General features: G+C 65.0%; 55 protein-coding genes. 13 read left to right on the top strand and 42 right to left on the bottom strand.

Features of this window, described 5'->3' with window-relative positions; genetic code table 11:
• The 5 genes from B146_RS29430 to B146_RS0122250 form a co-directional block, all read left to right on the top strand.
• Nucleotides 1-1,479, top strand: a 1,479-nt coding sequence (locus B146_RS29430) for a beta strand repeat-containing protein (protein ID WP_019998691.1), incomplete at its 5' end; no start/stop codon positions are given.
• Nucleotides 1,480-1,713: 234 nt separating this feature from the next.
• Nucleotides 1,714-2,034 (top strand): helix-turn-helix domain-containing protein, encoded by a 321-nt coding sequence (locus B146_RS0122235; RefSeq protein ID WP_019998692.1) that lies wholly within the window; start codon nt 1,714-1,716, stop codon nt 2,032-2,034.
• A 105-nt stretch (nt 2,035-2,139) separates the two neighbouring features.
• Nucleotides 2,140-2,460: a helix-turn-helix domain-containing protein gene (locus tag B146_RS0122240; RefSeq protein WP_019998693.1), complete on the top strand. Its 321-nt coding sequence runs from the start codon at nt 2,140-2,142 to the stop codon at nt 2,458-2,460.
• 337 nt (nt 2,461-2,797) lie between these two features.
• Nucleotides 2,798-5,029 carry a beta strand repeat-containing protein gene (locus tag B146_RS0122245; protein WP_019998694.1) on the top strand — a complete coding sequence of 744 codons (2,232 nt, stop codon included), beginning with the start codon at nt 2,798-2,800 and terminating at the stop codon, nt 5,027-5,029.
• Between the two features lie 155 nt (nt 5,030-5,184).
• Complete coding sequence (locus tag B146_RS0122250) at nt 5,185-6,741, top strand: class I SAM-dependent methyltransferase (RefSeq protein ID WP_162141968.1); 1,557 nt, start codon at nt 5,185-5,187, stop codon at nt 6,739-6,741.
• Between the two features lie 67 nt (nt 6,742-6,808).
• On the opposite strand, the gene B146_RS0122255 is transcribed toward B146_RS0122250, so the two are convergent.
• Genes B146_RS0122255 through B146_RS27110 form a run of 4 tightly spaced genes read right to left on the bottom strand, consistent with a single transcriptional unit; the run spans nt 6,809 to nt 8,835 of the window.
• Complete coding sequence (locus B146_RS0122255; protein ID WP_019998696.1) at nt 6,809-7,174, bottom strand: hypothetical protein; 366 nt, start codon at nt 7,172-7,174, stop codon at nt 6,809-6,811.
• Complete coding sequence (locus tag B146_RS0122260) at nt 7,152-7,646, bottom strand: hypothetical protein (protein ID WP_019998697.1); 495 nt, start codon at nt 7,644-7,646, stop codon at nt 7,152-7,154. Before B146_RS0122260 ends, B146_RS0122255 begins: the two co-directional genes overlap by 23 nt.
• Nucleotides 7,643-8,050: a hypothetical protein gene (locus B146_RS0122265; protein WP_019998698.1), complete on the bottom strand. Its 408-nt coding sequence runs from the start codon at nt 8,048-8,050 to the stop codon at nt 7,643-7,645. The genes B146_RS0122260 and B146_RS0122265 overlap by 4 nt, the downstream gene beginning before the upstream one ends.
• An 11-nt stretch (nt 8,051-8,061) precedes the next feature.
• The gene (locus tag B146_RS27110; RefSeq protein WP_155897664.1) at nt 8,062-8,835 is read right to left on the bottom strand and encodes an N-acetylmuramoyl-L-alanine amidase; all 774 of its coding nucleotides are present in this window, start codon (nt 8,833-8,835) and stop codon (nt 8,062-8,064) included.
• A 769-nt stretch (nt 8,836-9,604) separates the two neighbouring features.
• Here B146_RS27110 and B146_RS0122280 point away from each other — a divergent pair.
• Nucleotides 9,605-9,856, top strand: coding sequence for a DUF6894 family protein (locus tag B146_RS0122280; RefSeq protein WP_019998700.1), 252 nt, complete (start codon nt 9,605-9,607; stop codon nt 9,854-9,856).
• A 114-nt stretch (nt 9,857-9,970) separates the two neighbouring features.
• Here B146_RS0122280 and B146_RS29215 read toward each other — a convergent pair whose 3' ends face one another.
• From B146_RS29215 to B146_RS0122425, 30 genes are all read right to left on the bottom strand, one after another.
• Nucleotides 9,971-10,165 (bottom strand): hypothetical protein, encoded by a 195-nt coding sequence (locus B146_RS29215; protein ID WP_155897665.1) that lies wholly within the window; start codon nt 10,163-10,165, stop codon nt 9,971-9,973.
• 16 nt (nt 10,166-10,181) lie between these two features.
• Nucleotides 10,182-11,069 (bottom strand): phage late control D family protein, encoded by an 888-nt coding sequence (locus tag B146_RS27115; protein WP_244498208.1) that lies wholly within the window; start codon nt 11,067-11,069, stop codon nt 10,182-10,184.
• A gap of 192 nt (nt 11,070-11,261) precedes the next feature.
• Nucleotides 11,262-11,450, bottom strand: a complete 189-nt coding sequence (locus B146_RS0122295; protein ID WP_019998702.1) for a tail protein X — start codon at nt 11,448-11,450, stop codon at nt 11,262-11,264.
• A 32-nt stretch (nt 11,451-11,482) separates the two neighbouring features.
• Complete coding sequence (locus B146_RS0122300; RefSeq protein WP_019998703.1) at nt 11,483-11,917, bottom strand: phage tail protein; 435 nt, start codon at nt 11,915-11,917, stop codon at nt 11,483-11,485.
• A gap of 3 nt (nt 11,918-11,920) precedes the next feature.
• A complete protein-coding gene (locus B146_RS0122305) occupies nt 11,921-14,068 on the bottom strand; it encodes a phage tail tape measure protein (RefSeq protein WP_019998704.1) in 2,148 nt (715 codons plus the stop codon).
• 3 nt (nt 14,069-14,071) lie between these two features.
• Nucleotides 14,072-14,527 carry a phage tail assembly protein gene (locus B146_RS0122310; RefSeq protein WP_019998705.1) on the bottom strand — a complete coding sequence of 152 codons (456 nt, stop codon included), beginning with the start codon at nt 14,525-14,527 and terminating at the stop codon, nt 14,072-14,074.
• Between the two features lie 3 nt (nt 14,528-14,530).
• Nucleotides 14,531-15,049, bottom strand: a complete 519-nt coding sequence (locus B146_RS0122315; protein WP_019998706.1) for a phage major tail tube protein — start codon at nt 15,047-15,049, stop codon at nt 14,531-14,533.
• Nucleotides 15,050-15,075: 26 nt separating this feature from the next.
• A complete protein-coding gene (locus B146_RS0122320; RefSeq protein ID WP_019998707.1) occupies nt 15,076-16,302 on the bottom strand; it encodes a phage tail sheath protein in 1,227 nt (408 codons plus the stop codon).
• An 81-nt stretch (nt 16,303-16,383) separates the two neighbouring features.
• Complete coding sequence (locus B146_RS0122325) at nt 16,384-16,614, bottom strand: hypothetical protein (protein WP_019998708.1); 231 nt, start codon at nt 16,612-16,614, stop codon at nt 16,384-16,386.
• A gap of 3 nt (nt 16,615-16,617) precedes the next feature.
• Nucleotides 16,618-17,139 carry a hypothetical protein gene (locus tag B146_RS0122330; RefSeq protein WP_019998709.1) on the bottom strand — a complete coding sequence of 174 codons (522 nt, stop codon included), beginning with the start codon at nt 17,137-17,139 and terminating at the stop codon, nt 16,618-16,620.
• Nucleotides 17,140-17,149: 10 nt separating this feature from the next.
• Nucleotides 17,150-18,388: a glycine-rich domain-containing protein gene (locus tag B146_RS29220; protein WP_155897666.1), complete on the bottom strand. Its 1,239-nt coding sequence runs from the start codon at nt 18,386-18,388 to the stop codon at nt 17,150-17,152.
• 12 nt (nt 18,389-18,400) lie between these two features.
• On the bottom strand, nt 18,401-18,706 hold the full coding sequence (locus B146_RS0122335) for a hypothetical protein (protein WP_019998710.1): 306 nt from the start codon (nt 18,704-18,706) through the stop codon (nt 18,401-18,403).
• Nucleotides 18,706-19,155: a hypothetical protein gene (locus tag B146_RS0122340; RefSeq protein ID WP_019998711.1), complete on the bottom strand. Its 450-nt coding sequence runs from the start codon at nt 19,153-19,155 to the stop codon at nt 18,706-18,708. The genes B146_RS0122335 and B146_RS0122340 overlap by 1 nt, the downstream gene beginning before the upstream one ends.
• Nucleotides 19,136-19,315 (bottom strand): hypothetical protein, encoded by a 180-nt coding sequence (locus B146_RS0122345; RefSeq protein ID WP_019998712.1) that lies wholly within the window; start codon nt 19,313-19,315, stop codon nt 19,136-19,138. Before B146_RS0122345 ends, B146_RS0122340 begins: the two co-directional genes overlap by 20 nt.
• A gap of 9 nt (nt 19,316-19,324) precedes the next feature.
• Complete coding sequence (locus B146_RS0122350; RefSeq protein WP_019998713.1) at nt 19,325-21,682, bottom strand: hypothetical protein; 2,358 nt, start codon at nt 21,680-21,682, stop codon at nt 19,325-19,327.
• Nucleotides 21,683-21,691: 9 nt separating this feature from the next.
• Nucleotides 21,692-22,327 (bottom strand): phage tail protein I, encoded by a 636-nt coding sequence (locus B146_RS0122355; RefSeq protein WP_019998714.1) that lies wholly within the window; start codon nt 22,325-22,327, stop codon nt 21,692-21,694.
• A complete protein-coding gene (locus B146_RS0122360) occupies nt 22,324-23,244 on the bottom strand; it encodes a baseplate J/gp47 family protein (RefSeq protein ID WP_019998715.1) in 921 nt (306 codons plus the stop codon). The genes B146_RS0122355 and B146_RS0122360 overlap by 4 nt, the downstream gene beginning before the upstream one ends.
• Nucleotides 23,241-23,630, bottom strand: coding sequence for a GPW/gp25 family protein (locus B146_RS0122365; RefSeq protein ID WP_019998716.1), 390 nt, complete (start codon nt 23,628-23,630; stop codon nt 23,241-23,243). Before B146_RS0122365 ends, B146_RS0122360 begins: the two co-directional genes overlap by 4 nt.
• 11 nt (nt 23,631-23,641) lie before the next feature.
• On the bottom strand, nt 23,642-24,166 hold the full coding sequence (locus tag B146_RS29435) for a phage baseplate assembly protein V (RefSeq protein WP_019998717.1): 525 nt from the start codon (nt 24,164-24,166) through the stop codon (nt 23,642-23,644).
• Nucleotides 24,166-24,975 (bottom strand): hypothetical protein, encoded by an 810-nt coding sequence (locus B146_RS29440; protein ID WP_019998718.1) that lies wholly within the window; start codon nt 24,973-24,975, stop codon nt 24,166-24,168. The genes B146_RS29435 and B146_RS29440 overlap by 1 nt, the downstream gene beginning before the upstream one ends.
• On the bottom strand, nt 24,972-25,355 hold the full coding sequence (locus B146_RS0122380; protein WP_019998719.1) for a hypothetical protein: 384 nt from the start codon (nt 25,353-25,355) through the stop codon (nt 24,972-24,974). The genes B146_RS29440 and B146_RS0122380 overlap by 4 nt, the downstream gene beginning before the upstream one ends.
• Before the next feature lie 3 nt (nt 25,356-25,358).
• A complete protein-coding gene (locus B146_RS0122385; RefSeq protein WP_019998720.1) occupies nt 25,359-25,574 on the bottom strand; it encodes a hypothetical protein in 216 nt (71 codons plus the stop codon).
• A gap of 1 nt (nt 25,575) precedes the next feature.
• On the bottom strand, nt 25,576-26,601 hold the full coding sequence (locus B146_RS0122390; protein ID WP_019998721.1) for a major capsid protein: 1,026 nt from the start codon (nt 26,599-26,601) through the stop codon (nt 25,576-25,578).
• 15 nt (nt 26,602-26,616) lie between these two features.
• Entirely contained in the window at nt 26,617-26,991 is a 375-nt protein-coding gene (locus B146_RS0122395; protein ID WP_019998722.1) for a head decoration protein, read from the bottom strand.
• 12 nt (nt 26,992-27,003) lie between these two features.
• Nucleotides 27,004-28,089: a head maturation protease, ClpP-related gene (locus B146_RS0122400; protein WP_019998723.1), complete on the bottom strand. Its 1,086-nt coding sequence runs from the start codon at nt 28,087-28,089 to the stop codon at nt 27,004-27,006.
• Between the two features lie 11 nt (nt 28,090-28,100).
• On the bottom strand, nt 28,101-28,343 hold the full coding sequence (locus B146_RS0122405) for a hypothetical protein (protein WP_019998724.1): 243 nt from the start codon (nt 28,341-28,343) through the stop codon (nt 28,101-28,103).
• Complete coding sequence (locus B146_RS27120; RefSeq protein ID WP_040408891.1) at nt 28,336-29,973, bottom strand: phage portal protein; 1,638 nt, start codon at nt 29,971-29,973, stop codon at nt 28,336-28,338. Before B146_RS27120 ends, B146_RS0122405 begins: the two co-directional genes overlap by 8 nt.
• 12 nt (nt 29,974-29,985) lie before the next feature.
• Nucleotides 29,986-32,124, bottom strand: a complete 2,139-nt coding sequence (locus B146_RS0122415; protein WP_019998726.1) for a terminase gpA endonuclease subunit — start codon at nt 32,122-32,124, stop codon at nt 29,986-29,988.
• The gene (locus B146_RS0122420; RefSeq protein ID WP_019998727.1) at nt 32,121-32,735 is read right to left on the bottom strand and encodes a hypothetical protein; all 615 of its coding nucleotides are present in this window, start codon (nt 32,733-32,735) and stop codon (nt 32,121-32,123) included. Before B146_RS0122420 ends, B146_RS0122415 begins: the two co-directional genes overlap by 4 nt.
• A gap of 180 nt (nt 32,736-32,915) precedes the next feature.
• Complete coding sequence (locus tag B146_RS0122425; RefSeq protein ID WP_026358862.1) at nt 32,916-33,503, bottom strand: phage tail protein; 588 nt, start codon at nt 33,501-33,503, stop codon at nt 32,916-32,918.
• A gap of 171 nt (nt 33,504-33,674) precedes the next feature.
• On the opposite strand from B146_RS0122425, the gene B146_RS0122430 reads away from it, so the two are divergent.
• Entirely contained in the window at nt 33,675-34,628 is a 954-nt protein-coding gene (locus B146_RS0122430) for an AraC family transcriptional regulator (RefSeq protein WP_026358863.1), read from the top strand.
• A gap of 361 nt (nt 34,629-34,989) precedes the next feature.
• Here the strand turns inward: B146_RS0122430 and B146_RS0122440 are convergent, their stop codons facing one another.
• From B146_RS0122440 to B146_RS0122455, 4 genes are all read right to left on the bottom strand, one after another.
• A complete protein-coding gene (locus B146_RS0122440; protein ID WP_244498209.1) occupies nt 34,990-35,949 on the bottom strand; it encodes a hypothetical protein in 960 nt (319 codons plus the stop codon).
• A 323-nt stretch (nt 35,950-36,272) separates the two neighbouring features.
• On the bottom strand, nt 36,273-38,117 hold the full coding sequence (locus tag B146_RS0122445; RefSeq protein ID WP_019998732.1) for a DNA primase family protein: 1,845 nt from the start codon (nt 38,115-38,117) through the stop codon (nt 36,273-36,275).
• Between the two features lies 1 nt (nt 38,118).
• Complete coding sequence (locus tag B146_RS0122450) at nt 38,119-39,312, bottom strand: primase-helicase zinc-binding domain-containing protein (RefSeq protein WP_244498207.1); 1,194 nt, start codon at nt 39,310-39,312, stop codon at nt 38,119-38,121.
• A 101-nt stretch (nt 39,313-39,413) separates the two neighbouring features.
• On the bottom strand, nt 39,414-39,692 hold the full coding sequence (locus B146_RS0122455) for a hypothetical protein (RefSeq protein ID WP_192843333.1): 279 nt from the start codon (nt 39,690-39,692) through the stop codon (nt 39,414-39,416).
• A gap of 179 nt (nt 39,693-39,871) precedes the next feature.
• Here B146_RS0122455 and B146_RS29225 point away from each other — a divergent pair, with 179 nt between their 5' ends.
• Nucleotides 39,872-40,159 carry a hypothetical protein gene (locus B146_RS29225; protein WP_155897667.1) on the top strand — a complete coding sequence of 96 codons (288 nt, stop codon included), beginning with the start codon at nt 39,872-39,874 and terminating at the stop codon, nt 40,157-40,159.
• An 8-nt stretch (nt 40,160-40,167) separates the two neighbouring features.
• Here B146_RS29225 and B146_RS0122465 read toward each other — a convergent pair whose 3' ends face one another.
• From B146_RS0122465 to B146_RS30325, 4 genes are read right to left on the bottom strand one after another with little or no spacing between them, the layout of a single operon-like run.
• Nucleotides 40,168-40,422, bottom strand: coding sequence for a hypothetical protein (locus tag B146_RS0122465; protein ID WP_244498206.1), 255 nt, complete (start codon nt 40,420-40,422; stop codon nt 40,168-40,170).
• A 53-nt stretch (nt 40,423-40,475) separates the two neighbouring features.
• Nucleotides 40,476-40,922, bottom strand: a complete 447-nt coding sequence (locus B146_RS29230; protein ID WP_155897669.1) for a hypothetical protein — start codon at nt 40,920-40,922, stop codon at nt 40,476-40,478.
• The gene (locus B146_RS0122475; protein ID WP_019998738.1) at nt 40,900-41,346 is read right to left on the bottom strand and encodes a hypothetical protein; all 447 of its coding nucleotides are present in this window, start codon (nt 41,344-41,346) and stop codon (nt 40,900-40,902) included. Before B146_RS0122475 ends, B146_RS29230 begins: the two co-directional genes overlap by 23 nt.
• Nucleotides 41,343-41,603 carry a helix-turn-helix domain-containing protein gene (locus tag B146_RS30325; RefSeq protein WP_040408893.1) on the bottom strand — a complete coding sequence of 87 codons (261 nt, stop codon included), beginning with the start codon at nt 41,601-41,603 and terminating at the stop codon, nt 41,343-41,345. The genes B146_RS0122475 and B146_RS30325 overlap by 4 nt, the downstream gene beginning before the upstream one ends.
• Between B146_RS30325 and B146_RS28695 the strand changes: the two genes are divergently transcribed.
• The 5 genes from B146_RS28695 to B146_RS28070 all read left to right on the top strand — a co-directional run bounded on the left by B146_RS28695 (nt 41,602) and on the right by B146_RS28070 (nt 43,629).
• Complete coding sequence (locus B146_RS28695; protein WP_244498205.1) at nt 41,602-42,018, top strand: helix-turn-helix domain-containing protein; 417 nt, start codon at nt 41,602-41,604, stop codon at nt 42,016-42,018. The genes B146_RS30325 and B146_RS28695 overlap by 2 nt on opposite strands.
• Nucleotides 42,019-42,336: 318 nt before the next feature.
• Complete coding sequence (locus B146_RS0122485) at nt 42,337-42,642, top strand: hypothetical protein (RefSeq protein WP_019998739.1); 306 nt, start codon at nt 42,337-42,339, stop codon at nt 42,640-42,642.
• Nucleotides 42,639-42,854 carry a hypothetical protein gene (locus B146_RS0122490; RefSeq protein ID WP_019998740.1) on the top strand — a complete coding sequence of 72 codons (216 nt, stop codon included), beginning with the start codon at nt 42,639-42,641 and terminating at the stop codon, nt 42,852-42,854. The genes B146_RS0122485 and B146_RS0122490 overlap by 4 nt, the downstream gene beginning before the upstream one ends.
• On the top strand, nt 42,854-43,051 hold the full coding sequence (locus B146_RS0122495; RefSeq protein WP_019998741.1) for a hypothetical protein: 198 nt from the start codon (nt 42,854-42,856) through the stop codon (nt 43,049-43,051). Before B146_RS0122490 ends, B146_RS0122495 begins: the two co-directional genes overlap by 1 nt.
• On the top strand, nt 43,048-43,629 hold the full coding sequence (locus B146_RS28070; RefSeq protein WP_019998742.1) for a hypothetical protein: 582 nt from the start codon (nt 43,048-43,050) through the stop codon (nt 43,627-43,629). The genes B146_RS0122495 and B146_RS28070 overlap by 4 nt, the downstream gene beginning before the upstream one ends.
• Nucleotides 43,630-43,706: the final 77 nt, after the last annotated feature.

A 43,706-nucleotide genomic window follows, 5' to 3' on the forward strand; every position in this document is an offset into this window, starting at 1 on the left:
GTCGACGCGGCCATCAAAGCCGGCACGTTCACCAGCGCCTACCAGCACTTCGTCCAGTTCGGTCAGTTCGAAGGCCGCGTCGCGACCCTCTCGAACGGCACGACCATCACGGGTCCGTTCGCGAACTCCGGTACGGTTCCGGGCGCCGGCAACACCTTCACGCTCACGACGGGCGTCGACAATCTGGTTGGCACGTCCGGCAACGACACGTTCCAGGGCATCCTGACCAGCGGTGCGAGCAACACGATCAACACGTTCGACTCGATCGACGGCGGCGCAGGCACCGATACGCTGAACCTCGTCGTCGGCGGCAACAACGGCATTCCTGGAAACGTCTCCATCTCGAACATCGAGATCATCAACCTTCTCGGAAACGGCAACGCTGTTTCGGGTGGCGTTGACGCGCGTGTATTCGGTACGGCCGCTCAGCAGATCTGGCAGGTCAACAACGAAGCAGCCATCACGAACCTTGCAGAAGGCCAGACCGCTGGCTTCCGTGACATCGCAAACGAGCAGGCTTTCTCGGTCGGCTATCAGGCCGCTGCGGATAACGCTTCGATCGCTCTCGAAAACACCACGGTCGCAGAAGCTGGCGAGACCGCCGAAACTGTCATCACCGTGACTGGCCGAGGCCTCGACTCGGTGACGGTCTCGGGTAGCCTGGCGACTGCGGAGATCGCTGACGACGCCCGCGGCGAACTCTACGGTCTCGACTACGACTCCATCGGCACCCTCAACCTCAACATTGATGGCGCCGGGGGCCCGACAGGCATCGAGACGCTGAACCTGTCGCTTTCGACGAACACGATCATCGAGGTCGGAACCGGTTTCGGCAATATCGAGACGATCGATGCGTCCGGTTCGACCGGCGGCCTAGTGGCGTCGCTCATTGGTGGGACTAGCGAGATTGCGCTCTCCTCGATCATCGGCGGTTCGGGCGATGACCTGGTAATCACCGGCACGTCTCGCTACACCAACGACGTCACGATCGCGCTCGGCGCCGGCGACGACATCATCGTAGTCACGGCCGAAGAGCTTGGAACCGATGCCGACGCCGTGCAGATCACGCTGACCGGCGGTGCGGGTTCCGACCTGTTTGCGATCGGTGGTGGCAACGTCGTTACCTCGACGGAAAACAATGTGACCTCCCTTGTGGGTAACAGCATTGTCATTACCGACTTCGATGCCAGCGACGTCCTCAACCTCGCGGGCTTCACCGGCTTCACAGCTCAGAACCTTGTGAATAACGCTGTGTCGGGTGCAGACTCGTTGGCGGAAGCCGTAGCGGCAGTTGCCAACGTAACAGCTGGAGCGGGAGACGTTACGAACGTCACCAACTACGCTCAGTTCACCTTCGACGGTGCGCGCTACGTCTATGGCGACGTTGCCGAGGGCGGCCTCAACGGCGATCTACTCATTCAGGTGACAGGCGTTGCGTTCACGGCAGACAACGTTATCGGGACGCCTCTCTCCGTCTGATAACTTTCCACTCGACAAGCTTTGAATGAAGCCCGCCGTCTTCGGACGGCGGGTTTTTTTGCGTCAGACGCGGCGCCAGCAAACGTCCCGTTGTTTTTCACCAGCGAAGAGAATAATCGGCGAACAGGAAACGCTGGATAAGATGTTTGCTTGGGGTAGGCACTTAGCTAAAAAGGCTCCATCCTCGACCGAATACCGGCCCCTGCCGCATCGCGACGCACAACGAGTCTACGAATGGCCGTTCAAACAATCCTTCAGGACCCCGAGCGGCAGCGCCTCCGCGAGGAAGGCGGCGCATGGCTTCAGAAGATGCGCTTGGAAGCCGGCCTCTCTCAGCGCGAACTGGCGAAGGCTCTGGACGTGAAGTACCTCTCCTTCATCTCGCAGATCGAAGCCGGTCGCGGACGCGTTCCCTATGAGCGCTATCTGGATTGGGCCAACGCCCTGCGCATGGACCCGCGTGAGTTCGTGGCGACGCTGATGTCCTACTATGATCCGATCACCTACGAGATCATTTTCCAGGACCCGCGCCAGAGCGGCGCGACCGCCGTTTGAAAGCGTAGCCCCTCGCCTTTCGGACCAGCGCCCCTTCGCGCGAAGGCGCGACCGAAGCCTGACACCGGCAGCGCCGTCAACTCGCACCGACAAGGGACACGCCGAATGGCGACCAAGGGAAAAGACCAGGAAGCCGAGAAGGAGCGACTCCGCAGGGAATGCGGTGCTTGGCTGCAGAAGCAGCGCGAGACCGTCGGACTGTCACAGGCGGAGTTTGCGAAACTGGTGAAGTTCGAGTTGAAAACCTTCGTGTCTCAGGTCGAGACCGGCAAACGTCGCATCCCCCAGGAGCACTACCATGACTGGGCGCGCGCCCTGCGCATGGACACCCGCGAATTCGTCGCGACGCTGCTCTCCTATTACGAACCCATCACCTACGGAATCATCTTCAAGGATCGCCGGCCCCACGGGATCATCGGCGGCTAAAATTTTTCCAGAAGAGGCCGAGCCTGTCCCGGGCCTGAGGAACCTTAGGATTTTACCGGTTTCACCCTCCCCTATTGCGGCTTAAGCGCCACACCCCACCCACTGACCCTCTGCGGCAGGGCTTGCCGGACTACAGTAATCCCTATACATCGGACACCGAGCAGGGAGAGCCCCAACCGGGGTGCTTGGAGTGGGGGGACACCCAATCCAGATCTGCGCGTTCGGACGCTATTTCATCGCTCGTTTCCAGCGGCGCGGAGCGATGAGATGGCGGCCGAGACACTGAGCAGCCATGGGGACCGGCGCCGGTCCCGACCTACGACAACGGAGACTCCAAATGTCGAACACTATCGGCTTTGACGAAAGCTTCTACCTCTCGCAGAACCCGGACGTCGCTGCGGCGGTTTCCCGTGGCGTTTTCGCGAGCGGCGCGCAGCACTACCAGCTGAACGGCCGTTTCGAAGGCCGCAACCCGAACGCCTTCTTCAACACCTCGTTCTACCTGGGCACCTACCCGGACGTGGCGAAGGCTGGTATCAATCCGCTCACGCACTTCCTGAACAACGGCGCTGCTGAAGGCCGTTTCGCGAACGCTGCTGAGAAGAACGCGATCGACCTGAACAACAACGGCGGCGCTGACGACTTCAACGAAGCCGCCTACCGCACGACTTACTCGGACGTCGATGCGGCGATCAAGGCCGGCACGTTCAAGAACGCCTACCAGCATTTCGTGCAGTTCGGCCAGTTCGAAGGTCGCGTCGCGACCCTCGCGAACGGCACGACTGTTACCGGCCCGTTCGGCAACGCTGGCGCCACCGGCTCGTCGCTCGTTCTCACCACGGGCGTCGACAACATCGTTGGCACGACCGGCAACGACACGATCACCGCAGACAACACCGGCACGACCGCGCAGTTTACCATCGCTGACAGCATCAATGGTGGCGCTGGTAACGATACCGTTCGCGTTTTCGTTACGTCCACAACGGACGTCAGCACGGTCCCGACCTCGAACATCACGAACGTCGAGACGCTTTACGTCAATGGTGGCACGCTCAAGAACGGCTCGACGTTCGATGTGTCGGCAAACGCTGGCATCACGACTGTCGCTGTTGATAGCCCCGCAGCTCTTGCTGACGGCGATGCCTTCACGTTCAAGGCGACCGCCTCGCAGGCGGTTTCGCTGACGAATGTCAAGGGAACTGCGGCTGGCACCACGTCGACGATCAACCTGAACGGCGCGACCGCTGCGACACTAAACAACGTGTCCACGGACGTTACGCTGGACCTGACCTCGGCTGGCACGGCTCTCAAGCTGACCGCGACGGGCGCTGCGAGCACCATCACGCTCGCCAACACCGGTGCGAACCTCGCGACGCTAACACTCGCGGGCGACAAGGCGCTCTCGATCACTGAGAGCCTCGCTGCGCTCAAGACGATCGACGCTTCGGGCTCGACGGGCGGCGTGACGATCGATCAGAGCGGTATTGCTGCCAATAACGACCTGAAGTTCACGGGCGGCACCGGCAACGACACGGTGATCTTCAAGGCCGGCGCGCTCACCAACACCGATACGCTCGATGGCGGTGCGGGCACCGACGTTCTGCGCATCAACGACACCACCACGATCAACTATGCCGGCATCAACAAGGCCGTGAACTTCGAAACGCTGTCCCTCGGCACCGACGGTGCCACGGTTGACGTATCGCAGGTTACGGCGCTCAAGAACTTCTCGGTCGATAACGCCGGGACGACGAAGTTCACCAACGCGACCAACGCAAACAACTTCAACATCAACACCAGCGTTGATGTGACGGAAGTTTCCATTGGCAACGCTGTTGGCCAGTCCACTGCCAACGTTACGCTGAACAACTCGGCTTCGACCGCTGCAAATCACACGGTCGCCACGCTCACGCTCAGCGGCGCGACGACGGTCAACCTCGCTTCGACGAACAATGGTTCGGTTGCTAACACCAACACGATCACCACTTTCGCGAACGCCGACAACTCGAATATCGTCGTGACCGGCAACGCTGGCCTGACGTTCACCGTTGCAGGTACCACCACTGGCTCGAAGGTCGATGCATCGGCGTTCACGGGCGCCCTGAACGTGACGGGTTCGGCGAAGGCCGACATCCTTATCGGTGGTTCGGGTGCGGACGTTATCAAGACGGGCGGCGGTGCTGACACACTGACGGGTGGCGCTGGCGTCGACAAGTTCGACGTTTCGCTCTCGGTGAACAGCGGCCAGACGATCGACTCGACGATCACCGACTTCTCGAAGGGTGAGTCCATCACCTTCGCGAACAAGGGCGCGGAAACCTTCACCAGCGCGAAAGTGGACGTCTCGACGGCTACGACACTCGATGGCGCAGTGACCCTCGCAGCAGCTGGCGATGGCGGGACGAACGGTCTCGTCAAGTGGTTCCAGTACGGTGGCGACACCTACGTTGTGAACGATCAGACGAACGGTGCTTACGCGGCCGCGACGGATTTCGTCGTCAAGCTCACCGGCACGCTCGACCTTTCCACGGCGACGTTCGACGCAACGGGTAACGCGCTTACCTTCTAACCTGATGTGGCGGGCCAACCGCCGCTTTCGAGTGTAGACAATGGAGGGCTCACCGTTAGGTGGGTCCTTCTCCTTTTTGGTAGAATTTCAGTTAGAGCATTGCTGATACGTAAGATTTGTCGGATGGTAAAAAACCACAAATCATCGGATCAATGATGTCACTTTCGGTCGCTTGGTCATCCGGCTATGTTTCGGAGCTGGCTTACACCTTCGGTTTCTATCGCGAACTGTCGCCCCAACTGCTGAACTTCTCGGCGACCGTTTACGGTAACTCGGCGACGCAAAGCGAAAGCACCTCACGCTTGCAGATTTGCGAACTTGGTTGCGGCCAAGGATTCACGGCCAATATCCTCGCGGCGGCAAATCCTCAGCACGATTTCGTAGCGATCGACTTCAACCCGACCCAGATATGCGGCGCTCGTACATTGGCTGCGGACGCATCGCTGGCAAATATTCGCTTTTCCGATCTCAGCTTTTCCGAGCTATCTTCCAACCCGGATCTCCCGGACCGGTTCAATATCATTGTCTTGCACGGCATATGGTCGTGGATAAACGACACGAATCGCTCGGCCATCTCAGCGTTCATACGAAGCAAGCTCGACGTTGGTGGACTTGTTTACATCTCCTATAATGCCTTGCCGGGTTGGGCAGGGGGGATGTCGCTGCGTCGTCTCTTCGTCGATCACGCATCTCAGACGAATGGTCCGATTACCCCGCGCATTGAAGATGCACTCACTTTCGTTGATCGATTGAAGGGGTCCGGCGCTAACTTCTTCCGAGCTAATCCTGGACAGGTCGATCGGTTCGAGCGGATCAAGGCACAGGATCGCTCCTATCTCGCACATGAATATTTCAATCGAGATTGGGCGCCCTTCTATCATGCGGACGTTGCGGCAGAATTGGCAGAAGCGAAACTGACCTTTCTCGGCTCGGCCGGTCTCTTGGAAGGCGTAGACGCGGTCAATCTCACACCGGAGCAGAGCGCGATCCTCGCCGAGATCGGCGATCCTGCCAAGCGCGAGACGGTGAAGGACTTCATCGTCAATCAGCAGTTTCGACGCGATATTTTCGTTAAAGGGCCCTTGCCACTCTCGCCGCGTTTGGCGCGCGAACAATGGCTAAATCAGCGTTTCGCCCTCTCCACGCCTCGCGATGACGTTACGCTCACCGTGCGCGGCACGCTTGGCGAGGCTAATCTGGCTCCAGATGTCTACAATCCCATTCTGGACTCGCTGGCAGCCGGACCGAAGACGCTGCGGCAGATGGCCTCCGAGCCGGCGATCGACAAGCTCGGCTGGAATCGCGTGACGCAGGCGTTGACCATCCTTGTTGGGGCGAACCATTTGCAGCCCTGTTTGCCGCTTAAGGATGAAGGTAAGCGTCGAACCTCCACTCGCGCTTTCAACCGCGCGGTAATGGAGCGGGCGCGCGATAGCGCCGACCTTGGGTTCTTAGCCTCGCCCGTGACGGGCAGCGGTATTCCGGTGGACCGCTTCTCTCAGCTTTTCCTTCTCTCTGCCGAGATTGGAGCCAAACGCGCAGACGACTGGGTGGAATTCGCGCTCGGCGTTCTCCTTGCGCAAGGTCAGCGGATCGTGAAGGACGGCGCGCCGCTCAGCACCCCTGAAGAGAACCGAGCTGAACTTCTTTTGCGCGCTAGGACGTTCGAAACGAAGGCCCTGCCGGTACTAAGAAGCCTTCAGGTCGCGTGATGCTTTGCATTGCGACACGAGAGCAAGCTCCAACCCGCGATGACGACAAAGGCAGAAGCCGAGGCTTTTAGGGCGCATGCCTAATCTCATTTGCGAGCCGGCGAAGGTAAGCCAGCTCGGCTTGCTCGGCCGCCTCGCGGTGACGTTCGTCTTCCTCCATCCGATCGTTGATGCGATCGAGCGTGTCGCGGATCGCGGCGAGGGTCTGGATGAGCGTGTCTTGCGTCAGCCGGTCGGCCGTAGGCGTGACGGCCACGAGCGCCGTCGCGGTGGATCTCGCCGTCTCCTCGCTTTGCGCCGTGCTCTTCAGCGCCTCCCGCCGCCCCCGAAACTGGCTCCACGCCATGAATGCGCCCATGACGATGGCAAAGGCAATGGCACCGGCAAGCTGCGCCCAGGGGTGCAGGGTCTCAGTGCCGGGAATGGGCTGCATCGACGCTTCGACCCCTTACAACGCTTGGCATCTTGCCGACCTCATACGAGCACCGGACGGTGCTGATGACCTCGCCCACAAGGAAGGCGAGGTAAGAACCGGCACCGGTCGCGGCGAATCCGACCGCCGCCCAAAAGCCCATGAAGATGAACCACCAGAGAAGCGCCGAGGCGAAGGCCATCCAGCGCCGCGCGATCGGCGAGGAATGCCACAACCCGTTGTAGCCGAGCACGGCGAAGCGGATGAGCGCGAAGCCCATCACCAGCCAGCCCACGGCGTTCTCCGTCAGCCCGGCCGCCGTCACCATGCGATCCATCATGGCGTAGGACGGCGAGAGGGCGAACGTGTCGGCCGATTGCGCCAGCGAATAGCCGAACAGGAAGGCGGCCAGGGTGCAGACCCATTCCAGCGCCTTGGCCCTCAGACTGTCCGCCAGATGCCCGCCCGCCTCGCGGACGAAGACGGCGATCATTGCGCCGTCCTGTCTCGCTCGGCAGAGGCCGGCGAGCTGCCGATCGGCTTGCGCGCGCGCAGCCGCCCCCAGAGCGTCAGCGCCGGGCCTGACACAAGCCCGATCAGCGTCACCCACAGCATGATCACGTCGAGGATGCGGCTTTGCAGCTCGGCCGCGATCGGCACCCCGATCAGCGCCGCCGTCGCGCCGATCGCCGACAGGAGCGCGCCCCAGATCACGCGCGAGCGCCACAGCGGCTCGGCGTTCGTGATGTTCTGGAGCGTGGGGTCCAGCTCGCGCAAGACCGCATCTCGCGCAGCCGAGACGGCTTGGGGCTCCAGGGCGATGGAGGGAGACGCGGCGGCGGCCTGGAGGCCGGCCACGACGGCGGCCGAGACGGCCTTGTTTGCACGATCACGCATGTCCGGTCCTTTCAGGCGTCGAGGGTAAGATATTTCGAGGCGACGAAGCCGAGGACGCCGGCAGGCGTTCGGACCTCGCTCCAGCCGCGATCGTGGTCGAGCACGGCAAGGCGGGTGCCGCGCGGCAGCTTGCCGACGATCGCGCCATCCTCCGTCTTGCGCAGGTTGAGGACAGGAGCCGTGACGATCGCCGCCAGCTCCATGGCGTTGGCGTCAGGCGCCTTCGCCTTGCCCTTCGGCTCCACCGTCGCCCGATTGCGCGCGCCATCGAGGGCGGCTTGCACGTCGCGCCGGAACCGATCGCCGACAACACGCGCTCCGAACACGGACGGATCGAAGGCGAGCCGGGCGATGTCCCATTTGCCGCGCTGACGGATGCCGAGCGTTTCTTGAACCTCGGCGTGGGAGAGCACGGTTTCCGGCGTGACCGGGATCGCGTAGCGCTGGCACAGCTCGGCGACGATCTCCGCACCAGCCGCCCATTGCTCGGCGGTGGTCGGATGCGATCCGGGGTTCCACGGGTTTACCTTGGCGCCGGCCATGGAAGCGAGGGAAACGCCGATGGAGCCCGAGTTGCAGCCGAGCGTGTGGGCGGCATAGTTGCCCCGGATCGGCGCCTGGTTGGCCAAGATCGCTAGATCCCCGCGCACCACGTTGCCGTCGCCCTCCACGATCAGGTGATAGTGCTGACGGTCGAGGATGGAGGCGACATGCGCCCCGCCCGTCCAGTGCAGGATGACGCGTGTCATCGTCGCGGCGGGAAGCCACGATTTGGGAAGAGACATGGAAGGTCCAGACATGAAAAAGGCGCCACACGGGCGCCGGATGAAGAGATGTGGTGGGTTGTCGCAGTAAGGGGAAACCAGCTGGCGAGAGGTTTCGTAATCCTGCCTTACGGTTCATATCCTCTTAGACCGCAGTCCCAGCAGACAGTGGTTGAAACTGCGCCGCCCGACTCGTCCGTCAGGCGGCGCAGTCATTTCCAGCCGACACTCGACAAATCTTTTGTGCAGGCCAGACCATGCTGCGCTGGTCCTCCACCCGGCGAGCTGGCCGCGCTATTGCGCCAAAGCCAGCACGAGAGTGCGGCAAGCCCCAAAACTGCCTTTCGCGGCGCTTGGCCTCGTGAACAGCTTGCACCCATGCCTCGCCGGCGTTCACGAGCGTGATCCGGTGATAGGGCTGACGGTCGAGGAGGGAGGCAACATGCGCCCGCCCGTCCAAAGCATGATGACGCGCTTCATCGTCGCGGCGGGAAGCCATGCTTTGCGAAGAGATGTGAAAGGTCCAGACGCGGAAAAGGCGCCACACGGGCGCCGGGATGGACGGTCAGGGAAAGGAGGCGAGCGTTAGTTCACCAGGCGGCGTGGGACACGGTCTCGCGGATCCGCTCAATCCTCGGACTAACTCCCTCTGAGCGGATCAAGGCGCTCTCCATTCATCCAGACGTTTCGTGCCGAAATCAATTGCCCGCGTAACTGTACGGTTTCGCACCTACCGCACGTCAGCTGCGACGCACATTTAGCGAAAGACCGACGCTGAACGGATTGGAACATGCGGTTTTATCTCAACATGCGCTTACGTGGCACTTTGATCGATGACCCCGACGGTGAAGAATTCGCCTCTCTCGCTGAGGCGCGAGAGGAGGCTGTTCAGTCCGCTCGCGAGATCATGGCGGAGGCGCTGAAATCCGGGCGCCCTTTGGGCGGGTGGACGTTTGAAATTTCGGACGATGCAGGGAATGTGATGTTGACGCTGCCGTTCGAAGAAGCTCTGCCTCAGGCGCGAGAACATACCTTGGTCTAACTGGCTCAAAGATGATGACAACCGAGCCCGTCAAATTGGGACCTTGAGAGGCCTTATGCCGATCCTATAAGGTTCCCGCACTCGTTCCAGGGTCACGCCGATCGATTGGCCCGCTCAGTCCTTGGTCGGTTCAGCATCGATCGCCCGCCTTCGCAATGCCGGTTTCGATCCTGTGTTGAGCTTGATACGCCCAAGCCCAAGGTCAAACGCAGCTTCCGCATCCGTCAGATGCACCACGCGGGCCTTGGGTACCGGAGCACCATTCACGAACGGCACATCATCGGACACGTCATAGGCTCTCGTCGTCATCTCCATCTCCATAGTTTCAAATGGGGCGCGGGGTTGGGATCGGAACGGAACTTGGCGCTGAGAAAGTGGGGGCGGATCGTCTGTCCTTCCCCGCCTCACCCTGCGGCTGCTTTACCTCCAGCGAAGTGGTGGCCCCGCCGCTCCGGCTCGCCCTATGGGTGACGGACACAATCCGATAGGTGCCATCGATGCCAGGCCGCGCACCGGACAGGATCAACGTGCCCTCGGCCTGCGCCGAGGGTTCCAGATCCATCTCGATCGAGCCGTTGCCGCCCTCGCGCTCGGCCTCCGCTTTGCGTCCCTGCCCGATCGCCTTCGCCTCATCCGCATCGGCGGCGTCGAAGCGTCGTTCCTCGCTGGCGGTCTCGCCCTCCCCCGCCTCGAACGCGACGTCCGACACGACGAAGGCTGCCGCCTTGCGGTCGAAGGCCCGGATACGCGCTTGTTTGAATCGGGGTCGGCCTTTCACAGGGTCGAGTCTGACCGAGATGACCTTGCCGGGGATGGTCGCATGAACCACCGGCATGGCCGCGCCACTCGCACTCAACCCTTGCCCGCGCGCAGCGAACACCGCGACGCCGCCGCGCATCTTGAAGGTCGCCCCCAGTTCCCTGCCAAGTTTCGTCGCCCAGCCGAGAAACGAAGCGCCGTCCGGAGACCAGTAGCCGCGCCGGATGGCGCCGAGCCCAGGATCGACCACGATGCGCGATAGCCCGGCCGCCTTGGCCCCTTTTTCGAGCGCCTCGCCAAGCGTCGCATCATCCAGATGCCAGCGCTGCCCTTCCTTCGCTTTCCCTCTGGCATCGCGCCCCTTGGCCGAAATCTCCAGGAGCCGCCCGCCGCCGCGTGTCAGCGTCCACGGCGTCGAGTCCACGACGCCCTCGAACACGAGGACGCCGTTCATCGCGACGCGGACCGTCGCGCCGTCCTTCGGCAGAAGCGCTTGTCCGCTGCTGTCGTCGAAGGTCAGGCGGCAGGTGTCCGACGCCGTGCCGTCCCGGTCCGCGACCTCGATTTCCATGAGATACGGGCGCATGGCGCCGCTAGCGTCGCGCCCATCGATCCACACGGTCCATTCCACCGACCAGCTCATGGATCACCCGTATAACGAGACAACGGCGCGCGTCGCCGGTTGAGTCGGTCGGTCCGGTAGCAACAGCACCGTTCCGGGTGGAAGATGGGGGCCGAGCTCGGCCAGGCCGGGGTTGAGATCAAGCGTCGCGGTCAGAAGCAAGCGCGCCAGCTCGGCGCCGAACTCCGCGGAGAGGATCTCGTCCAGCACCATCGGCCGTCCGCGTGTGGTCAAACGTGTCGGCATCACAGGAGCCCGAACAGAGAGATGAGACTGCCGAGCAGCGCCGGGCTCGCTCCCGCCGGATCGACCTTCACGAGCGTCAGCGTGTGCTCCAGCATACCGCCGATGCCGCTTCGGCCGAGCTGCGCGTGGCGTTCGCGGATCTCGGTGATCACGAACCAGCCGAGCATTCGGCCATCACCGCGCATCACCGGCAGCCGCTGGCCGGCCCGACGCAGGCCATGCAGCGTTTCCAGCTCGGTCAGGCCGCCGATGCGCTCGGGCAGAAGCTGGCCCGAGAGCGTGATCGTGTCGTCGCCCTCGCCCATGAACTCGCGCACCGGCGGGCTGTTGCGCAGAAGCGGTTTCACGGCGAAATCGGCCGAGGCCGTGCGCTCCATCTCGTCGATCGAGAAGGGCGCGGTGTCGAGCGCCACGGCGCCTACAAGATAGAGCATGGGTCAGTTCCCGAGATCGGCGTTGAGGTCCTCGAAGTCCTCGGCCCGGCGCTGGGCGTTCAAGGCCGCACCCTGCACCGCGCCCGGTAGCGCTTGAAGCGACTGGTGAAGCCGGTCCACTTTGGCCTGCGCGGCATCGAGGCCGGACGTGTCGACCTGCGGCGTCGCCGTGACGGACAGGGCCGATCGAATGTTTTCGCCGATCTGCCGTGCTTGGGTCGTCACCTGCCCGCCGCCGGCCGCCACTGCTGCGGCATAGGCCTCCAAATCGCGGCGGGCGGTCTCCGGCAAGCCGGCAGAGAGATCGGCCAGTTCCGCCTGCGCATCCTTGAGACGCTTGCCATAGTAGGATCGCGGCAGGCCCCTCGCTTGGTTGAGATTGGCCTGTTCTTCACCGACGCGCTCAGCCGCTCCGATGGCGCGACGCACCGGATCGGGGCCGCGTCGCGGCGGCTGCGGTGGCATGGTGCCGCCAAGCGCCCCGATCGCAGCCCGTGCCTGCACAGCCTCGATCGGGTTGGACGACGTGGCGCGTCCTTCCCGGTCCGATTGGTCTCGAGCCAGCTCGACCTTCTTTTCGGGCGACGGTTCCGGTGCGGGGGCACCACCCAGGAACTCGGGAACCTTGATGGTGAAGCCCGAGTCCTGTTGCTGGCGCTGGTACTCGGACAGGCCCCAGCGCTCACCCGTTGCCTTCATGCGCTCTTCGTCCCGCATGTACCCGAGCGGATCCTTCACGAAGGCTACGATGTCCTTGGCTTCCGTCGCCGCCGCCTTGACCGCCTCTGTGGTTTCGTTGATGAGGCCGGCCAAATCCTTGAAGAAGGTGCCGAGCGTCGAGCCCTTGGTGTCCATCTGCAGGAGATTGGAGAGATCACGGCCCAGATCGCCGACAGCGGCCTTCGCTCCCTCGACATCCGACCAATCGATTTTGGCCTCCAACGACTGCAAACCTTGGCCAATCTCGCCGATCAGCGTGCGCAAACCGTCCAGCCCGTGCTTCAAGGCCGGTAGCCCCATCGTGCCGGCGTCGATCGTCAGTTCGCGAAAGGCGTTCTTCACGAGCTGCCATTGCGACCAGAAATCATCGAGCTTCAGCTGGTAGGCCGTGTCGAGGGAGTTGGTCCACTTCGCCTCGTCGGCGGCGAGCGCCAGGTTGCGCCGATATTCATCGGTGGCCTCGGCAAGGCGCAGGATCTTACCGGCATGGTCTTGCCCGACGAACGAGGACAGGAATTCCATGCGCTGCTCCGCATTCAATCCCTTGATGCGGTCGAGCATCTGCAAGAGGGCGCCGTTTGCGTCCTTCCGGACCGCCCGCGAAAACTTCTTGATCGGCCCCATGTACTTTTCGAAGGTCTTCCGGCTCTGCCCGGTCAGGGTCGAGGCCGTCAGCATCTTCGTGGATAGGGCGTCCATGGCCGTCGACGCCACTTCGGACCCCATGCCGAGGTTCAGAAGCGTCGAGCCCAGCGAGAGCGTCTGATCCATGTTGAGGCCAAGCGTCTTCAGCGACGCGCCGGTACGGTCGACAAAATCGACGATGTCCTTTTCGTCGGAGATGCCGCTATCGGCGAGCGAATTGGTCAAGTCGAAGACGCGCTTGATGGCCGTTTCCGATAGGCCCATGCTGGTCTTGAGCTTCGATGCGAAGTTGCCGACTTGCTCGGCAGGCATCTCGAAGGCGTCGGCCGCTTTCACCGACAAGGCCGCGAACTGCTTCAGTTCGTTGATCGGAATGCCCGCCGCCGCGCCGCGTTCGTAAGCGCCGAGAATCTCCTCGATCGGCACGGCGAGTTCGCCGGAGGTGGAGAGCGCCTTGATCTCTTCGCCGAGGCGTCGCGTCTCTTCAGCCGAGGTCCCGGCCTTTTTCTGAATGCCGGTCATCGCCGATTCGAAGTCGGCCGCCGAAGAGATGACCTGACCCGCCGAGAGCGCGCCCGCGACCGGCGCTAGGACACGCGCGGCGCCGGCCACCATCATGCTCTGCGCGCGCCCCGCCCCGACCGCCTCGTCCGCCGTCATGCGCGATTGACGCCCAAGGGTGCGCTCGCGGCGCTCCAGCCGATCGAGCGCCCGGTCCACCCCACGGGCTGGCCCGGACACGCGGTCGGTCAGGCTGAGTACCAGTTCGCTCGAAAGACGGGCCATGAACTATCTCCGGTCGAACTCGGGCGCGAGGCTGCGGGCGATGAAAAAGGCGATCTCGCTGTCCACCCACCGCAGCGCCCGAAGGACGCCGATCGGCACGTCCGCCATGCGGGCGTGCATTTCGAGTTCCGTGATCTCGCCGCGCATCACCGCCTCGACATCCTCGAAAGCAGGCGGACGGAATAGGAGTCGATCGATGCGAACGCCGTCGATCGAGAACGGGTGGCGCAGGGGAAACGCCGGGTCAGTCGGCACGGCATCATAGACCGCACCGCTTCGAACTGTTTCCGGCGTTGTCGCCGGTTGCGCCAGAGGCGCTTGAGACGGCGAGAGGGCCGTTGTTGGGTCTGGCGGGGTCCCCTCGCCCGCGTCCGCCGTCCGCGCGTCGCTCACCGCGCGCAACGCATCGAATGGTGTGGCTCGAAGGCGGGCGAAGGTTTCGTCCCGATCGTCCACCATTGCTTAGGCGCCCAGCGCGCGGCGCTGGTCCTCGAACAGGGACTTGCCCATGAACCGGGCCTCGCGTTCCCAGAAGTCGAAATAGCACCATTCGACATTGTCGAGCAGGAACTCGAAATGCACGACCTCTGCGAAGGCGTGATTGCAGCCCTTGAACTCCTTGGGGTCGCTCTCGTCAGGCTCCCAGCTGGTGATGCAGCCTTCGATGATCCCGCGCGCGGCCCGCGTGACGCCGGCCTGCTTGTCGACATAGGAGGCGGCGAAGGTCCACTTGTCCCGCTCGCCCATGCCGCGGAACACGTCCGCGTCGAGGCCGGCCGCCTTGAAGGCGGGTTCCAGCTTCTCGATGCGGGGCAACGTGAAGTCCACCTCCATGATGCCGCCGCCCGGATTGTGGGGGGCGACGACGCGCTTGATCGGCGGGATCGTGAGCGTCGTGATCGTGTTCGCCCGGCTGAGACCGGTCTGCGTCGCGCGGCGCACGTCGACGGCGGTCAGGATGAGAAGCGGCGCTTGAGCCATGATGAAGTTCCTTTGGCGTGCGCCGGTCAGGCGATGGTGTTGAGACGGGCGACGATGTCGGCAACGAGGCCTTCCACGGCCGGGCGATGACGACGCAGATCGATCGCGGCGCGCTTGAACGCCGGCGCCGGCTCGATGCCGAGATCGAGCTTGATGCGGCCGAGCCGGATGCTCTCCGGCGAGTTCTGGTCAGGAATGAAGACCCGGCGATCGTAGCCGAGGATGTCGCCCGCCGCCTTGTGGTCGCGCAGCATGAAGAGGATCGAATTGACGTAGGCTTCGACCACGTCGACCGTGATCTTCTGGCCGAGGAAGCGCCGGGTGATCTCGATCAGCTTGACCGTGATGTAGTCGGCCCCGCGCACTTGGTGGATCTGCTTCCAGAGTTCGCCCGTGTCGGTGTTGTCGGTGCCGATATAGGTGAAGCCGCCTTCGGCGATGGCGCCGTCCACATTCACCTCGCCCGGCACGACGATCGACACCTCGGCATCGAGCAGTTGCTGCCCTTCGGTCGAGCCGTCGAACAGCGAGAAGGCGACCGGGCGCGATAGACCGGCGAGGCCGTAGAGCGCGCGGTTGGCGATCGGGTCAAAGGGCTTTCCCTCGTTCTCGTTGTCGACGCGGGCGAAGAGACCCAGCACGCGCGGACCCATCGGCCGCGTCACGAGGTTCGTGCCCTCGTAGACGCGCGCCGCCATGCCGATCGGCAGGAGGCGCTGCGAGTTCATCGTCTCGCGCGCCGAGATGGCTTTCGCGGCCGTGGTGTCGTCGACGTCCACCGGCGCGACGGCGAGCAGCTTCTCCAGCGCCGCCGGCAGCGCGGCGACGATCGGGTTCGTGGTCACGCCATCGGCGCGCCAAGCAGTGCGACCGGCCCAGACGAGGCGCGGCGTGGCGTTCACCTGCGAGGGGATGTCGCCGACCTTATCGAGCGCCGCCACGATGTTGGCGACGGTGTCGGGCACGCTCGCGCCCTCGGTCACGCGAACGACGGTCGCGTCGGCGCCGACGTTCAGGCCGGTCAGCTGGGCGTTGATGCCCGACACGGCATCGCGCAGAGGGCCGGTGCCGAGCTTGGCGACGATCGCGGCGTTGCTGGTCGAAAAGCGAACGGCCTTGCCGAGCGGGAAGGTGGCAGCGTCGGCGTCGGGGCTCGTCTCGATGAGCAGCATCTTCGAGAAGTCGGCGCCGGCGGTCGGCACGGGCTCGTCGTTCGGGCGCGCAACGGACATGCCGAAGATCGGGTTCGACATTGGAGGGTCTCCAGGGGATGAGGAAAAAAAGCCCGGCGAGAGGACCGGGCTCGGAAGGGGTCAGGATTGGGGGACGAAGCGTCAGCGCCAGCGGCGCGCCCGGATCCAGAAGGGCAGACCGAGCAGGAGGACGCCCGCGCCCATGGTCAGCGCCATGGGCCAGCCAGCCGCGTCCGCGACGCAGCGGACGAGTTCCCAATCCGCGCCGAGCTTGGCGGCAGTGAGGTCGGCATAGGCGAGATCATGGAGCGCGCAGCAATGCGCCCAGGAGCCCTCCGGCCAGCGGGTGCAGTAATCGGTCGGCGACGTCATGGATCAGGCCGGGAGGCCTCGCGCGATGGCGGCGCGCCGGTCAGTGGTGAGAATGCCGACCGAGACCAGGAGATCGAGGCCGCCGAGGTTCCGCTCGTCGCCGAGGTCGACCTCAGTCAAATGCCGGTCGCGGACACGATCGAAGAAGACGCCGACGACCTTGCGGAGCGTCGTCGCCGCCGGATCCTCGCCGTCGGGACGGGCTTCCGAATATTCGACGATCGCGACCTCCTCGAAGGCCGAGAAGGCGTTGCGGAACTCGCTCGGCGTGAGCTTGAGGCGAAAGGCCGGCTCGGGTGCTGGAGGATCGACGGACGGCGGGGTTGCGCCGCCGACCTCGACCACGCTCTCGCGCGTCTCATCCGGCGTGAAGGTTTTAGCCTTGCGGTCATAGCGGGCGCCCTGCGGCGTGTCGGCGGGGCATTCCACCCATTCAAACTCGGACGGGAAGAGGCCGGTCGGGTCGAAGGGGATGGTCTCGAAGACGACGTCGCCGACGAGGCGCGCGAAATGCTTCTCGATCATGGCGTGTTCCTCAGTACCAGATGATTGCGCAGCCGGGGCCACCGTTGCCGGCGAAGACGGTTTTGCCAGCGAAATATGCACTGCTGGTCATGTCGAAGACGCGACCCGCACCGCCGCCGCCTACGCCACCATCTCCCTTCATCGTGTTGGTGACGAGGAAATCAACCGCGCTTGTCAGACCCGCAGCGCCTCCACCGAAGCCGGCAAGAACTTGTCCGAGGTCGGTAGCGTTCGATCCGCCGCCCGCACCCGGACCGCTAGGCCACCCCCTGATTGTGTCGGCGACATCGTTGAACCAACCGCCGCTCCAACCCCGAATTTCATCAATGTCCCACCAATCTTCGATCAGTGGGACTTGAACATCATATTCGAGACCGTTCTGGGTGCTGCCGGTCTTTCCAATCGGAACAAACGGTGAAGCTCCTCGTCCAAGGAACATACGAATAACACGTTCGTATTGGTAAATCGTGAACGAGTATTTCGTACCGGGACCCATAGATCCCGCGCCGAAGTTCATATTCCTGGTGTTGCTCGTATTGTTGACGAACCCGTCCGATCCGTCTCCACCCCAACCACCGCCCGAGCCAGGAAAATTGCCGCTGCCGGCGTTATCCCACACGGCGTCACCACCCCTTCCGCCGTTGCCTCGCGGCCCACCGGAAGCGCCGCCCCCACCGGGGGCGAGATAGGGTGCCGAGACTGAGCTTATCTGAGCGTTCGCGAGCCTGTTCCAGTTACTTCCCCCGGTGCCCCCGTTGGCGTTGAATTCGCCACCGGAGCCAACGCCGCCAACCGCTCGAATGGGTGTGGTGCCAGAGGCCGGATTAACGGCGCCAGCCCCACCCGTTGCCGTTATCGATGTTCCGTTAAGGGTTGCGGTCGTTGTTCCGCCATTGGCGCCAGCGGCCATCCCCGGCGTGTTGTTGGCCGGAACGGCGTAGGATGCACCGATCCCGGCTGCGCCGACCGAACCCGTGATAAGACCGCCGTTGGCGTTCTGGAACCGGCGACGAGCGAAGCCACCGCCCGCACCACCGCCCGGAGTGGCGTCAATTTGCGTTCCGGAGGCCACGCCACGGATAGCACCGCCGCCGCCCGCGCCGAAGACCGCAACGTCACATTCGCTCACGTCATTCGGCAGCTGAAAATTGAATGCGCCAGACGTCAGGATGATGCGGCGGCGAGCATATCCGTTGCTCTTCGTCACAGCCCGACCGACGATGGCGGGCGCGGAAAGGGAACGTCCCATCGTGTGGCTTCCTTATTCCTCGATCCCGAGCACTTGCACGGCGATGCTGTTGGCGGTGTTGGTCTGGACGTAGACACGGCATCCGGCCGTGAGGACGAGGCCGGTCCGCTCGAGCACCTGGCCTGGGCCAAGCAGCTGGCCGGTCTCGAGCCAGTGCGCGACGCCCGGAACCGTGCCCGGCGGCGTGATCGCGATCTTGGCCGTGTTGTTGGCGGTCGCCGCGACGTTGACGGTCACGGCCGCCTTCTGGCCGTCCGGGACGGTGTAGACGAGCACGGCATCGGTGTTGCCCGGCGCGGCGAATGCGGGAAGTGCCATCAGGACGCTCCGAGGAAGACGGTGGCGGGGGTGATCTTCTTGAGCGTCGCGAGCCGCGTCGCGATCTCGGTGATCGCCGCCTGCACCGTGTGCCCGGTGACGCCCGGAACGGTGTCGCGAAGCTGGATCGCGTCGGCGTAGACGCCGCCGGCGACGAGCTCAATGTAAGCGTCGGACACCGCCTTGAACTCGGCTTCGAGCCGCGTCAGGTCCGCCCGGCGCGCTTCGATCTCGGCGGTGATCGTGGCCGTGACGGTTTGCAGCGCGGACGTCTGCAGCGCGTCGATGATCGCCTCGAGCGTCGCCTTCTGCGCTTCGAGGGTGCGCAGGCGCTCGCCGATGCTCTTGAACACGGCGTCCCAGACCTGCGGACTGAATCGCAGGTTCGGCGGCGACTTGTAGTCCGCGAGCGGCGACGGGATCAGGACGTCAGTCGAGCTGCTCGACATGGGCGATCCCCTCCCAACCGTGCTCGTCCGTGATCGCGCGCAGCGTCGTGCCCGCCATGCGGTGACGGTCGCGCGGCAGGAGCTTGCGGTCGCCATGCGGTATCGGCGCCGCCAGCGTCACCTGGTAGCGCGCCTCGTCGATGATCTCGATCGGGTCCATGGGAGCCCCTTATTTGGCGTAGAGGGAGGCGTTCTCGACAAAGCAGACCGACTGCACCGTGGTGGTGGTCTGGTCGATCTGCAGCTGCGCCGAGGTCGTCGCCGGCACCGTGAAGCTCGCCGTCACCAGCCGGCGCGTGGCCTTCGAGAGGTCTCGCGACATGGACTGGATGGTCGGCGTGTAGGTGGTGGACCCGACGATGATCTTCGGGTCGACGTCGTGCAGGAGGTCATCGAACTGATCCATGGAGAGCTCGACGTCGATCTTCGTGGTCGCAAAGCCGAAGTTCAGCACCTTCGTCACCGCCCGCGCCGTGCCGCGCGGTCGCCGCGCCATGGCTCTCGCCTTGGCATCGAGGACGATCGCCGGCGCTAGGCCAGACGTGCCGATCATCGTGAGGCGCAGAGCACAGAGCGCCGGGAGGCCGCGCAGCGGGTTCGGCTTGTCGGCCGTTTCGGGTCCGAGCGTTTCCCACTTGTCGCTGCCGCTCGGCTTTACCTCCCACATCATCGACGTGCCGTCCGGGCACCAGCCGGCATAAAGCAGCTTGATCTCGGTCATCCCGTTATCGAGCGTGAGCGGCTGGAACTCCACCACGACCCGGTTCACCGAGAACTCGGCGCCGTTCACCCGGAAGCAGAAGTCCTCTTCGGGCGAGCCCTGGAACCACGCCTGATCCGTCGACCAGAACAAAGTGCCCTCGGCGTATTTGGCGCCGGTGACGGTGGCGAGCGAATAGTTGCCCGTCGTAACGGTGACCCAGGCATAGCGCTTGCCCGGCTCCAGATAGCGCGGCGTGAACGAGAACTTCGTCCAGCCCTTGGCGATCTGCGCCGGCGCGAGCGTCGACTTGGCGATCACGCGCTCGAAGAGCGGCGAGCCGGTGTTCGACACCTCGCAGAGAACCAGCGTGACCGCGCCGTCCGTGTCGACGCGATCGAACTTCAGTTCCACCGACGTCAGCACCATGGGCTGGGTCAGGAGGAACGTCTGGCCGTAGACGGAGCCGTTGATGCCGAAGGTCTCGGTGACGTAGTCCCAGAAGACCTCGGTCCACGAGGACACCTGGATGGACTGCGCGGCGTAGATGTTGCGCCAGCCGGTCTCGCCGACCTGGCTGTTGTGAACGATGACGTCGTTCGCGGTGTAGGACGATCCGTGGACCTGATTGAAGATCGAGGTGTCGATCGCCTGCCCGGCGAAGGTGGCGTCGATCAATCCGATCTTCTGGAAGGTCTCGCCGTTCGCCTGGAACGTTTGCCCTTCCCGAGCCGTGCCGATCTGCGCCCATTCCTTGACGTTGTCGCACATGGCGACCGTCGGGCCGTAGGAGACGGACGAGCGGGCCACCTCGCGTTTGATGGCGTTCGTGACCGTGTGAACCTGCTGCGAGATGTTCTTGGTCGAGCCGGAGCCGTCGACCTCGATCTTGGCCTTCTCCGTCCAGGCCGGCATGAGAACGTCGTTCTGGATGCGGATGCCGGTCTGAGCTGGGTTGATGACTTCCAAGCGGTTGTCGCGCTCGGCCGCCCACTGGAAGCGCACGCCCTCCTCGATCCGCGCCTCGAACAGGGCGTTCGTGATCGCCCACTGATCCTTCACCAGCGCGGCATCGTAGAAGTAGGCGCGCGCCTCGTCGGGCAGGTTCAGAAGGCGGCGCACCCGCGCGTTGTCGCGCTGCAGCTGCTGGATGATCTCGCGCCGGGGGAAGTCCTTCAGCGTCGCCTGCAGGTTGGCGAGGTCTGTCTCCAGCGTCGTGGTACGTGCGATGGCAACCAGCATCTGGCCTTCCAGAACGCGCACCCGGCCCTCGACCTCGTAGAGCGTCTTCACCCGCGCGTCGGGGTTGCTCTCGATCGCGACGATGCCGGTGGACGCCAGGCGCACGAAGCCGATGCAGCAGTTCGGGGCGACGATCGCCGGGCGCAGCGGCGTCGGCGAGGCGATGCCCTGTTGCACGGTGAACTCCACCGTGCGCCGATCGATCTTCGGCACCGGCACCAACACGGTCGCGCCGGTCTCGACATCGGTCTCGACATAGCGCTGCTCCTGCAGGAGCTCGGTCACGCCGCGCGCGAGGATCGCGACATAGCGCTCGTCGCCCACCACGAGCGGCAGGTGCGGCATGAGGTCGATATCGGCGGGCGCGTCGAGATCGTAGACCACGGCATTGGCGAACAGGAGACCCTGCGACACGCGCACGCGCCCGCTGGAGGGCGTCGACACCGTGAAGTTGGCATAATGGTGCGGATAGGCGATGGCGCCTCCCACGATGTTCTCGTCGCCCTCGCGCGCGGCAATCGAGATGGCCTCGAAGTCCGCCGGCTCGGCAGACTCCGCTTCCGAGAAGCGAATGAGCTTGGTCATGGCGATCCTTTAGAAGCGGACGCGAGGGACGTAGGCGCCGAGACACAGCGAGCCGTCGAGCGGTGGCGCATCGTCGAGCCGCAGCATCCGGTGGTGGGCGAAGTCCGAGCGATATTCGGTGGCGTCGCCCTTCGAAGCGGCGAGCGCCTGGAGACAGCGACGGATGGGCTCGCGCGTCGGGGTGCGAAGATGGCCCTGGCCCAGCCAGCCACGACCCATGACAAAGGACCGAGGCGGCCGCACGGTCGCGACCTTGACGAGGTAGCGCGCCGCAAAGGCCGGGTGGCCGATCGGCGTGCGGCCGATGCGGGCGCGGCCGAACACGAAGCGCTTCGGATAGGTGATCCGATCGAGGATCACGCCGTCCACGAAGCGGATAAAGGCGTCCGGCCCGGCCCGCGTACCCTTCAGAGCGGCAAGGCCGTTCCGGGCGGCGCGCACCATCTCGCGCTTGCGGGCCAGCGGCCAGTCCGCGAACCAAAGGTCCACGGATTCGCTCGCGGCGAGGAAGGCGAGGAACGCTTCGGGCGTGCGGTCCGGATCGAGGAGATCGCGGATCGGGATCGGCAGCGTGTCGGTGAAGGCCTCGGCCAGGGCGCGCTCGAACGGCGCGGCCTCGTTGTAGAGGATCTCGTCCGCGCTCATGCCCGCACCGTGGCCTCGACCGTGGCGCCGAGAAGCGCCGGGATCTTGTAGGGGTCGGCTGCGATAACGACCGGCGCGAGGTCCTCGACCTCCAGCACATTGACGTTGCCGAAGGCGATGCCCCGGAAGAAGCCGGTGGGCACCTCGCCACCGATGACGCATCGCGCCTCGGCGGCAGCCTTGGCGCGCGACAGGATATCAGCTTCCACGAGCGCCTTGTCCGGACCGGGCCGAATGTCGAGCCGCAGCCGGACACGGTACGGGACCGGCGTCGCGGGCAGCACCGACACGGCAATCGCCTCCGGCGCCACATGGGACGCGAGGCACGCGGCCTCGACGAGCGCGAGCTCGGCAGCGGTCGGAGCGCGCCCGCCCGGCCCGGCCACCACGATATGCGTGTCGCCGCGTCGCTTGTGGACGGCATAGCCATTCACCCGCGCGTCGCCCATCTGCGGCCAGGCGGTCCATGCCTCGTAGAGGAACCGATCCGCCGACCCGGCCGAGCCGCGATCGAAGCTCAGCAGATAACGGCGCGCGAGCGCGGCGTCGCTCTCCATCACCACGGCGCTGGTCGGCGTCGCCGCCTGGAGCACGAGGCGCTGGACGTTCTGGCGCGCAACCAGCGCGTCGAGGTCGGCGCCGGCCGCCGTGGTCACGAAGACCGAGCGGACGACATCGTTGACGCGCTGGCGATCGAGAAGGCGCAGGAACGAGAAGACCCGGCCGAGAATGGCGACCGGGTTCGCCTCGAGCTCGCCGATCGTGAAGGCGGGCAGCGTCGCGTCGCGGGCGCGCTCCTCGGCCCAGGCCAACAGGAAGCGCTCCTTGAAGGCGGCGCGCAGCGTGGCGGGAGTGAAGGTCTCGATCGCCGCCGGCAGCGGCACAGCGGACAGGTCGATCGCGGTCGGCGCTCTCATTCCGTCACCCCCGCCGTTCGCCCAAAGCGCAGCCCGAATGTCCTGACGCCCTCCACCGAGGGGTCACCCAAATGCGCACGTGGCCGGAACTCGACCTCGATCGCGAACTTCGCCACGCCCTGCCGGAGCTCGTCCACGGTGCCGCCTGGCGTGATCCGGCGCACCCGGAAGCGCGGCTCCCAAAGGTCGATCGCCGCCGCCATGAGCAGCATCAAGGCCGAGAACAGCCGCGCATTGAGATGGCGGCCGAGCAGCTCCACGAGGCCGGCCCCCAACTCGCGCAGGAGCACATGCGAGCCGATGCGCGAGAAGAACAGGATCTCCACCGACTGCAGCGCGCTCTGGTAGTTCGAGAGCGGGGCGCCCGTGCTTCGGTCGAAGTCCATGGGAGCCGCTCCTACTCTGGCGGGTTGGTCTGCGATCCGCCGCGCTGGACGCCCGTGTGAATATGGCTGGAGCCGATATTGCGGCCGTCATGAGTGACGCGGCCGCCGGTGACGGTGAGGCCGTCGCCGGAGATCCGCACTCTCGTGCCGCCCGCCGTGACCACCAGCGCGCCATCGGCGACGGACAGGCGCACGCCGGCATCCTCGAAGACGTTGGCGTTCATGTCGGCATTCGGGCTGGCGTGCTCGCCGCCGTAACCGCCGCGCAGAAGGAAGCCCTGGCGCATGTCGCCGTTCGGGCTGATCTGGCCGACGATCTGACCGACCTTCAGCGGCACGCTGGTCTTGCCGGTCTCGGGATGCGGCAGCCAGGGCGAGAGCCAGTCGCCGCCCTCGCCGTCCTGGCCGAGCTTCAGACGATAGCCCTTCTCGGGATCGACCTTCGCGACCGTGCCGACCCGCAGGAGGTTGGCGACGGTGGAGCGCGTTTCCTCGACCAGCTGCCGAAGCTCGGCGATCTTCCGATAGACCGACATCAGGGCACCTCGCGCGAGCCGTTGCCGTCGATGGAAACGCCGCTGCCGACAAAGGCCGGCGTCAGGCGCTCGGCATCCGCCGCCAACGGGCCGAGCCCAAGCGCCGCCAGTTCGCGCCGTGTGAGACCGTGGCGGGCCTGGCCCTGTTTCCAGTCCGGCATGGCGTCGCCGACGAGGCCGCGCATGGCCAAACTCTGCGTGCGATAGGTTTCGTCGCCGCTCGCCTCCATCGCCTCGAGGACGCGGGCGATCGGCGCGGCCGGATCGAGCGGCGTTCCGCGAACCGGATCGGGCAACAGGGATACCGTGATGCGGGTTTGATGTCCGGCCAGCTTCTGACCGTTCTCCGCCGTGCGCCGGCTGCCGACCTCGACCCGGTCCACCCCAACGAAGAGCGAGCGGAAAATGTCCGCCCATTCACTGTCGGGATCGGAAAGCGCGTCGAGGACCTGCCGCTGAACCAGATCGAGAAAGAACTCGAAGCTGCGATCGCTGGCCGGGATCGACACGCCGACGATCGTGGTCTGGCCGGTCGCGCGATCGAGCTCGGTCATCGCCATGGAGATGCCGATCTCGATCACGAGAACGCAGGCCCCGTTCGTCGCAAGATCGCGGCCCATGACGTCCACGGCGACGCCCTCGTCCGTATAGACGGACACAAAGGGCGCATCCTCGCCGGTCCGCAACCGCCCGTCCGCCAGGATATCGAGCGCGCCGTTCGGACTGTCGAGCACGTTGTCGCCGACCAGCGTGCGGCCCCGAAGGGCCTCGACGGCGGCAATGCGAAGGGCGATCCGGGCAAGGCTCATAGTTCCCCCAAAGCCAAAACGAGGCGCGTGTCGCCCCGATCGTCGATCCGCAGCACCTGGAACCAGGGCTGCCCCGGCCGATCGAGCGCGCAAACCCGGTCGTCCTCACGAACCACCAGATCGGGATAAGCGGCGCGATCGACATGAAGCTCGGCTTTGCCGGCCGCGATGCGCGTGCTCCAGTCCTGCGCGAGACCGCCGGACAGGTTCCGCTCGTCGCCCCCGCCGACTCGAAGAACGGCGCGGATGTCGCGTGCGTGGCGCTCGGCATCGAGCACCCCGCGCCGAAGAAAGGAAAACCGAACCGGCTCGGCAAAGGTCCGGTCGACGGCGGCGACGATGCGGGACCGCAGGTCGCCGCCCGATCCCATGACCGGCATGGGTCAGCTTGACGCGGTGAGAGCCGCCGCGATCTCGGCCTTGGTGGCGTTCGCGGGATGCTGGATGTCGCGCGCCTTCGCGAGAGCAACCAGCTCGTCGCGCGTCAGCCCGTCGAGGTCGAGGATTTCAGTCGATGCGGGCTCGGCCTCGGTCTCGGCGAACTGCCCGCCCTGTCGGAAGCGGCCCCCGTGGAAGCCAGGTTCGGTGACGATGCCCATCTTACTTCGCCTTTCCGGAGATCAAGGTTTCGGGGCGCGTCGCGACCGGCAGCGGATAGCTATAGATCTCGACGCGGTCGAAGGCGTCGCGCCCCGAATTGTCCGGCAGGATCAGGCCGTAATATTCGCGGCCCCGCTGGTTCAGGAACGGCTTGAACTCGTTCGCAGGCGAGTAGCCGACCTTGAAGGCGCCGCGCAGGCCGATCGGGAAGAAGCGCGCTTCCGCCGTGTCGATCGCGATGGTCGAGCCGTCGTCCGTGCCGCGATAGTTGATGAAGACGATGTCTTCGATCTCGATCGACGAGAAGCCCTGGATGTTCTCCAGCGAGGAGGCCCGCTCCGTGCCGAGCTTGGATTCCTTGATCTGCTTGTGGTTCACGAGCAGGTCGAAGAACTCGTCGCCGACGAGCGCGCCGATCCGGGCGCCCGGCGTCCAGGCGCCCTTGGCCGCCTTGATCATCTGCCGTTTCAGGTCGCGGCACTTCTTGCGCACGTCCGTTTCCGGCTTGTCGAGTTCGAAGTTGACGACCGCCGGGCGGGCGATGCCCCAGAAGTTGAACCAGTCGACAATCACCTTGCCGTTGGAGTCAAGAACCTTCCCCTGCACCGCCCCGAAGCGCATGTGCTCCATGGTGAGTTCGAGATCCTCGAGGATCTGGCGCGTGCGATCGGCGATCTCCGCCGCGACGTCGCGAGTCTGCACCTCGAAGGGCAGTGCCGTGACGCCGGCGAGCTGCGAGGCCCAGACCGTCGAGCCCTTGGCGAGACGCACCGTGTCGAACTTGCGAACCGTGTCGGTCTCGACGTCGAGCTCGACGGGCGGTGCTCCCATCTCCGAAGTCGGGATCAGCGACATGGTGCCGCCGCGCAGTTGAACGGCGATGGTGCGCGAGCGCGAATAGATCGGCTCAAAAATGCCGAGGCCGCCCAGCAGCGAGGGCCGGAACACGGTGCGCTCCACGATCTCCTCGTGGAATTCGATCGCGCCCCAGCCGTTCTGATTGAAGATGTCGGTGACAAGTGCCATCGGGTGCGGCCCTCCTTATCGGCCGACAATGCCGAGCGCGGCGAGGCTCGCCATCGCAGCGGTCTTCTGTGCATCGGTTGTGCCCGCGCCCCAGTTGAGCGCGTCGGCATGGACCTCGGCGTCGCGCGCGGTGATCGTCCGGCGCACATCCTGGGCGGTCGCATCGCAGCCTTCCCAGAGGATCGCGACGGCCTTTTCCGAGCCGTCCGCCGCCCCGGGCGCGAAGGTCGAGAGCTTGCCGCTCGCCGTGATCCGGCCGAGCACGGTGCCGGCCCGGAGCTTGCCGGCACCGCTCGCGACGATCGCCTGTTCGCGCGAGCGATAGCCCTGCGCTTCCGACACGAGATAGTGCCCGGCCCCGGCGGTCCGGTCCTGCGTGAGAATGTCCATGGGTCAGCTCCCTTAGCGGCGCTTGTTGCGGGCGTCGGCTGCCGCCGACAGGATCGCGCGGTCGCCGTTCGGCCTCGGCCCCTCACCGCCGCCGTTCAGCCCCTCGGCGTTCATCACGCGCTGCTGGAAGGCGGTGACGCCCGTCGTCGTCAAGCTGGTCGCTGCCGGGCCATCGCCCTGCACGGAGGGCGCAGCGCCTTTCGGCGCGCGGGCGAGCGCAGCCTTCACCTTCTCGACCGCGTCATCGGTCTCGTCGGCGAAGTAGGAGGCAAGGCTCTCGCGGCCCTTCGCCTCGTCGAGCGCCATGATCTCCGACCGGCGCTGGCGGGCGGAGGCGAGCGCCGCCGCCACGGCGGATGCGATCGCAGCACTGTGGTCGGGAGCGTTGCCCCCGTTCGGGTTGTCGGCCACGGGGGGCTCCTTGTTCGGTTGGGTGGTCTGGGGCTGCGCGGATGCGACCGGGGCGCCCGGGCGCCGCGAAACGGCGAGTGTCCAGTTCCGGCGCTTGGCGAGCGCCGTGAGCTTTTGCGGCGCATGGGTATAGGCGCGGTAGTCGAAGGCGGCGACGGGCTCGGCCTTGCCGGTGCCCGCCTCGTCTGCGAAGCCATCGGCCACCGCGTCTTCAGGCGCGTACCAACGCTCGGCCTTCATGATCGCCCGGCACTCGGCGGCGGTCTTGCCGCTCTTGTCGGCATAGACACGGGCATAGGCCGTCGCGAGCGCCTCAAGGCCCGCCATGGTCTTGTTGTGCTCGTCCACTGTTCCGAAGGTCCAGGACGCCGGATCGTGGATCATCAGGACCGACCCAGCTGACATGGTGACCGTGTCGCCCGCCATGACGATCAGCGACGCGGCAGAGGCCGCGATCCCCTCCACGACGAAGTTCGTCGGACCGGCGCGTCCGGCAAACAGCGCATGGATCGCTGCCCCTTCGGTCGCGATACCGCCGCCCGAGTTCACATGCACCGTCAGCGTCGCGTCCGTATCGATCTGCGCGAGGGCGAGAAGCACGTCGCCATAGGTGAAATAGTCGCCGTCCCAGAGGTCGCCGACATTGCCGGACAGCGTCAGCTTTCCGTCATTCAAGATTGCGGCCATGTGGCCCTCCCTCAGTAAGGCCGGGCGCGCGCCGGCAGGGCATAGCGGGTGCGCCGCACGGTTTCCCCTCGCGCCTGTGCACAGCGCCGCAAGGCCTCGTTCAGGGCGCGCGTCACCTCGGCGAGCGAGGCGTTGGCAAAGCGCGTCATGTCAGAGCCGAAGCGCGCCTCGGTAATCATCTCGCCTGTCAGCAGGGCTTCCTCGACACGCCGAAGCTTGGCGGCCCGCGCGCACCAGTCGATTTCGTCAGCCATCGTCAGTCCCTCCCGACGGTTCGCGGTTGCCGTCCGCCGCCATCCCGTTCGGCCCGGCGCCTCCGGTCGATCGACCAAAGGGCGTGGGGATTCCGAGCTCGGTGAGCAGCTTGACCTCGCGCCCGATCTGCATGGCCGTTTCTTCCCAGTCCCGCCCGAGCAGCGCGGCTTCGTCGGCGAGCGAGGACAGACCGAGTTCCAGGCGCAGACGAGAAGCCTGCGCGCTCTTGGCATCGTCGGCGCTCGGTTGCGCCGGCCCCTGCCATTCGGCCCAAACGACGCGATCCCGGTTGGCGACGAAGGCGGCGTAGCCACCGCGGAAGGGGATGCGCCCTTCGCGGATGCTTTCCTCGAGCCAGGCCTCGTAAATCGCCTGCGCGAAAGGCACGGCGATGCGCTCGCGTCGGCGCAGGACAATCGGCCAGATCGAAGCGTTGCCCATGCGGACCGACGAGTAGGTCGCGCCGCTGTGGTCGCCCGTGAAGCTCTCGACCGTGACGCCTATGCGGCGCGCCATCTCGCGCTTTAGGTCCTTCGAATAAGGCAGATATTGCGAGCCCGGCGTCGCCGCCGTGTGCATCTCGAACTCTTCGCCGGGGCCGAGATGGTTGACTTGCGAGGGGCCGGTGATCGACAGGCTTTTCTCGCGCAGGGCGCCGAGCCGCGCGTCCCACAGATCGACGAAGTCCTGCGCCAGCTCCTGCAACCCATCGAGCGAGGTCGCGTCCTCATCGTCGGCGAGCTTCCGGATCGCCTCGAAGGCCTCGTCGCTTGGCTCCGGGCTTTTAATGGTCGCCGCGAAAATGGTCTGCAGGAGCGCCGTCGCGAGCGTCGCGTCAGCCAGCTGGTCGGACTGGGCGAGAACCTTCAGGATCGGCGCCAGCACCGAGATGCCGCGCGCCGAGCCGGGATTGTCACTGCGGTCCATGACATGGATCACGTCCGACGCGCGGATGTCGCTGTCGATCTCCATGCCGCCCTGGCGACGCCTAAATCGGTAGGCCCGGACGCGGCCGCGCGCATCGTGCAGAATGCCCTGATCGAGCCCTTCGAATTCGTTCGAGCTGCGTGGCAGGCGGTGCGGCGACACGAGCGAGACCTTGGTCCCGGACCGCACGCCATAGGTCTGCCGCTCGGCACGCGTCAGGAAGTCGAGAACGCCAAAGGCCTCGCCATAGACGAGATAATGGCGGACAACGGCGTCCAACATCTCTGCGATCGTCGCCTTGCCGGCGAGATCACATTCCGCCGGCGTCCAGGCCCAGCGCCGCCATTCCGCCTCGACGAGGCGACACCAGGCGGCACGTTGCTTGTCGGTGTAGCCGAGGCCCGTCAGGTCCGGCCGGGCATTGAGTTTCAGTTCGGTGCCGATCGTGTCGGCGACGACCTGGTCGGCCGCACCGGCCAGCCAGCCCGAATTGTGCAGGAAGTCGAGGGCGAGCGCTGCGGCCCGCCCGGCGGCTTCCCGCACATCGAGATGCTGATCCCGTGCGACGGCACGCCGACCCGCCAGGAGGCCGGCCGCGTCAGAGCGCAGGTAGCGGGAGACGGCGCTGCGAGAGCGTGGCGCAGGCGGAATGGCGTCGACAGAGCGCCCCGCCTGGACGCTAACGCGGGGCTTTTCTCGCATCGTCTTCCTGTTCTAGCTGTACCCCTTCCAGCGCGTGCGCTGCCGGGGCTTGGGCGGAATGGCGTCCTCATCGTCCGTTTGACGGGCTTTCCGCTCCTTTCGAGCGGGCCGGGCAAACGGGCTTTCATCGGCGGCCTCGAAGAGATCGGCGACGTCCTCGCGGCCGTGCACGTCGATCAGAAGGTCTTCCCAGCGCTCGGCCGTCAGGCGGCGCTTGCGCTCGATGTGCCAGGCCAGCGCCAGGGCGTAGACCGTGGCGTCGAACCAGTCGTTCTTGCGCCCCACGATCTTTCGCCAGACGCGATGCGCCGACGAATTGACGAGGCGGCGACTGCGCTTCGTCTGCGCGGCTCGAATTTCCTCGTCCGGATCGACCAGCCGCTCGGCGGTCATCTCCTGGGCGAACTCCTCGTCGCAAAGGTCGGGCGGCATGTGCAGCGTGTTGCGCGGCCAGCGCCCGGCCTCGTCGGTGCCCAGCACGAAGTTGGCAAGGCCGGCCGTGACCTCGGTCTTGGCGTCGTAAAGGCCGACCGGATAGAGCATCACCTTGGAGACGATGCGTCCGTTGCGATCCTTGATGTCCCGCTTCACCGGCGTCCCAAGCCAGGGCAGGTTCGGCTGGTGCCGCCCGTCGAGCGCGTAGACATTCGGCCGCCCCGAGCAGAACCGATACACGCGGTCCGTCGAGAAGCCGGAGTCCACGCCGGACAAGTCCAACCCCTTTTCCGCACCGCCGCCCGCCACGGGATAGGTGCGCGCGAGGGCGTCGGCGAGGGCTATCCACGGCTCGTCCGTCTGGTCGGGTGCGCCCTCGAAGATCTCGCGGTCGATCAGCCAGCGCTGCCCTCGCGGACCGATCGCGTAGACCAGCCACTTGATCCCGTAGCCCTGGACGTCGGCGGCCGACACGAGGAGCGCCGCCTCGCGGGGCACGAGCCGCGTGTCGAAAGGCCTGGCGCGTGCCGCCTCGACGATCTTCTCCCAATCGACCGTGACACCGCCCGGATCGTAAGGGATCGCAAGGTCCTGCTGGCAGAACACGCGCAGCTTCGTCGTGTCGCCCTCGGCCTCGGTCCACCGCATCCAGATGTCGGCGAAGCGCTCGCGCGGCGCGTAGGCCGCCCAGAGGTGATAGCTCGGCTGCCAATCGCGGCAGCGCCCCTCGCAGGGCAGGCAGCGCCAAGCTTCCAGCGTCTCCGCGTCCATGTAACCCGGCACTGCCGGATCGCCCTCCGGCACCCGCATCGCCATCCAGACGCCACGCCGGAGCATCTCGCCCTTATGGCCGTCGAGGATCGCTCGATCGCAGGAGACGCAACGAAAATGCGCCCCGAACCCCTCGCCTTCCTCCGGCCCGCGCATCTGTTCGAGCTCCAGCGGCTGGAACATCTCGCAATGCGGGCACGGCACGTAGAGCAGCCTCCGGTCGCCAGCCTCGAAGTCTGCCGTTATCGGGCATTCCCCGGCGATGCCGGGCGTCGATCCCTGCCACTCCTTGGCAAGGTCGCCATACATCTTCTGTCGGGCGCGTGCCTGATCGCGCGGCGAGCCGCGTCCATCGACGTCTCGCGGGTAGCCCGTGACCTCGTCCATCGCAAGATTCTTGATCGAGACCATCTGCAAGCCCTTGGAGGAGCCTGCGTTGACGATCTGCGCGAAGCCGCCGGCAAAGCGCTTGAAGCTCGTAGTGGAGCCCTGCTCGTCCCGCGAGTTCACGGGCAGCACCTTGTGACGGATGCGTGGGCTCGCCTCGATCGTCGGCTGCAGCTTCACCCGGTTGAACTTGGCAGCCTCCTCCAAGGTCGGCAGCACGATCATCATGGAGCCCGGCGCCTGGTCGACCGTGAAGCCGAACCAGTTCTCGATGGCGGTGGACTTGCCGAGCTGCGCCGCCCAGCGCGCCGCGACCCGGCGTGCCGGATGGTCGGGATGCAGACAGTCTTGCGGCTCGCGCAGATAGGGCACGCGGTCCGTCACGAAGTCACCAGGCCAGGGCGAGCCGGATTCGGGCGACACCTTGCGGTAGCGGTCGGCCCATTCGCTGATGGTCAGGTCCTCGACCGGCCGCGACGCTGCTTCGAGACCTCGAAACAGAACCTCTGCCCCATGCGGAAGCTCTCGAAACAGCTCGCGCGTGCCATGTTGGGTCATTGCAGGCTCGTCCCGTTCGCGGCCTCGTCCAGGGCATCGGCGTCGCCATCGTTTTCCCGCACCCGCCGCATCGCATCGAGGCGCTGCAGGATCTCCTGATGAAAGACCTCGACGCCCTTCTTGGCGAAGGTCTTCAGCGCCAGGCGCACCGTGCGCTCCTCCCATCCGAAGCGGACCGAGAGGCTGGCGGCCTCGCTCTCGACGGCCCGCTCGAAGGCGCTTTGCATCAAGGCCAGCGCCTCGCGACCGGCCCGATCGACCTCGCTCGTGACCGTCAGCTGCTTGCGACGATGCGCGAGATCCATCTCGCGCATCTCGGCCTCGGCATTCGCCTTCCGCGCCGCGCCGTCCGACTGCGATCCAGGAAAGCGCCGGCTGGGCTCGGCCCCCCGCGCCGGCGCAGCCGGCAACCGCAGCCGGATGTTCTCACCGCGATGGGTGATCAGCGCATCCAGATCGACGAGGTTCGACTGGCCCGCTCGCCGGAGCGGAAGCGCTTCGGCATGCTGCTTCAGGTAGCGCGAAAGGGTCGAGCGATCGACCGTATCGCCACGCTCGGCCAGCGCCGTCGCGGCGTCGGTGATCGACACCCACGTTCCGTCGTCGCTCATAACCATCTCCGTGCATCCGTGCGCCCTGCACGTGCGTGCCGTGTACCGCTTTTCGCCCGTTCCACTGCCGAACCCTCGGGCGTCGCCGCCTCGTGAGGGGCAGTTGGCGGCGGAAACGGTCCCTGAACCGGGGGGTGTGGCGCGAATGGCACACCCCGCCGACGCCGGCCAACTGTGCCCCTAGCTGACGACGCCCTTCGTGGCGCGCTTGACCTCGTGTTCGATGCGACGCGGGAGCACCTCAGCCGCCGTTTCCTCGAAGGCCGCCGCGCTCGCTCCCTGCACCATCTCGTTCGGGATCACGACACCCGACTTCGCCCTGGCGATCGGCATGCGCGCTGGGCCAGTGCGGTACATCGCATGACCGTTGGCGACGAAGGCACCCGATGCCAGACGGTTTGGCCACGCGCCGCCCTTCAAGAACGTCGCAGCGAACACGGCCTTTCGGCCGAAGGGCGAGGCCACGACGCCTGCGTCGGTCTCGCTTGGCTTGAAATACTTCAAGCTGATGTTCCCGCCTTCGCCCTCGATGGAATAGGTCAGCTTTTCCCAGCTAGAGCGCCGAACCTTCAGCGCCTTCGTCACGACCTTGGCCTGCAGCCCGGTCTGTTTGGTGAGCGCACGACGAACCTTCGTCTTCGCCATCTCACCCGTCCGGTTTAGAGCACGATTGAGAGCCTTGCGGCTTTCATCGTTCCCCAACGCCCGAATCGCTTCGGAAAAGCGCTTGAGTCCGCGGACGTCTTCCCAACGCAGATCAACGCGCATGAGGGCCCCTGAAAAGCAAATGTCCCGGAAACCGTCGGCCCAAGAAGGGATTTGACCGCGCTCCCAAGTCGATGTGATGCGATGGCGTAAAGATCGTATATCCACGCAAACAAGGGGAGGTTTGCGCGTTCAGCCTTCCCATAGCGTGACATACAAGGGCCAAGCGATCGAATGCGGAGCACGACGTTTACCACCGCCGGCATCCTCCCTGCCGAACGTTACGAAGCGTGGCGCGAGCGTCCTTGGCCCTCAGCAGCCAGGATGTTTCACACGGACAAGCCGTCCGGTGAGTTTCACTCCCATACTCAGTCTTATAAACTTGGCAACATCATCATGAATGACACGCGCATGACCGGCCAGACCTACGGTCGTACGGCGCAGCTGATCCGTTCAGATGGGTTCGATGGGGTCATGATCAGCGTGTATCTATCGGGCCGGTTCCATGGTGAGACGGCGGTGGGTAGCTATAAAGGTGGCCGGGGTGCGGTCATGTTCAAAGACTCCAGCGCCCCCTCCATCCATTCTTCATCCAATGCCCGCTTCATCAATCTGATGTTCAATCGGGAGGACATTCAGCGTCTTGTCCCCAGCATCGATCGCCTGCAAGGGTTCGTTATGACGGGAAAGGATGCCGCCCCTTTGGTGCAGCAGGTCGCTAAATATCTCACGCATTTGCCCAACGCCGCCGACGAGTCAGCCGCGAAGGCAGGCGAAGAACTGACAGGCACCATTCTATCCGTTTTGAACTCGACGGGTGAGATGTCGCTCAGCGAGGAAGCTCACTTTTCGCTTCTACAAACCGAAGTCCGCTGGATCATACAGCAGCGCTACCGCGAGGCCGATCTCGACGTCGCGCGGATCGCCGCTCTGGCGCGCGTGTCCCGCGCGACCCTTTACCGGGCTTTCGCGGACGAGGTAGGCATCTCGGCCTATGTCACTCGCATCAGGGTACAGATGGCCGCTACAGCATTGGCTGATCCGCAGGACAAAAGATTGATCAGCGAAATCGCCTTATCGGTCGGCTTTGACCAAATGAGCAACTTCAATCGTGTGTTCAGGCGCTTCTTCAACTGCACCCCGCGCGACTGGCGCGCTCGATTCCGCCAGGTCAGAGCATCTGCCTAGGCGCAGTAGACAAATCCCTTATAGCCGCGAACGACTAGATGGCGACAACCGGCCATGGGAAGGCGTGAGGGAACAGATCGATCATGTCACGAATAAGAAGGTCGCGAGCGATCGAGAACTCAGCCTGTAACGGATTGCTTGGCTCAGGATCATACCTCTCAAGGGCATGAACCAAGGCTACCCCGAGATCCGCACTCATCGGCTTACAACGGAACGCTTCCGCTGCAAGCGTTAATTCGTAGAGAGCAGCTAGGCGATCAGCATTATCCATCACAGCAGCTCATAAGAAACCCCGGCAGCGATGGTCTCGCTCCGGGGCACTTCTTCGTAGCATGAGAGCTATGTCAAATCCAGGCGCACGTCAAGCGGCCTCCGGGGCTGCTGATGGCGCGCTTGTGGATGGCCGCACCCGGAGCACCCGAGGCGCCGAACGCCGTTCCTCGCCTTCCCAAGGCCACAAAGGAACATTGCAGGACGCGACGAAGAACCGTTCGAGCTTGGTCCGTAATAAACGGGACAGATGATGCAACGCCAGCGCCCAGGCCTGATACTCGATCCGCTCGGCCAAGAGCAACGAAGGGCACGGGTCGAGGTACTGCTTGTTGAAGGCGTCCTTGTAAGGGCGACGTGACTTGGAATTCCAGCCTTCGAGTTCGCGCATCATCGGTGGCTTGCCTGGCCCGGCCTCATTCACCACCCGAAACCACGCCGGCTTCCCGTTCGCCCCCTTCACCGTGCGCCGATAGATCGGCCCATGATCCTGCCACGTCGGCTCGCCGCCGATCACCGCCCGGCGCATCACCGTCGCCCCTAGCCGATCTCCCTTCGGGCAGGCGATGGCCCAGGCCCGAGCGTGAGCGTCGGCCCGCTCGGCAGCGGTCAGCCCCTCGCAGTCCCCAAGCCCATCCCATCCTTCTGGGAACCCGATCTCCCACTCGGCGAAGGCCCGCACCGCCTCGTTCACCACATAGGCGTCGGGATGCGGATAGACCAAGGGCCGATCGTCCGGCGCCGGTCCCGACGTGTCCACCCGAACGCCGAGCACGGCCAGCCGCTCGATCGCGTCCCAGGGTGAGGCCGTGACCACCCAGCGGTCGCGCTCGTCTTCCAGGAACCGATCCAGCTTGGGCATTTCCTCCCGATAGACCCAAGCCAGCAAGTTGCTGATGTCGATCGTCTTTTTACTCACTGACCAAACCTTGCGAGAGTTGAGCGATAGTTTTCCGATGGTTTGAGAGGGTTTGATAAGACCCGATTTATCGAGGAAATACAGTGGGTTGAAAGGGTTTTGAGAGGGTTGCGATAGTTTTTCGGGGTCCATCACATAAGAGGACCATTGGACGGAAGACGGTCTTACGCGCGCACACGTGAGAAACCCTCGCAACCCTCGCAAAGCCTTGCATCACAGGGCTTTGCGATAGTTCACGTGTCGTCCGAAACCCTCGCAAACCCTCGCAGACTATCGCGAGCGGAGGGCGTAGCTTTCCCAATCCCTCGAAAGAGGGCAGCACGAAGCTCTATACGGCAAGAGGCGGACGGGGCGAAGCGGCTATGGTGGTCGAAGCATCGTGTAAATCCTCATAAATGGCTCAAGGCGCGCACCTTGCATGGCGGGGCGGAAACGTATGGGTGGCCTGTGCGGCGCTATTCCTCGCCATCCTTGGGGGCTGGGCCGGCATACCCTTCGGGATATTCCTCCGGCTGTTCCTCGCCATGCCCCCGGCCTCGGCGCTGGCGCTCCGGCACATCCACGAGCTTGACGTTGAGGTAGCGCCGAATGCGTCCGTCCTCCCGCTCGTGGTGCTTGACCATGATGCGCCCGAAGAGCGTCTGCTTGATCGGCAGGATGGCACTGTCTTCGGCGAAGGCGAGATAGGCCTCGTACATTTCACGGGCCGTCACCGATCCCCCGTGATCGGCCACTACGCACCGATCCCGAAACGCGGCTGTCGGATCCATCGCGGCCCGGTACTTCTTGTTCTGGACCGTCACGTCGGTCGGCGTGACCAAGCCCTCGCGCAGATAGATCAGCGCGCCTTCGATCAGCCAGTTCAGGATGCCGGAATGCTCAGCCTCGAACTCGCGCACCACTTCATCGAAGTTGCGTTGCCGCTCCACCGGGATCGTCACCGGCCAGTGGATCACCTCCAGGCGCCGCCAGATGCCGTTGGAAAGGTCCGTGATCTTCGGATAGCCGTTGCCCGACATATGCGTGGTGAAGAGCGGATAGAACTCGAAATACCCGCCAAACAGGGGCCGCGCGGCGATCTTTTCGCCGCCGGTCAGCTTCTTAGCGAGATCGACGCGCAGCTCCTCACCCTCTGGCAGTTCGGGCACGCGCAGAAGCCGCGCGTTTGGAAGCCGGGCGAGATCGGGCGACGCGCCGCCCGCCTGCCCGCTCTCGCCGAAGAAGCTGTTCGCTTCGAGCGTCACGGCATAGCCGCCGAGGACGCGGCAGATGACCTCCATGACGATCGACTTGCCGTTGGCGCCCGACCCTAAGTGGAAGAAGATTTTCTGAGGCGTGATGCCGAGAAGGCCAAGCCCGAACGCCACTTGGAGGAAACGGCGCCGAGCCCTGTCGGGCATGAACTCTTCAAGGAACGCGGTCAGCCTCGGGCACGTCGCCTTCGGATCGTAGGACGTGGGAATGACCGCCGTGATGTAGTCCTGCCGATCGTGCCCGATCCTCACCGCGAAGCGCGCGTACTTGGCCGGGACGACGCTGGGAGCATCGGCTGGGGCGTCCTCGCGTTCCAGATCAGGGTTCGGCACGAGCTCTGTTCCGTGGTGGAAGGTGAGCGTATGCCCCCTCACGGCGACCTTGTAGTGATCCGAATTGAAACTGTCGGCATCGCGCAGAAGGTGCGGCGCGGCGCATTTTAGCATGGCGTCGATCTGCCGGGCGTTCTTCGAGTAGACGGCCCAGTCCAGACGCTCGGCCGCCCGCTTCGTGAACTGGCCTTCGATGCGCTCGGCCTTCTTGATCACGTCGCGATCGTCGTCCGTGCGGCTTCCCTCCGGCTTGTCGCGGGCTTTCTTGGCTTCCGTGATGATGAACATCTGCCCGTTTGAAAGCCGCAGGCAGTCCGCCTCCAGGAGAATGCGATCCCCCAGGAGCTGGGCGAGCCCGTGCGCGGCGCTGTTACCATTGGCGATGTCCCAATGTGTGCCGGTCCACACGCCATAGAGCGCGGTCTTGCCACCCTCCTGCCGCAACACGGTGAGATCGGCCCCGAAATGCGCGATCAGCCGGCGTCCGTTGTCGGTGTCCGAATGATCGAGGCCGGCGCACCAGAGAACAATGCGCTCGCTCGCGTCTTCCGTCTGCGCGGCGCGCGGGATGTCCAGCGATCGCGCGACGGGAAGGTCCTCGCCTTCCTCCGGAATCACATCGGCCGCAGCCGTCAGCGCGGGGCCGCTTTGGCTTTTGGCGTTGGCCAGCATCTCGCTGATGGCAGCGAGGCGTGGGTCGGCTTTCTTCGTCATGTCAGTGTCCGTGGGGAGTGAGGGCAAGAATGTCCGCGAAGTCCATGCCTTCGGGAGGCCATGCGACATCGACGAGCGCACCGCCGGACTGGAGGCGGGTCTTGGCCCGCTGCATGTCCGAGACGGTCGAGACCTGTTCGCTGTCGCCATCGGCGACGAGCAGGATTTCGGTGATCCAGGGCGGCACCTGCATGGCGTCGGCCGGGCTTTGATCGGGCTTGGGAACGGCGCCCTTCACGAACACGGCGCGCGGCACCCCGTTGCGGTTGGGCTTTTTCAAGGTCGGGTGCGTGATGCGCGAGGCGGGGTCGGCCGGGCCGGCAAGGTTGCCGAGATCACCGGCAGCGGCGTAGATCGTATCGGCCCGAACGCCGTCCCCCAGCGCCGCCGCGATGGTGTTTTCGATCCCCTCGCCCGACACGAACCGCGTGCGATGCGGGTCAGGCAGAATGAGACCATCCAGCTCGTAGAACCCGATCAGCGGGATCATCCCGCCCTTCTTCGTCCCGCGCATCTTCTTTGTCGGCAAGGCCTCGCCGCGCGGGGTCTTCGGGTCGCGCAGCACGGGGCGAAACTTCGGCCGTCGTGTCAGATCGATCCACGTCAGATGACAGCCGACGATCTCGCCGGACGGCAGAACGAAGGGCGCGACCATGGCCGGACCGGTGAACAACTCCACGGGCACCCCGCGTGGATCGCGTTCGTCCTCGCCGTGCCAATAGGTCTCGACCATGCTGGTCCGCAGGAACGGCGTCACCGGCAGGTCGCGGGCGTAGCGATCGAGGCGCCGTGCGAGATAGATCGAATGCAGCCCCTCCGGCTGCGCGTTCAGCCATTTGCCGCGCGCAAGCTGTTGCTGACGCTCGCGATAGATGTTGGCGTCCCGGTCGCGCTTGGCCGCCTTCGCCTCGTTCTCGCGCCGCCGCGCCGCCAGCCGCTCGGCGCGCGCCGCCGCTTCAGTCGGGTCCTCCTCATGCCCATCCGGCACGGGCCGCCCGGAAACCGCCGCGCAGGCCTCCAAAAAGTCCGAGGCCCGAGCCAGGTCGAGGCCGAGCACATGCGCGGCAAGGCCGATCGCATCCTTGCCCTGCGCCGCACCCCGGCAGAGCCAGGCGTTCTTCGTCGGGTTGACCTGAAAGCGATCCCTGCCGCCGCAGACAGGGCAAGGCCCGACATGCTCGCCTGTCACGCTCACGGCGCGGAGAGGCCCAAGCGGCAAACGGTGCATCGCCTCGGAGATCGTGACACTCCGCGCCTCTTCGACAAACAGGTCTTTGGCCCGAACCGCTGTCGCCATCATTGCGGCTCACCGCAGATCAGGGCGAGCGGTACGAGCACGGCGGGCGAATAGACCCGTCCGAAGCTCATGCGCTCGCCGCCCTGCGCGCCAGGCAGGCGCAGGAGCGGCCCCGCCCAGCCGTCGCACCAGTACGAGCGCGTGAACAGCCGGCGCAGCGTCGGGTGATCGGCGGCGATGGCGACGAACACCGACACCGGCGCAGGCCGCACGACGACGCCCATGGCTCGCAAGGCCCGCTGCGCCGGATGGCCGAACCCGGCGGTGCGAATAGCCACGCCGACGCTTCCATCACCGATCGGAACTTCGGCACCGATCACCGGCGCGCGCAAAAGGAAGTCGAGGCACCCGGCCCCGTCATGCATTGCGAGCTCGTGCGGCTCGGGAGGGCTCTTGCCGCCCCCTTCGGAAACGACCTTCAACGCCCAACCCTCACTCTGAACTTGACGGATCGAAGATGCGGCCGCTCGCCGAGCACCGTGTCCAGCCGACGCCAGGATCGGCGCCCGGCGCGGACCTCGCGGTCCTCTGCGCGGAAGTCGGATGCGAGGCGGTTGATGGCTTGGAAGACACCGGCCGCCTGCGCAACCGGCCGCTCGAACCGATGTGCCATGTAGAGGTCGTACAGCGCCGCGCCGCGCTGGAGACGGCGGTTGTTCCAAGCCGAGCGATGGCCGGCGCAGCAGAACTCCCGCTCTTGCGGGCCGGGCGCAAGGTCGCAGCCGCATTCAAGACAGGCGTTTAAACGCACCGTCACAGCAGCCTCGCGAGGCCATCCGCCGTGCGCTTGGCGACCTTGTCACGCTCGGCCTTGAGAAACGCGCTGACGCGCCCCACCGTGAGCGCTTCCGCTCCGGGGATCGTGTCGAGAAACAGAAAGCCGTCTGCGCCGCGCCACTCGGCCGCCGCGATATCGCAGCCCGCCACGCCCTTGCGCGCCCAGGCGGCGTTCATCGTCGCAACGATGTCGGCGATGAAGGCAGAGGCATTCCCCTTCGGATCCTTCATGCCGTCGGCCGCGATGATGCGAATGGGCAAAAATGAAGGCTGGGAGCATTGGGTCATGGCACCCAGCCCTCCGGCTGTGTTACCGTGCAGGTTGTGCGACCTGCCTGGGAGACAACCTCGTGATTAGAAGCGTGAACGATGCGCTCAAGCTGAACATCGCTTGCACGCAGTGCTCGCACACGTTCGAAGAAAGCTTGAGCTGGCTTAAGCTGAATTCGGACCTTGCGTGCCCGTCCTGTGGACAACAGCTCAAAGTTCGCATCGAAAGCGGTGGCGTGATCGAACGCATGGGCGGGATCGCGGATCAGTTCGAACAGACCTTGGCCCGGTTTCGCGAACCTCTCAATCGAGACGATCAGCGTCGTTAGAGCGACGATCGCGCTTCGGCAGTCGACGCGGATGGGAAGGGTTTCAGCCGTCACTTCACCGCCTCGCGTGAAGCCGTCTGAATGGATCGTATGACCGCTCGCCAGATCGTCATGCCCCGAACTCCACGGCATCCAGAAGCTCGCTCGCAACGCCGATCAGCTCGCGCAGCTCGCGGGCAACGTTGACGCGGTCGCACTGGTCGACGCGCCCGTCAGCCAGCGCGGCGAGGATCGCGAGCTTGCTTTCGGCGCTTTCTTTCGCGATCCGCGCCACGTCCTCAATCGAGAGCGGGCGCCGCACCCGCTCCGGGTCAGCCTTGTGCCGCTCCACCAGCCATTCGGACACGATCGGCCGTTGCGCGTGGCGCTCCAGGATCATCACGTCGCGCAGGCCCATCCAGCGCTCCGGGTCTGAAATCGACGTTTGCGCGCTGACGGTGGACGCGCTCCGGTGACCGAGGAGCACCTTGGCCGCGACGCAGCCGCCAACAGCCTCGACGAGTGCGTGACTGGTCGCCTTGAGGGCTTTCAGATCGGGGGCGAGGCTGTCCGTCACCGCACCACACCTTGGGAAAGGCGAGGGATCGATTTCGCATGACTATCCGATGAAGCCTTCGCATTCTGGGGTGGCTCAGGAGGAGCGCTGGCAGCAAGTTGGTCGAGAAGGCGGATAGCCGACCCGCGTGGACTCGTGGCCCCCGACTCCCACCGAGAGATGTTCGTACGGTGCACATTCAAGCTCGCTGCGAGTTCGGCTTGCGACCACCCCTGGCGCTCACGCAGTGCTTTGATGTCGGAAGGACGATAGCTCATGGCGGAATGTGTGCATATCGCACATAAGACAGTCAAGTCGAAACGCACACACTATCTAGGGCAAATTGCACTTGTGGAATTCGATGACCGTCCAGACCAGGCTAAACGTTTAGAGCAGGCTCGGAGGGCGGCAGGCTTTGAGAGCGCGCGCGCGGCTGCAATCAGATTTGATTGGAGTTATGACACCTACTCGCAGCATGAACGCGGCGAACGAGGCCTTTCGCGAAGCGCGAAGCGTTACGCGAAAGCCTTCAAGGTTTCCGAAGCGTGGCTGCTGACGGGTGAAACTCATTCGCAGCCAGCTGTTCGAGATGCGCTTATCGACGATCTCCTCAGCCTAAATCCAGCTCACCGGGCGGCTGTTGCTGCACTGGTGCAGTCTCTGAAGAAGGCAGAGAGCGACGAAGTTCCCTGACAAACGTCAGTACAATCTCCCGCTCAGACCGGCCTAACTTCATCCATTCGTCTGCGATCAACTGAGCCGCTATCAAGTCGCTCTCGTCGGCCATTAGCTACTCCCGCCGCCCTGATTCGAGCCTGACCCTTTCGTTTGACGGGAACATAACAGGAACTTAGTCCTACAGAACAGCCCGTCCGGTTGTGGTTTACGTGGAAAACCGCAACCCTAAAACGCACGAACTATCCGCGGCGAACGCAACATGTGCATATTGCACTTGATGAATGAGTGCGTTTCGCACTAACCTGCTCCAATCCCAACGGATGGAGCCCATACATGCCCGTGCGCATTCCCACAGTGGACGGTCTCTCGCTGGTCACGATCCCCGAACACCTCCACGCCTCGCTACGCCGGCTGGCCGAGCGCGCCTACCGTCGCGGCCCGCGCGCTTCGCTCGGCTGGACGGCGAAGGACGGCGAGCCAATCCCGGCCGATCACGTCTCGCAGCTCGCGATCCGCAACCTCTGCAAGGTGCGCCCCACCAGCCGCAACCGCATCTTCGACCGCGCCGAGCTGACCGAACTCGGCCGCGAAGTGGCCGAGATGGTCGCGCGCGCCAAGTCGAAGGGGTCGGCCGAATGAAGCCGAACCTTCACCCCGAGCAGGCCAAGGCCCTCTACCGCGAGATCGCGAACGACGCCGGCCCGCGCCCCTCCGCTGCCCCGGCCAGCAGCCCGGCCCCCTCCGAAAACGGTGGCCCCGTTTCCGACAACACGCTTGAGCTGGCGATCACGGGCTTTCTCGCCCTGGTCGGCTTCGTAGTCGTGATGGCTGCTATCAGGAGCCTCGTCTGATGCGCGGCGCCCTTACAGCCGAGCTGCGCGAGACCGCGCGCATCCTCAGGCACTTCGTCCCCCTCGGCCGCGTCCTTCGTGCTTCGGCCGAGTTCGTCGCCGTCGCTGGCATGATTGGCGCCGTCACCGTCTACGGCATCGCCACCACCACGCCAGCCCCGCGCGGCACGCTCATGATCGCGGAGGCGGCGCGATGAACGACGATCAGCAAATCGTTCGCACGATTGAGGACCGACTGCCCGAGCCCGATAGCCTCGTGCTCGCGCTTCTCCGTCTACTGGACGGCCGATCGCGCCCGCACATCATGGACGCGCTCATGAAGGCGTCGGCCGCAGTCATCTTCCACGGCAATGGTAACACGACGCGCGCCCTCGGCGAGGTCGCCGGGCACTTCGCCAACATGGAAGACATGGTGAAGGCGCACTATGCCGGCTCGCGCGAGCCGCCCTTTGCGCTGCTGGCACCGCCGCTCGCCGAAGTCCGCCCCGAAGTCGCGGTCTTTGCTCTGCGCATGGAAGCGCGCTTGCGCGAAAACGACCACAAGCCCGGCTGGAAGACCGAGCACCCGCAATGGCTCACTGATCAGAGCACCCGCCACGCGGCCAAGCTCGCGCTCGCCGTGGACCGGCTGTTGAACGACGGGGTGCGGAACCTCGACGCCAACCGCAACGCCGTCCCAACCGCCGCCGCCGACCTCGCGAACTTCGCGATGATGGTGGCCGATGTGGTCACGGCGGGCGGCCTCGCCGGCAAGGCGGAGGGAGAGGCCGCATGAACCGCGACCAGCTCACCCTTGCCCGTCAGGCCCTCGGCCTGCCCAACCCGCGCCGGCAGTCCTATGCGAACCACTTC

The organism is Aureimonas ureilytica DSM 18598 = NBRC 106430 (assembly GCF_000382705.1).
Classification (GTDB): domain Bacteria; phylum Pseudomonadota; class Alphaproteobacteria; order Rhizobiales; family Rhizobiaceae; genus Aureimonas; species Aureimonas ureilytica.

Excerpts from the sequence above, each read along its gene's own strand:
- B146_RS0122320 (WP_019998707.1), bottom strand. The coding sequence starts at position 16,302 with ATGTCGAACCCGATCTTCGGCATGTCCGTTGCGCGCCCGAACGACGAG.
- B146_RS0122485 (WP_019998739.1), top strand. The coding sequence starts at position 42,337 with ATGCCCGTGCGCATTCCCACAGTGGACGGTCTCTCGCTGGTCACGATC.
- B146_RS0122315 (WP_019998706.1), bottom strand. The coding sequence starts at position 15,049 with ATGGCTCAAGCGCCGCTTCTCATCCTGACCGCCGTCGACGTGCGCCGC.
- B146_RS0122490 (WP_019998740.1), top strand. The coding sequence starts at position 42,639 with ATGAAGCCGAACCTTCACCCCGAGCAGGCCAAGGCCCTCTACCGCGAG.
- B146_RS27110 (WP_155897664.1), bottom strand. The coding sequence starts at position 8,835 with ATGTCTCTTCCCAAATCGTGGCTTCCCGCCGCGACGATGACACGCGTC.
- B146_RS0122350 (WP_019998713.1), bottom strand. The coding sequence starts at position 21,682 with ATGACCAAGCTCATTCGCTTCTCGGAAGCGGAGTCTGCCGAGCCGGCG.
- B146_RS0122235 (WP_019998692.1), top strand. The coding sequence starts at position 1,714 with ATGGCCGTTCAAACAATCCTTCAGGACCCCGAGCGGCAGCGCCTCCGC.
- B146_RS0122430 (WP_026358863.1), top strand. The coding sequence starts at position 33,675 with ATGCGGAGCACGACGTTTACCACCGCCGGCATCCTCCCTGCCGAACGT.
- B146_RS0122345 (WP_019998712.1), bottom strand. The coding sequence starts at position 19,315 with ATGGACCCGATCGAGATCATCGACGAGGCGCGCTACCAGGTGACGCTG.
- B146_RS27115 (WP_244498208.1), bottom strand. The coding sequence starts at position 11,069 with ATGAACGGCGTCCTCGTGTTCGAGGGCGTCGTGGACTCGACGCCGTGG.
- B146_RS0122365 (WP_019998716.1), bottom strand. The coding sequence starts at position 23,630 with ATGGACTTCGACCGAAGCACGGGCGCCCCGCTCTCGAACTACCAGAGC.
- B146_RS0122445 (WP_019998732.1), bottom strand. The coding sequence starts at position 38,117 with ATGACGAAGAAAGCCGACCCACGCCTCGCTGCCATCAGCGAGATGCTG.
- B146_RS0122385 (WP_019998720.1), bottom strand. The coding sequence starts at position 25,574 with ATGGGCATCGTCACCGAACCTGGCTTCCACGGGGGCCGCTTCCGACAG.
- B146_RS0122390 (WP_019998721.1), bottom strand. The coding sequence starts at position 26,601 with ATGGCACTTGTCACCGACATCTTCAATCAGAACGGCTGGGGCGCGATC.
- B146_RS28695 (WP_244498205.1), top strand. The coding sequence starts at position 41,602 with ATGGCGGAATGTGTGCATATCGCACATAAGACAGTCAAGTCGAAACGC.
- B146_RS0122325 (WP_019998708.1), bottom strand. The coding sequence starts at position 16,614 with ATGACGTCGCCGACCGATTACTGCACCCGCTGGCCGGAGGGCTCCTGG.
- B146_RS0122340 (WP_019998711.1), bottom strand. The coding sequence starts at position 19,155 with ATGTCGAGCAGCTCGACTGACGTCCTGATCCCGTCGCCGCTCGCGGAC.
- B146_RS0122425 (WP_026358862.1), bottom strand. The coding sequence starts at position 33,503 with ATGCGCGTTGATCTGCGTTGGGAAGACGTCCGCGGACTCAAGCGCTTT.
- B146_RS0122495 (WP_019998741.1), top strand. The coding sequence starts at position 42,854 with ATGCGCGGCGCCCTTACAGCCGAGCTGCGCGAGACCGCGCGCATCCTC.
- B146_RS0122380 (WP_019998719.1), bottom strand. The coding sequence starts at position 25,355 with ATGCCGGTCATGGGATCGGGCGGCGACCTGCGGTCCCGCATCGTCGCC.
- B146_RS0122355 (WP_019998714.1), bottom strand. The coding sequence starts at position 22,327 with ATGAGCGCGGACGAGATCCTCTACAACGAGGCCGCGCCGTTCGAGCGC.
- B146_RS0122440 (WP_244498209.1), bottom strand. The coding sequence starts at position 35,949 with ATGGACCCCGAAAAACTATCGCAACCCTCTCAAAACCCTTTCAACCCA.
- B146_RS0122295 (WP_019998702.1), bottom strand. The coding sequence starts at position 11,450 with ATGGTGCTGGACGAGATCCTCTCCGCGGAGTTCGGCGCCGAGCTGGCG.
- B146_RS28070 (WP_019998742.1), top strand. The coding sequence starts at position 43,048 with ATGAACGACGATCAGCAAATCGTTCGCACGATTGAGGACCGACTGCCC.
- B146_RS0122420 (WP_019998727.1), bottom strand. The coding sequence starts at position 32,735 with ATGAGCGACGACGGAACGTGGGTGTCGATCACCGACGCCGCGACGGCG.
- B146_RS0122260 (WP_019998697.1), bottom strand. The coding sequence starts at position 7,646 with ATGATCGCCGTCTTCGTCCGCGAGGCGGGCGGGCATCTGGCGGACAGT.
- B146_RS29440 (WP_019998718.1), bottom strand. The coding sequence starts at position 24,975 with ATGAGCCTTGCCCGGATCGCCCTTCGCATTGCCGCCGTCGAGGCCCTT.
- B146_RS29220 (WP_155897666.1), bottom strand. The coding sequence starts at position 18,388 with ATGGGACGTTCCCTTTCCGCGCCCGCCATCGTCGGTCGGGCTGTGACG.
- B146_RS0122250 (WP_162141968.1), top strand. The coding sequence starts at position 5,185 with ATGTCACTTTCGGTCGCTTGGTCATCCGGCTATGTTTCGGAGCTGGCT.
- B146_RS29435 (WP_019998717.1), bottom strand. The coding sequence starts at position 24,166 with ATGTCGGTCTATCGGAAGATCGCCGAGCTTCGGCAGCTGGTCGAGGAA.
- B146_RS0122300 (WP_019998703.1), bottom strand. The coding sequence starts at position 11,917 with ATGCTCTATCTTGTAGGCGCCGTGGCGCTCGACACCGCGCCCTTCTCG.
- B146_RS0122400 (WP_019998723.1), bottom strand. The coding sequence starts at position 28,089 with ATGGCCGCAATCTTGAATGACGGAAAGCTGACGCTGTCCGGCAATGTC.
- B146_RS0122360 (WP_019998715.1), bottom strand. The coding sequence starts at position 23,244 with ATGAGAGCGCCGACCGCGATCGACCTGTCCGCTGTGCCGCTGCCGGCG.
- B146_RS0122280 (WP_019998700.1), top strand. The coding sequence starts at position 9,605 with ATGCGGTTTTATCTCAACATGCGCTTACGTGGCACTTTGATCGATGAC.
- B146_RS0122335 (WP_019998710.1), bottom strand. The coding sequence starts at position 18,706 with ATGGCACTTCCCGCATTCGCCGCGCCGGGCAACACCGATGCCGTGCTC.
- B146_RS29215 (WP_155897665.1), bottom strand. The coding sequence starts at position 10,165 with ATGACGACGAGAGCCTATGACGTGTCCGATGATGTGCCGTTCGTGAAT.
- B146_RS0122240 (WP_019998693.1), top strand. The coding sequence starts at position 2,140 with ATGGCGACCAAGGGAAAAGACCAGGAAGCCGAGAAGGAGCGACTCCGC.
- B146_RS30325 (WP_040408893.1), bottom strand. The coding sequence starts at position 41,603 with ATGAGCTATCGTCCTTCCGACATCAAAGCACTGCGTGAGCGCCAGGGG.
- B146_RS27120 (WP_040408891.1), bottom strand. The coding sequence starts at position 29,973 with ATGCGAGAAAAGCCCCGCGTTAGCGTCCAGGCGGGGCGCTCTGTCGAC.
- B146_RS0122255 (WP_019998696.1), bottom strand. The coding sequence starts at position 7,174 with ATGCAGCCCATTCCCGGCACTGAGACCCTGCACCCCTGGGCGCAGCTT.
- B146_RS0122415 (WP_019998726.1), bottom strand. The coding sequence starts at position 32,124 with ATGACCCAACATGGCACGCGCGAGCTGTTTCGAGAGCTTCCGCATGGG.
- B146_RS29225 (WP_155897667.1), top strand. The coding sequence starts at position 39,872 with ATGCGGCCGCTCGCCGAGCACCGTGTCCAGCCGACGCCAGGATCGGCG.
- B146_RS0122405 (WP_019998724.1), bottom strand. The coding sequence starts at position 28,343 with ATGGCTGACGAAATCGACTGGTGCGCGCGGGCCGCCAAGCTTCGGCGT.
- B146_RS0122465 (WP_244498206.1), bottom strand. The coding sequence starts at position 40,422 with ATGAAGGATCCGAAGGGGAATGCCTCTGCCTTCATCGCCGACATCGTT.
- B146_RS29230 (WP_155897669.1), bottom strand. The coding sequence starts at position 40,922 with ATGCCGTGGAGTTCGGGGCATGACGATCTGGCGAGCGGTCATACGATC.
- B146_RS0122395 (WP_019998722.1), bottom strand. The coding sequence starts at position 26,991 with ATGGACATTCTCACGCAGGACCGGACCGCCGGGGCCGGGCACTATCTC.
- B146_RS0122245 (WP_019998694.1), top strand. The coding sequence starts at position 2,798 with ATGTCGAACACTATCGGCTTTGACGAAAGCTTCTACCTCTCGCAGAAC.
- B146_RS0122265 (WP_019998698.1), bottom strand. The coding sequence starts at position 8,050 with ATGCGTGATCGTGCAAACAAGGCCGTCTCGGCCGCCGTCGTGGCCGGC.
- B146_RS0122330 (WP_019998709.1), bottom strand. The coding sequence starts at position 17,139 with ATGATCGAGAAGCATTTCGCGCGCCTCGTCGGCGACGTCGTCTTCGAG.
- B146_RS0122310 (WP_019998705.1), bottom strand. The coding sequence starts at position 14,527 with ATGGTGGACGATCGGGACGAAACCTTCGCCCGCCTTCGAGCCACACCA.
- B146_RS0122305 (WP_019998704.1), bottom strand. The coding sequence starts at position 14,068 with ATGGCCCGTCTTTCGAGCGAACTGGTACTCAGCCTGACCGACCGCGTG.